Here is a 57671-nt window from a genome sequence, read left to right as displayed (position 1 = left end):
GGTCGCCTGCCACTTGGGGTTCGAGCTCGGGTAGAACTGCGCGTCGGGCAGCACCGCGAGGAACGGCGCGAGCGCCTCGTCATCCTTCAGCTGGTCGGCACCCGACTTGGTGACGGGGAGGAAGCCCTCGGCCTGCACCCACGGCACGTACACGTCGGCCGAGTAGTAGTAGTCGAAGAACTTCTTGATCGCGTCCTGCTTGTCACCGTCGTTCTGGAAGGCCATGAGCTGGTCCATGACGCCGAGCGTGAAGGGCGAGCCGTCCTTGGTGGGGATCGGCACGATCGAGTAGTTCAGGTCGGGGTTGCCGTCCTTGATCTGGCCGACGGTCGGCGGGAGGCCGACCTGCATGCCGATCTTGCCCTGGACGAAGATCTCCATGAGCGGGGTGCGGTCGGTCGAGCCCGGGTCGGCCTGGGTGGCGCCCGCGTCGATCATCTTCTTGATCTGGTCGGCGCCCGGGAGGTTCTCGGGGATGTCGACCGTGATCTCGGAGGCGTCACCGAACGTGCCGCCGCCGCCCCAGAGCCACACGGCCGCCTCGGCCTGCGCCTCTTCGGAGCCGAGGGGCATGCCGTAGCCGGCGACGCCGCCGCCGAGCTTCGAGATCTTGGTGGCCGCGTCGAGCAGCTCGTCCCAGTTGGTCGGCGCGGCGCTCACGCCCGCCTGCTCGAGCAGGTCGTTGTTGACGAAGAGGGCGCGCGCCGAGGCGATGAGGGGCAGCGCGTACGCGGTGCCGTCGACCTCGGCGTTCTTGAGGAACGAGTCCTGGAAGTCCTTGTAGGTGTCGTCGGAGACGACGTCCTTCGTCTCGTAGAGCAGGCCGTCGGCCGCGAAGCCGGCGAAGGGGCCGCCGTTGTAGATGTCGGGCGCCTCGCCACCCTGGATCTTCGTCGTGATGACCGACTCGAGGTTGTCCCACGACTGGACCTCGAGCTTGACGTCGATGTCGGGGTTCTCCTTCTCGAATCCCTCGATGACCTTGTCCCAGTTGTCCTGGGTGGCGTCGGAGTAGCTCGGCACGAGCATGTCGAGCGTGGTCTTGCCGGAGGCGTCGCCGCCGTCGCCGTTGCCCCCGCCGAAACCGCACGACGCGAGTGTCAGCGACGCGGTGGCCGCGAGCGCGATCGCGGCGCCGAAGCGCAGTGACTTCTTCATTGAATGCTTCCTCACTCTGGTGGTCGGTGCACCAGCGGCGAAGGCTCACGCGCCGGTGCGTCCGTTCGAAACCTGCACGGATCGTCGCAACACGTGCAGTTTCATGAACGTTTCGTCGAACAAACGATCAGGTGCGTTCACTCGACGCTCGGCAATCTATTCCGGATGCCACACGCCCGTCAAGCCGCGGGAGCCATTTGTTATCAGATTTTGTTCAGATCCTTCACAAACCCAGCATTCGCGAACCACGGTTCGGAAACGATCTTTTCTGTGATCGCTAGACATCAATTGCAGTCATCTGCAATCATTGCAGCGTCAGTGCCCTGCATCGCCGGGCCCCGCCCCGTCGACTGGAGATCCTGTGACTGTGCCCAGCGCATCCGCACCCGCCGCCCACATGGCCGCCGAGCTCGCCTCGCAGCCCGAGACCTGGGCGCGCGCGGCCGAGCTCCGCGACGAGCAGTCGCGGCTCCCCCGCCGCGGCGAGCGCATCGCCGTCGTCGGCTGCGGCACGAGCTGGTTCATGGCCCAGTCGTACGCCTGGCTGCGCGAGTCGGGCGGGCACGGCGAGACCGACGCGTTCGCCGCGTCGGAGGCGTTCGCGCTGCGCGGCTACGACGCGGTCGTCGCCCTCACCCGTTCGGGCACGACGACCGAGGTGCTCCAGCTCGTCGAGGAGCTTCGCGGCAAGGTCCGCACGGTCGGCGTGATCGGCGACGCCGCGTCGCCGCTCGTCGACCTCGTCGACGACGCGATCACGCTGCCCTTCGCCGACGAGCAGTCGGTCGTGCAGACGCGCTTCGCGACGACCGCCCTCGCCCTCTTCCGCGCCTCGCTCGGCGAGGACCTCGCGCCCGTGGTCGCCGACGCCGAGCGCGCGCTCGCGGCCGACCTCGACGCCGAGCTCGTCGAGGCCGACCAGTACACCTTCCTCGGCCGCGGCTGGGGCGTGGGCCTCGCCCACGAGGCGGCGCTCAAGATGCGCGAGGCCTCGCAGTCGTGGACCGAGTCGTACCCCTCGATGGAGTACCGCCACGGCCCGATCGCCATTGCCGCCCCCGGCCGGGTGACCTGGCAGTTCGGCGCAGCCCCCGAGGGCCTCGCCGCCGACGTCGCCGCGACCGGCGCCCGGTTCGAGCAGAGCACGCTCGACCCCATGGCCGATCTCGTCCGTGCCCAGCGCGTCTCGCTCGCCCGGGCGCTCGCCCGTGGGCTCGACCCCGACCAGCCGCGCAACCTCACGCGTTCCGTCATCCTCGAAGGCTGAGCCCGATGACCACCGAGCCGATGGGGGGCGCGAACGGCCCTGCGCCGCTCGGCCCCGGCGCCGCCGTACTCGCGTTCGACGTCGGCGGCACCGACACCAAGTCGGGGTTGGTGGATGCCTCGGGGCGGGTGCTCGGGCTCCGACGCACGCCGACCCCGCTCGACGCGACCGACCCGGCCGGCACGATCGCACGGTCGTTCGCCGACCTCGCCGACGCCCTCAGGGCCGCGGCGCCGGGCGTCGCTCCCGTGACGGTCGGCGTGAGCGTGCCCGGGCTCGTCGACGAGACGAGCGGCGTCGGCATCTTCGCCTCCAACCTGGGTTGGCGGGACGCGCCGATCCGCGACCTCGCCGAGCGCGCCCTCGGCCTGCCGGTCGCCTTCGGCCACGACGTGCGCGCCGCGGGCGACGCCGAGCACCGGCTCGGTGCAGCGCGCGGCTACGACGACGCCGTCGTGCTCGCGATCGGCACGGGCATCGCGAGCTCGATCCTCATCGAGGGGCGTCCCTACGCCGGCGGCGGCTACGCCGGCGAGTTCGGGCACTCGCTCGCCGATCCGCACGGCGTGCGCTGCGCGTGCGGCGCGATCGGCTGCCTCGAGACGATCGCATCGGCCGGAGCGATCACGCGCCGGTACGCCGCCGCGACCGGCGGCGCCGTCGCCGGTGCGCGCGCGGTGCTCGACGCGGCGAACGCCGGCGACGCGACCGCCCGCCAGATCTGGGATGACGCGATCGAAGCACTCGCACAGGCGCTCGCACGACTCGTGGCGAACCTCGCCCCCGAGGCCGTGATCATCGGCGGGGGGCTCTCGCAGGCGGGCCCGGCACTCTTCGAGCCGCTCGGCGAGCGGCTCGACGCACTGCTCAGCTTCCACCGGCGCCCGGTGCTCGTGCGCGCCTCGCTCGGCGACGACGCGGGCCTCCTGGGCACGGCGCTCGCGGCACGAGACCTCGCCGAGGCGCGAGGCCTCGCGGCTCCGACGCGAACGGGAGACGAGTCCCAGTGATCCTCACCGTCACGCCGAACCCGGCCGAAGACCTCACCTGGCACGTCGACGCGCTGCGCCCCGGCGAGACCCATCGCGTGCCGGCGGGCGTCTCGCGCGCCGGCGGCAAGGGGCTCAACGTCGCCCGCGTGCTCGCCGACGAGGGGTATGACGTGCTCGCGCTCACGACCGCCGGCGGCGGAGCGGGCGAACGGCTCGTCGCCGATCTCGTGCAGAGCGGCGTCGCGCACCGCATCGTGCCCGTCGCCGGGGAGACCCGGCGCAGCCTCGCGTTCGTCGACGAGGCGACGGGTGAGACCTCGATCTTCAACGAACTCGGTGCCCCGCTCACCGCCGCCGAGTCGACGGCGCTCCTCGCCGAAGCGGCGCGGCTCGGGCGCACCGCGACCGTCGTCGCGGTCTCGGGCAGCCTCCCGCCCGGGCTCGAGCCGGGCGACCTGGCCGGCCTCGTCGCCGAACTCACCGCCGCGGGCGCGTCCGTCATCGTCGACACGAGCGGCCCCGCCCTCGTGGCGGCGGCCCGCGCCGGCGCGACCGTCCTGAAGCCCAACCGCGACGAGCTCGCCGAGGTGACCGGCCTCGACGATCCCGTCGCCGGTGCCCGCACGCTCATCGAGGCGGGCGCACGGCTCGTCGTCGTGTCGCTCGGCTCGGAGGGGCTCGTGGTCGTCGCCGCGGCTGAGGCCGGCGGCATCCGCGCCCGTCTCGCAGAGCCCCTGCGCGGCAATGCGACCGGGGCCGGCGACGCCGCCGTCGCCGCCATCGCCGCCGCCCTCCACGCCGTGCCGACGCTCGCGACCGATCCCGGCGAGCGCGACGCGCGCGTCGCACTCGCGCGTCGCGCCACCGCGTGGTCGGCCTCGGCCGTGCTCATGCCGCTCGCGGGCGCGCTCTCGCCCGAGCACGCGAGCATCGAGTCCCGCGTCGTCGTCGAGCCGTGGGGCGACTCCGGCCCGAACCCCGATCCCGGCACCGGCTCCGGCTCCGGCTCCGGCCACGGCTCCGGCTCCGGCTCCGGCCACGGGGCATCCACCACCGCCACCGACCCGAAGGCCACCGCATGACCCTCACGCCCACCCGCACCATCCTCGAGGCGGCGGCCGCCGCCGGAACCGGCGCCGGCGCGTTCAACGTGCTGCACCTCGAGACGGCCGAAGCGCTCGTGGGTGCCGCCGAGGACACGGGGCTGCCCGTCATCCTGCAGCTCTCGGAGAACTGCGTGCGCTACCACGGCGCGTTCGAGCCCATCGCCCGGGCGACCCTCGCGGTCGCCGAGTCGTCGCGTGCCGACGTCGCCGTGCACCTCGACCACGCTGAGGACGCAGAGCTCGCGCTGCGGGCGATCGAACACGGCTTCGGATCGGTCATGTACGACGGCGCGAAGCTCGAGTTCGCCGACAACGTGGCGACCACGCAGCGCGTCGTCGCCGCGGCCGCCGCGCGCGGCGTGCTCGTCGAGGCCGAGCTCGGCGAGATCGGCGGCAAGGACGGCGCGCACGCGCCCGGCGTGCGGACCGACCCCGACGAGGCGGCGCGGTTCGTCGCCGAGACCGGCGTCGACGCCCTCGCCGTCGCGGTCGGCTCGTCGCACGCGATGACCGAGCGCACCGCTGCGCTCGACCTCGAGCTCATCGCCCGCCTGCACGCGGCCGTGCCGGTGCCGCTCGTGCTGCACGGTTCGTCGGGCGTGTCCGACGAGACGATCGTCGCGGGCATCGCCGCGGGCCTCACGAAGATCAACGTGTCGACCCATCTCAACAAGGCGTTCACGGGTGCGATCCGCGAGTTCCTCGCGGAGCATCCCGCCGCCGTAGACTCTCGCAAGTACGTCGCGGCGGGCCGCGACGCGGTGCGCATCGAAGCGGGCCGGATGCTGCGGCTCTTCGCCTCGGCCCAGGCCGGGAAGGACGGGATCGGATGAATCGCGCTGAACGGCTGAGTGCCGTGCTCGACCTGCTCGCCGACGGCGGCCAGGTCGAGGTCGAGCAGATCGTCGACCGACTGAACGTGTCGCCCGCGACGGCGCGGCGCGACCTCGACGCGCTCGCGAGCCAGCAGCTGCTCACCCGTACCCGTGGCGGCGCCGTCGCGCACTCGGTCGCGTACGACCTGCCGATCCGGTACAAGAACCAGCAGAACCCCGAGTCGAAGGCGGCGATCGCCCGCGCCGCGAGCGAGATGGTGCCGCGCGGCGCCGTCATCGGCCTCTGCGGCGGAACGACCGCCACGGCGATCGTCGAGGCGCTCATGTCGCGCGCCGACATCATGGAGCCCGCGACCGACCCGAGCCTCACGGTCGTCACGAACGCGATCAACATCGCGATGCAGCTCGCCATCCGTCCGCAGATCAAGACGGTCGTCACGGGCGGCGTCGTGCACGCGCGCTCGTACGAACTCGTCGGCGCCTACACCGACGCCGTGCTCGGCAGCGTCACGCTCGACTACGCGTTCATCGGCGTCAACGGCATCGACCCCGCGATCGGCCCCACGTCGCACGATGAGCGCGAGGCCGCGGTCAATGCGCTCATGGCCTCGCGGGCCACGCACCCCGTGCTCGTGGCCGACTCGTCGAAGCTCGACAAGCGCGCGTTCGCCCAGATCGGACCGCGCCGACTGTTCTCGACGCTCATCACCGACTCGGGCGTCACCGACGACCAGCTGGCGCGGCTCGCCGACCACGGCTACGACGTTATCGTTGCTTAGGTGAGCACACCCGACGCTTCCTCGCCTTCGTCCACGGTCATCCACTCGGCGCGTCTGGTGTCGGGTTTCGACAGCGTTCCCGACGCCTGGGTGCGCTTCGAGGGCGACCGCATCGCCGCGCGCGGGCTCGGCGACGGCTGGCGGGCCGTGATCGACGCGACGACGAGCATCACGGATGCCTCGGGGCGGTTCCTCGTCCCCGGATTCATCGACCTGCACTGCCACGGCGCCGGCGGGTTCGCCGTGGACGAGGGCGACGAGGCGATCGAACGCATCCTCGCCGTGCACAACGCCCACGGCACGACCCGGTCGGTGCTCTCGCTCGTGACGGCGTCCGTCGACCGGCTCGCCGAACAGGTCGCCGCGATCGGCCGGTTCGCCGCCCGCGACCCCCGCGTGCTCGGCTCGCACCTGGAGGGTCCGTTCCTCGACGACGCGTTCCGCGGCGCGCACGACCCGACGCTGCTGCGCACGGCCGACTCCACCGCCGTCGACGAATTGCTCACGGCTGCCGACGGCACCCTCCGACAGATCACGATCGCACCCGAGCACGACGGTGCGATCGAGGCGATCGCCCGGTTCGTCGACGCGGGCGTCGTCGTCGCGGTCGGACACACCGGTGCCGACTTCGCCACCACGCTCGCGGCGTTCGATGCCGGGGCGTCGATCCTGACGCATGCGTTCAACGGCATGCGCGGCATCCACCATCGGGCCCCCGGCCCCGTCGTCGCGGCGATGCACGCGGATCACGTGACGCTCGAGGTCATCAACGACGGCGTGCACGTGCATCCCGACGTCGTGAAGCTCGCGTTCGCCGGTGCCGCGGGTCGGGTCGCGCTCATCACGGACGCGATGGCTGCGACCGGTGCCGCCGACGGCGACTACATCCTCGGCTCGCTCGACGTCATCGTGGCCGACGGCGTCGCGCGCCTGCGCGAGGGCGGCTCGATCGCGGGTTCGACGCTCACGCTCGACGAGGCCCTCCGCCGCACCGTCGTCGAGTGCGGTATCCCGTTCGACCAAGCGGTCGCGGCGCTCACGATGGTGCCCGCCGCCGCGATCGGGCGCGCGCACGATCTCGGACGTCTCGACCAGGGCTACGCCGCCGACGCCGTGCTGCTCGGCGAGGACCTCGACGTGCAGGCCGTCTGGTCGGCCGGCGTCCGGCTCGCCTGACGACGCGTCCGGTCCGCCATACGGGCGCCCGGCTTCCCGCCGGGGCCCGCGTGGACAGGCTCAGCCGTGTCCACCATCGGTCACCCCGAAGAGAGTGGGCGGGGGGCCCGCCTGGACAGGCTCAGCCGTGTCCACCATCGGTCATCCCGAACACCATCGGTCACCCCGAAGAGAGTGGGCGGGGCCCCGAGGCGTGTTCCCCATCGCCTCCGGACCCCTGCCCGATCGAGCGGTGCACCTCCCCCGGTGCCACCGCTGCTCCGCCGGCGGGTACCCGGCGGCCGCCTCGGTATTCGGGTCGCCGGGGCGGCGGTCTCGAGGACGTTCTCACGCCCTCACCTGATGAGACGGAGGGGCCACCGATCTATGACGCGACTCCGCGAAGAATTTCTCCGAGGTCTTCGCGCGACGCTCGAGCACCGTTCGAACACGGATCCCGGTTGGCACGCGGGCACGCGTTCGCGCGGTGGCGAAGGCGCATCCGCTTCGAGCGAGCGGCATCACGAGGCGCGACGGGTCGACGTCTCGAAGTGAGCAGCGACACGTTGGTTGCGAGGAGCGACGGGCCTCTTAGAAAGGTGGCGGGTCGGTGTAGTTGCGACCGGTGGGACTTCGCCACGTGACGGTGTCGTCGGAGTTCTTGGTCTGGGTGAACAACGTGCAGTGCTTCAGCGTGTGATCGCCCCGGCAGAGCGGGCAGAGGTTCTCGGGGTTCGAGCGGCCGCCGCGCGACCACTCGAGCTCGTGATCGACGTCACCGACGTACGCGGGCCGGTCGCACGCCGACCGGGTGCAGCGTTCGTGGACGAGCGCAAGCCAGACACGTTGCGCCTTCGTGAGCCGATACCGGGTGCGATCGAGCGCGAGCGGAGCGGCGGTGACCGGGTCGGTGACCAGCCGGAGGAACGTGGATGCCTCGCCGAGGAGCCGTGCCGCGGTGACGTCGTCGATCGGCCCGACGCCGTCGAGCGTCGCGAACTCGTTGCGGGTGCCCGCGATCGTGGGGGCAGCACCAGTGGGACCGCCCCCAAGGACCTCACCGCCGCCGGTACCGCTCGCGCCACTCGCGCCGATCACGGCCGGGTCGTTGTCTGCACCCGGTCCGCGCTGAGCACCGCCCGTGCTGCGGGCGACATTGAGCAACGGCACGGTGACGAGGACCTCGACGCGGGCCGCAGTGGGCGTGCCCGCCCCGGTGAGCCAGGCGGTCGCCGCGTCGGCGCGCAACTGGGCCAGGGTGCGCAACTCGTCTGGGTGGCCGGCGTCGCGTCGCGCGGTCGCGTCGAGGCGGGTCATGATCTTCACCGCATCGACCTGGGAGGTGTAGAGACTCAGCCACGCCATGCCGTCGTCGACGTGCTCGACCGTGACCCGTCGCTCGGTGAACGCACGCGCGTGCCGCTCGGCGAGCACGTCGCGATCGAGTCGGGCGCGCAGGGTACGGGCCTGCTGACGGAACCTGGCGGTCGTGATCGCGCCGATGACGGCCGCCAGTCCTTCGTCGAGTTCGACCAGCCGCCCGTCGCCGGGCACGAACCCGGCCGCGCTGTCGACCGCGACCCGGGCGTCGGCGTACGACGCGACGCCATCGACGAATCGCGCCCATACCTGCGGCAGGCGATCTTGCAGCACGGCGGCCTCGTGCGCACGGCTTCGGATCGTGCTGACCGAGACGTGCAACCGCATCGACAGTTCGGTCGCCGCAGCACGCACCGCGAGCTCGGACGCCCCCGGCCGGCCGAGCTCGCCGGGCTGGAGGTACACGGCGGGGTCGTGCGCCGCGATGTCGAGTGCACGGCGAGTCGCGGCGAGATGGGTCGCCATCGCCCGGTTCACGGCGAACTGCGCTTGCTCCGACGCATCGAGCACTGAGCAGAGCTCGGCGAACGCGTCGACCGACGCGGCGGCCCCCGCCCACTCGTGTTCGGCCTCGGCCGAAGCCGGATACTGCGACAGGTCGACCGGATCGATCAGGTCGGCGGGGTCGCGCAGCTCATCGAGCGAGCCGAGCAACACGAACGGGTCGACATCGGCGAGCGGATCAGGCACGAACGGCAGGTCGAACGCATCCGCATCGAAGGGCATGGCTTCGAACGACGCGGCGTCGAACGACTCACCGCCGAACGACTCACCGGAGGCACTGCCGACGAGCGGATCGGCCGACCCATCAGGCGATTCGAGCCCCGCCGGGATCAGTGCCAACACCGCTGTCATACCTTGCATGCTGCCACCACCCACCGACATTCCAGGCGGGAGCGCAGGCAGCACGCGAGCGGCATCGCAGCGCCGCAGCATGTCCTACCCCGCAGCATCCCCGCCCCGCAGCATCCCCACCCCGCGACATCCCGGCCCGCACGGCCCCGCTTCGTCACGATCAGGCGACGGGTGCCATGCCACCCGCGCGATTCGCAGCTTTATCTGGTGGAATTGTGGGGCCCCGCGGTTCCGCGTCATGATCCCCGCTTCGACGCGTCTCTTCGATGGGCGCACCGATCCGCCCTGCACCACCACGAGACCTGACCCGAAGGAGCCGCGCGTGCCTCCCGTGCGCACCGACCATTCCGCCGATGCGGCGCTCATCGAGCGCACCCGTCGGGGCGACTCCACCGCGTACGGCGAGCTCTGGCAGCGGCACGCGGCGTCGGGTCGCACGGTCGCCCGGTCGTACAGCTCGCTCGACCCCGACGACCTCGTCGCCGAGTCGTTCACGCGCATCTACGACGCGATTCTCGCGGGCAAGGGGCCGACCGCGGCGTTCCGGCCGTACTTGTTCACGACGATCCGCAACACGGCCGCCAGCTGGGGCCGGGCACGCCACGAGACCAACCTGGAGACGCTCGAGTCCTTCGAGGATCCCGAGACGAGCGAGCAGGCGACCCTCGACGCGCTCGACCGCTCGACGACGGCGCAGGCGTTCCGATCGTTGCCGACCCGCTGGCAGGAGGTGCTCTGGTACAGCGAGGTCGAGGGCATGACGCCGCAGCAGGTCGCTCCGCTCGTCGGCATGAGCGCCAACGCGACCGCGGCGCTCGCGTACCGCGCTCGCGAGGGGCTGCGCCAGGCGTGGATCCAGGCGCACCTGAAGAACACGAGCGAGCCCGATTGCCGGTGGACGATCGACCGGCTCGGCACCTACACCCGCGGCAAGCTGCGCACCCGCGATACGGCCAAGCTCGAGGCGCATCTCGACGACTGCGCGAAGTGCACGATCGTCGCGGCCGAGGCTCGCGAGGTCGGCTCCCGTCTCGCCCTCGTGCTGCTGCCGCTCGCGGCCGGCATCGGCGGTGCCACGGCGTACTCGGCGTGGCTGTCGCAGGGGATGCCGGTGACGAATGTCGCGATGGGGGCGGGCGGTCTCGCCGTCGGCGGCGCCGCAGCGGGCGCGTCCGGAGCCGCCGGCACCTCCGGCGCGGGCGCATCCGGAGCGACCTCCGGAGCCGCCGGCGGGTCCGGCGCGGGCGCCGGAGGCACCGCCGCGGGTACGGGCGCCGCCGGTGCGATCGGTGGAACGGGTGTCGCGATCGGTGCCGGTGTGCTGGTGCTCGCCGCAGCCGTCGTGGCGGCGGCCGTCGTGGTTCCCGGTCTCGTCACGCCCGGCGAGCCGGTCGCCGGCCCCGTGAACCAAGCCGTCGGCGCGCAACCCGGCACCGCTCCCGCCGACTCGTCCGACGCCCCGCCGGAAGACCTGCCGCCCGCCGACCAGCCGGCCGAGCCCCAGCCGATCGACGCGAGCGATCCCCTCGACGGGCCCTCTCCCGAGCCGTCGCCCGACGGCGTGCCGCCGGCGCCGGTCGCCCCGCCGGCGCCGGAGCCCACGCCGTCACCGACACCCACTCAGGAGCCGAAACCGACGCCCACGCCGTCACCGACTCCGACGCCGGAGCCGACGCCAACGCCCACCCCGACGCCGACACCGACCGACACCGAGGCCCTGGCACCGCGAGTGTTCGAGCCCGACACCGGCGGCGGACTCGTCGAGCCCATCGTCTCGGGCACCGCCGAGCCCGGCGCGACCATCACGGTGTCCGCGGGCGCCACGACGGCCGCGTTCGCCACGACCGCGGCAATGACCGCTGCAACTGACTGGCAGACCACGGCCGATGCCGCGGGCGACTGGTCACTCCTGCTCGACGGTGTGCCGGCCGGCGAATCGGCCTATCGGGCCGAGCAGGTCGACGTGGCCGGCAATCGCTCCGAGCCGACCGGGTTCTCGGTCCGCCTCGCGTCGCCGCCACGGCTCAAGCTCTTCAGCTGGCGAGGTCTCCTCTGGCGCTTCGATGTGAGCGACGGCATCCCGGGCGCCGACGTCGATCTCGTCGTCGACGGCTCGGTCTGGGACTCCTTCACGCTCGACCACAAGGGTTCGTACCGGGACTGGCCGCTCGAGGTCGCCGACTCGGTCGCGTCGATGACCGTTCGCCATCGGCTCGGCGACCGGGTCGGTCCGGCCGGCCAGGCGACCTGGTCGCAGGGTTCGCCCACACCCGCGCCAACCGCCGGCTGAGGCATCCCATCGCGTGAACCGGGCGCCGCGCGCCCGGTAATCTGGGCTGATGACGACGGATGCCGCGCCTGAACGCCTGTACCACTGGGTCGTGACCCTCAGCTGCGTCGACGGGCCCGGCATCGTGCACGCGATCTCGGGGGCGATCGTCGCCTCTGGCGGCAACATCACCGAGAGCCAGCAGTTCGCGAGCATCGACACGGGTCGGTTCTTCATGCGACTGCAGGTCGAGTCGCCGGCCACGCGCGCCGAGTTCGAGGCCGCGCTCGCGCCGGTCACCGAGCGCTGGAGCATGCAGTGGCACCTCGACGAGGTCGGCCGTCCGCTGCGAACGCTCGTGCTCGCCTCGACCGCGGGGCACTGCGTCAACGACCTGCTGTTCCGCCAGCGCGCCGGGCAGCTGCCCGTCGAGATCCCGCTCGTGCTGTCGAACCACGGCACGCTGCGCGACCTCGTCGACTTCTACGGCGTGCCGTTCGAGTCGGCTGCGGTCACGAGCCCCGACGAGAAGGCCGACTTCGAGCGGCGTGTGCTCGCGGCGATCGACGAGCACGACATCGAGCTCGTGGTGCTCGCGCGCTACATGCAGATCCTCTCCCCCGAGCTCTGCGAGGCGCTCGCCGGTCGCTGCATCAACATCCACCACTCGTTCCTGCCCGGGTTCAAGGGCGCGAATCCGTACCGCCAGGCGCACGCGCGTGGTGTGAAGCTCATCGGCGCGACCGCGCACTTCGTGACGAGCGACCTCGACGAGGGGCCGATCATCGAGCAGAACGTCGTGCGCGTCGACCACTCCCGCTCGGTCGCCGAGCTCGTCGCGATCGGCCAGGACGAGGAGAGCCGCACGCTCAGCCAGGCCGTCAAGTGGTTCGCCGAGCGCCGGGTGCTGCTCGACGGCGCCCGCACGATCATCTTCCGCTGAGCGGGCGCGGGTAGACTCGAGGGTTGTGAGCAACGCACCCCAGCCCGCCGGCGCACCGCAGTCGTCCCCGTCGGCGCAGCCCGTCCAGCCGAAGATCGGCCCGAACGACGTCCTCCGGTTCTTCCTCGAGCTGTTCGCGATCGTCTCGCTCGGCATCTTCGGCTTCACGGCGTTCACGCTGCCGTGGCCGGGCATCCTGATCGGGCTCGGCGCGCCCGCGCTGGCGATCGTGCTGTGGGGGCTGTTCCGCTCGCCCAAGGCCGTGTTCCGGGTCGACCCCTTCGTGAAGGCGCTCGTCGAGATCGCCGTGTTCTCGTCGGCCGCGATCGCCTGGTGGATCATGGGCCAGCCGATCGTCGCCGTCGTCTTCGCCGTCGTCGCCGCGGTGAGCGGCATCATCAACGGCCGCAAGGAGTTCGCGGGCTGAGCCTGCGCCGCCCCGGTGCTCCGGGGCGACGACGGCGACGCCGACGGCCCGGATGCTACGCCTCGAGCGCCGCCGCGGCGTTCGGTTCGGCCCCGCCGGCGGTGCGGAAGTGGCCCACGACCGACAGCAGCAGCCCGCCGACCGCCCACGCCCCGAGCACGAGCCACGGGAAGGTCGTGTCGGCGGCGGGGAAGTACGAGAGGTCGCGCACGAGCGTCGCCGCGGCCCCCGGCGGGAACCACTGGCCGACCGCGCCCCACGGCTCGGCGATGAACTCCTTCGGGATCGCGGCCGCGGAGATCGGGTTGGCGAACAGCAGCATGACGATCGGGCCGACGGCGATGCCGGCTCGCCCGATGAGGGCGACGAACCCGGTGATGGGTGCGGCGATCGCGGCGAGCGCGAGACCGATCGCGGCGGCGTTCAGCCAGTAGTCGCCCTGCAGCGCGCCGAACCAGCCCTGCAGGATGCCAGCGAGCACGAGCCCGCCGACGGCGGCGTACACGACCACGGCCAGCACGCGGCGCATCGCGCCGATGACGGCGAGCGAGATCGCGATGCCGCCGAGCATGCCGCCGAGCACGAGGGGGAAGAGGGCCGCGGCGAGGCCGGTGCCGCGAGGATCGGTGTCGGCGAGCGGTACGACGTCGGTCACGACGACGTCGATGTGGGGCGGCGCGGTCGGGGCGCCGGCGGCCTGCGCGGCCGCGGCCGCCTGTGCGTTCACGCCCTCCTCCAGGTTCGCGGCGACGGCGTTCAGCAGTTGCGCGACGACGAGGCTGCCGGCGGACGTCGTGAGCACCTCGGGCTCCTGCCCGAGCACGATCGCGCCGTACACCTCACGGGATTCGATCGCGTCGACGGCTGCTGCGCGGTCGTCGACGTCGGTGAACGCGATCGCGCCCGGCTGCTGCTCGTCGACGGCGTTCTCGGCAGCGGTGACGGCCTCGGCCGGTCCGGTGATCGCGATCGGCAGGTTCTTCGCCTCGGCCGTGACCGACGGCCACGAGAAGGCCAGCACGATCACGGCGACGACGGCCGCGAGCGCGAGACCGAGGCCGATCACGCGGGCGATGGGGGTGTGCCGGGTCACGGCATCGGTGTGGGGCATGGTCTCCTCCGTCGGCGTGCTGGCCGACCTTCGGTCGGGCACCGGTCGCGGCGCCCGACACGGGCTTCACTCAAAACGAATGTTCGTTCTTTATCAGGATGCGCCCGACGCCTATGCTTGTCAAGAACGTTCATTCGGTTTACGACGAGACGCTGACGACGGGAGGCGCCGATGCCGAAGGTGACGGCCGAGTACCGCGCCGCCCGACGCGACGAGATCCTCGACGCCGCGCTGCGCTCGTTCGCCACGAAGGGCTTCCAGCGCACCTCGATGGCCGACATCATCGCCGAGTCGGGCCTGTCGGCCGGCGCGATCTACGGCCACTTCGCCGGCAAGCGGGAGCTCGTCGGCGCGGTGGCCGCACGCACGCTGGAGGCGCGACGCATCGAGCTCGACGCCCGTCGCGCCGATGGCGGACCGCTCTCCCCCGGCGACGTCATGGCGACCTTCGTCGACGGCATGCGGCACGAGCCGTTCGGCGGCATCCTGCTGCAGGTGTGGGCCGAGGCGGCCGTCGACCCCGAGATCCGCGAGCTCGTGCAGACGGTGCTGCACGGCCTCCGCGCGACCCTGCGCGCGCAACTCGTGGAGTGGGCCGAGGCCCACCCCGATCGGGTCGACGGCGACCCCGAGGCCTGGGCGGCCCGCCTCACCCCGGTGATGCTCGGCCTCGGTCCGGGCTTCATCGTGCAGCGCGCGCTCGTCGACGACTTCGACGAGGAGGACTACCTCGCGATGCTGCCCCTGGTGCTGCCCCACTGACGACGCCCGCCGGAGACGACGGATGCCCCGGAGCGGCGTGCGCCCGAGGCATCCGATTCGATCACGGAGCAGGTGTCAGATGCCCTGCCACGCCGGCTTGTTCGCCCAGGCGTGCCGGTAGTAGTCGAGGTTCGCGAGCTTCGCGGCGGCGGCCGAGTCGACGATGACCGTCGCGTGCGGGTGCAGCTGGATCGCGGATCCGGGCTGGCTCGCCGAGACCGGCCCCTCGACGGCGGCGGCGACCGCGTCGGCCTTCGCATCGCCGAACGCGAGCAGCACGAGGTGACGCGCCCGCAGGATCGTGCCGATGCCCTGCGTGATGCAGTGCATGGGCACCTCCTCGGGTGAGTCGAAGAAGCGTGCGTTGTCGACCCGGGTGGGCTCGGTGAGGGTCTTCACGCGCGTGAGCGATGCGAGCGACGAACCCGGCTCGTTGAAGCCGATGTGGCCCGTGCGGCCGATGCCGAGGATCTGCAGGTCGACGCCGCCGGCCGCCGTGATCGCCGCCTCGTAGTCGGCACCGGCGTGCTGGATCGTGGCCGGGTCGCCGTTCGGCACGCGCACGAGCTCGGGCGTGAGACCCAGCGGCTCCACGACCTCGCGCGTGATGACCGCGCGATAGCTCTCGGGATGCCCCGCCGGAAGTCCCACGTACTCGTCGAGCGCGAACCCGCGCACGCCGCGCACGTCGATCGACTCGGCCGCGATGCGCGCGGCGAGCGCCCGATAGCTCGCGAGGGGCGTCGACCCCGTGGCGAGACCGAGCACCGCGTCGGGCTTGTGCCGGATGAGCGAGACGATCGCGCCCGCGACGAGGTCGCCGGCGGCCACGTCGTTGTCGACGATTACGACTTCTGCCATTGCGCTACTCCAACCAGGGCAGCGCCCACTGCCGCTGCCGGGAAACCGAGGGGGATGACCTGGACCCGCTCTGCGAGGTCCAGCGACGCGAGGAACGCCGAGTCGGCGGACCACTCGTTCAGGATACGGCGCGTGCCGTCGACGAGCGGCCCGCCGAGCGCGGCGAGCCCTCCCCCGATGACGACGTCGTCGACGTCGGCCGTGAGCACGAGCAGCCGCACGGCCGAGGCGACACCCCGGAGAAACCGCTCGCGGACGCGGATCGCCTCCGCGTCGCCCGCCTCGGCCGCGTCGAAGAGCTCGCGGGCCGGGAGTTCGGCGACCGTCGGCCACGTCCTCGCGATCGCCGACCCCGACGCGAACGTCTCGAGGCAGCCGCGCTGGCCGCAACCGCAGCGCTCGCCGGCCGGATCGACCGGGATGTGACCGATCTCGCCCGCGACACCGTGACCGCCGCGCAGCAGCCGTCCGCCCTGCACGATGCCGGCGGCGAGGCCCGTGCCGAGGTTCAGGTAGGCCATCGAGCGTTCGGCGGTCGCGACGTCGTCCGCCGCACCCGATGCCGTCGCCCGCCCGGCGAGCCCGAGGCCGAGCAGATGCTGCGCACCGAGGGCCGCGGCCTTGACGTCGTTCTCGACCCGAACCTCGATGCCGAGCCGGTCGGCGAGTCGCGGCCCGAGGTCGAGCCCCTCGAGCCCGAGGTTCACGGCGTGCGCGACCCGACCGGTCTCATTGTCGACCGCACCGGGGATGCCGATGCCGATCGAGGTGAAGGCCCCGACGCCGTTCAGCTCGGCCATGCGCTCGATCGTGCGCAGGGCCGTCGCGACGACCTCGTCGGCACCGAACCCGGTCGGCATGCGCACCTGGTCGCTCAGCTCGCCGCCGTCGCCGATCGCGACGGCGGCGGTCTTCGTGCCCCCGATGTCGATGCCGAGCCGCACGGTGCTGCCGATGCTCACCGGGTCGCCACCGGCGCGAGCGCGCCGTCGACGAACGCCAGCACGGCGTCGCCGACGAGGCGCGAGGCGCCGAAGGTCGCGACGTCCGCATAGGCGCGGTCGTGCGAGGGCCAGCCCATGTCGATCGTGACGACGTCGTCGCGCACGGCGCGCAACGCGTCGATCGCCGCGCGCGCGAACGCGTGGCGGTGCAGGTCCTTGCCGACGACGAGCACCGTGCCGGCCAGCGCCGCGGGGTCGACGAGATCCGCGGCGTCCGCGATCGGCACGATCTCGGCACGGCCGAGCCACGACGGCGTCGCCGCGACCGCCTCGGCCGCGAACGGTCCCCAGGGTGCGATGCCGATCGCGATGTTCGCAACGGTGTCGACGCGGATCACGGTGCCGATGCGCGACGACCGCGAAAGGCGTTCGCCCGCGGCATCCGACACCTCGAAGGCGGCGACCACCCGGGCGATCTCCTCGTCGTCGTGGGCGGGCTCGATGACCTCGGGCGCCGCGGGGCCGGCCGGCACCGCCGGCGCGGTCGCGCCGAGCGCGCGCACCCGAGTCGCGGCGTCGCGCACCCGGTCGGCGGAGAGCCGGCCGTTCGCGATCGCCTGCGCGATCGCGTCGGCGATCTCGCCGACCTGTGCGTCGGAGTTGTCGGCGCCGATGCACAGCAGGTCGCAACCGGCGGCGAGGGCGCGCACAGCGGCTTCGGGTATGCCGTGCGCACCGCTCGCCCCCTTCATGTCGAGGGCGTCACTCACGATGACGCCCTCGAACCCCAGCTCCCCGCGGAGCAGGCCGTGCAGAATACGCGGGGAGAGGGTGGCCGGGTTCTCCGCATCGAGCTGCGGGATGAGGATGTGAGAGGTCATGATCGTGCGGCTGCCGGCCGCGATCGCGGCCTCGAACGGAACCAGTTCGCGCTCGCGCAGGGTCTCGACGGGCACGTCGACGACCGGCAGCGCGAGGTGCGAGTCGGTCGCGGTGTCGCCGTGGCCCGGGAAGTGCTTCGCGCTCGCGGCGATGCCGGTCTGCTGGAGGCCCTCGACCCAGGCCGCCGAATGACGGGCGACGAGCTCGGGGTCGGCACCGAAGCTGCGCACGCCGATGACGGGGTTGTCGGGGTTGGCGTTCACGTCGACGTCGGGCCCGAAGGTCACCGTGCAGCCGGTCGCTGCGAGCGCGCGCCCGACCTCTGCGGCGACCCGACGCGTGAGCTCGGGCTCGTCGATTCGGCCGAGCACCGCGTTGCCGGGGAACGGCGCACCGCGGTCGTAGAAGAGCCGCGTGACGTCGCCGCCCTCCTCGTCGATCGCGATGACCGCGTCGGGGTTGGCCTCGCGCAGGCTCTGGTTGAGGGCGCGCAGCTGCTCGGGGTCGACGACGTTCTCGCCGAAGAGGCAGATGCCGCCGAGGCCCGCCCGCAGTCGCGCGAGCACCCACTCGGGCGCGACCGGTCCGGTGAACGCCGGAAGCAGGGTCGACAGGATGTCCCGGTGCAGCGCCGAGGCGTCACCGGTGGTGGTGCCGGCGCTCATCCCTTGACGGCTCCCGAGACGAGGCCGCCGACCATGCGGCCCTGCACGAAGAGGAAGAAGATCACGACGGGGATCGTGATGAGGGTCGAGCCCGCCATCACCGCACCCCAGTTCGTCGCCTCCGTCGCCGACTGGAACGAGCTCAGCCACGGCGGCAGGGTGAGGTTGTAGCCCTTGAGCAGGAGCAGCGCCATCAGGAACTCGTTCCAGCTCTGGATGAACGCGAAGATGCCGGTCGAGACGAGCGCGGGCGCCATGAGTGGGAAGGTGACCTTCCAGAACGCCTTCGCCTTCGTGCAGCCGTCGATCTGGGCGGCCTCCTCGAGCTCTTCGGGTACGCCCTTGACGAAGCCTCGGAGGGTCCAGATCGTGAACGGCACGACGGCGGCGAGGTGCACGATGAACAGGCCGAGCAGCGTGTTCATGAGGTGCCAGTCGTCGATCATGTTGTAGATCGTGAACATCATCGCCTCGCCGGGCACCATCTGCACGACGAGCACGGCGATGATGAAGAACACCCGGCCCCGGAAGACGAAGCGCGAGAGGGCGATCGAGGCGAGGAACGCGAACACCGCACCGACGGCGACCACGCCGACCGCGACGAGGATGCTCGAGCCGAGCGCGTGCGGGAAGTCGGTCTGGCCGGGCGCCGCCTCGCGGGTCCACGCGGTGATGTAGTTCTTGAACGTGAAGTCGAGCGGCAGGAGGCTCGGGTTGCGGCTGATGATCCGGTTCGACGGGGTGAACGACATGTTCACCATCCAGTAGACCGGGAAGATCGAGCACACGATGATGACGAGCGCCCACAGGTTGAGCCCGAGTCGGCCCATGATGCCCTTGCGCCGGCCGGCGCGGCCGCCGAGGCGGCCGCCGTCGCGGATCGTGGTGGCGGCACGCGTCGAGGCGTCGACGGAGCCGGGCTCTTCGGCGAGCTGCATTCCAGGACTGATGCTCACAGCTCGTCCTCGTCTTTCAGGGAGTTGCGGACGTTGAAGTAGGAGAGGGCCATCAGGAGGACCATCATGAACACGCCGATCGCGGCCGTCGTGCCGAACTCTCCCAGACCCTGGCGGAACAGGTAGGTCGGCAGCACGTTCGTCTCGCTCGCGAGGCCGCCCTGCTGCTGCAGTGAGTACACCTGGGTGAAGATGCGCAGGTTCCAGATCGTCTCGAGCACGAGCACCGCGGTGATGACGTTGCGCATGTACGGCAGGATGATGAGCCGGAACCGCTGCCAGGCTCCTGCGCCGTCGAGCGAGGAGGCCTCGATGACCTCGTCGGGCACCTGGCCGAGTCCGGCGTAGAACGTGATGGCGGCGAAGGGGATGCTCTGCCAGGTCACGATGAGGACGAGCACCATCATGAACGACCAGGGATTCTCGAGCCAGCCGTGGCCGCGCCAGTCCTGCGTGCCGGTGATGGTGTTGAGCGCCCAGTTCACGACGCCGTAGTCGGTGTCGAACATCCAGCCCCACACGACGGTCGCGGCCAGCGGCGGCATCGCCCACGCGAACAGGAGCGAGATCGACACCGCGAGCCGCCACGCCTTGGAGAGCTTCGTCATGGTGAGCGCGATGAGCATGCCGAACACGACGATGAGCACGGTGAGCACGACCATGAGGCCGAGGCTGCGCACGAGCACCTGGGGGAACTGCGAGTCGGTGAAGATCTCGAGGTAGTTGTCGAAGCCCACGAAGTCGGGCGGAGTGCCCAGCATCTTGTTCTTGATCTCGAGGTTCGTGAACGAGGTGATGAACATCAGGATCGTCGGGTAGACGACCATCACGACGAGCAGGGCGATGCTCGGGCCGAGGAGGAACCACGGTGCCCACGGCACCGGCTTCTTCCGGCGGGGGCTCTGCGAGCCCCTGGGGGGACGGGGAGGTCTGGTGGTCGGCGTGCGCGGCGCTGCGTCAGGCTCGGTGAGGGTTGCGCTCATTGGCTGCTCCTCTGGGTGACCGCGAGGGGGACGCGGGTATGACTGATGGTACGACTCGCGGCACCGGCGCCGCTCGTTCCGGTCCCGGCACGGCCGGGCAGGAGAGCGGGGGCGGAGCTGTGTGGGACTCCGCCCCCGCGGGGCTCAACAGGCTAGCTGTTGAGGATCTCCTCGATCTGCTTGTCGAGGTCGGCCGCGATGGTCGGCACGTCGCCGCCCTGGGCGATCTTGACGAGCGACTCCTGGATGATCTGCGAAGCCTCGACCTCGGCCCACTTCGGGGTCGTCGGGGTCACCTTCGAGTTCTCCAGCGCGGTGGCCTGGGCCTTCGCGATCGGGGTGTCGGGCAGCGACGACGCAGCGGCCGTCAGGCCCGGGGTGAGACCACCGGCTGCGAGGAGCTTCTGGTAGTCCTCACCGGCCATGATGTCGAGCGCGGCGCGAGCCTGCTTCGGGTTGGCGCTCTTGGTCGCGACGGCGATGTTCGAGCCGCCGGCGAAGATCGGCGCGGTCTCGCCGGCCTTGCCGCCGGGCAGCGGGTAGGCCTGCAGGTCCTTGCCGTAGGTGTCGGGGCAGCCGGGCGCCTCGGCGTCGGCCGGGGCGGTGATCGACCACTGCACCCACGCGGGAGCCGAGAGGAAGAGGACCTCACCGGCGCAGAACGGCACCTGCGGGTCGGTCTCGTCGCCGTCCTTCGGGGCGTTCGACGCCTTCTCGTAGACCTGCTGCAGCTGCGTCAGGCCCTTGATGCCGCCCTCGCTCGAGAAGCCGGCCTTCCACGTTTCGCCGTCCTGCTCGGCGATGAAGCCGCCGTTCTCCCAGACGTAGGGAAGGGCGTTGTACCAGTCGCGGCCCGGAGCCCAGATGCCCGAGACGGTGTCGGTCTTGCGCGCCTCGCCCGTCGCGACGTACTCGTCGAGGGTCGTGGGGATCGCCGTGTCGCCGAGGACCTCGGGGCTGTAGAACACGATGCGGCCACCGGCGTAGTACGGGGCGGCGTAGAGCTCGCCGTCGTAGGTCGCCGAGTCGACGAGGCCGGGCAGGTACTTGGAGCTGTCGAAGTCGTCGAGCGGCTGGAACAGGCCCTGGTCGGCGAAGCTCGCCGTCTGGGTGTTGCCGACCTCGACCACGTCGGGCGAGTCGTTCGACTGGAGTGCAGCGGCGTAGGTGTCGCTCACGTCGGCCCAGGTCTTCTCTTCGACCTTGAGGGTCCAACCCTTGTTCTCCGACTCGAACGTGTCCTTGAGGTACGCGCGAGCGTCCTTCGGGGTGTCGGTGCCGACGACCCACACGGTGATCTCGCCGCCGTCGGCGGAACCACCGTTGTCGCCGCCGCCGTTGCTGCAACCGGCGAGCGTCAGGGCAGCTGCGGCGCCGAGGGCCACGATGCCGAGTTTCCGCATTTCTTTTCCTTTCATGGGGGTTGGGCGATCAGCGGGGGTTCGCTGTCACCCTTGGTGCCTGGGGTCTCTCACGAGACCCCGAGTTGTCCGGAGAGGACCATGACGGCCGCGCCGCGGAGGACGACGTCCTCCGCCTGCTCGGACATCCGGAGCCTCAGATCACGGTTGACGACCGCCATCGTCCGCTGCCGGAGAGTGTCGACGGTCGCGTCGTGGAACGGACCGTCGAGCAGTTCGGCGGGGCCGCTGAGGACGACCTCCGTCAGATTGAGGGCGCCGACGACCGGCGCGAGCACGATCGCGAGCCGGCGGCCCGCCTCGCGCAGGATCTCGTCGCGCGCGGCGCGCACGGCCTCAGGGCCGCCGGCGAGCGCGTCGAGCTGTTCGGTCAGTCGCGGAACGGCCAGCCACGCCTCGAGGCAGCCGTCCTTGCCGCACGCGCAGCGCGGGCCGCCGTCGGTGCCGACCACGACGTGACCGATCTCGCCGGCCGCGAAGCCGCCGCCGATGACCGGGCGGCCGCCGACGATGAGGCCGGCGCCGACACCGTGGCCGATCTTGATGAGCAGCAGGTCGTCGAGCGGCGTCGCCCCGTGCTCGGCCAGCACCGCGACATTCGCGTCGTTGGCGACGTGCACGGGCAGGTCGGTGCGGGCGGCGAGACGCGCCTGCAGCGGCAGGTCGAACCAGCCGAGGTTCGGCGCCGAGAGCACGACGCCGTGGGGGTCGACGACACCGGGCGAGCCGATGCCGATGCCGAGCACGGGCGCGGTCGCGAGGCCCTGCAGCCGGTCGACGATCGACTCCACGAGCGCCACGGCCTGTTCGCCGGTGGCGCCGGCGCGGGCGAGCTCGACGCGCTCGAGGATGGCGCCGTCGAGCGAGGCCACGACGCCGCGGAAGACCTCGTGCTCGGAGAGGTCGAGCCCGAGGATCTGGAACGCGCCCCGGTCGACGTCGATGATCGTCGCGGGCTTGCCCGGGCGCACGCCCTCGCGCTGACCCAGTTCGACGACGAGCCCCTCGGCGATGAGCTCGGCGACGAGGTCGGAGACCGTGACCCTGGTCAGCCCCGTCTCACGGGCGACGTCGGCACGGCTCTGCGATCCGGCCGTGTAGAGCGTCTGCAGCACGAGCGCGCGGTTGTGGCTGCGTGCGTGCTCGGGGAGCACCTTGCTCGTGGGCCGGAGGGCGCGGGAGCGGGTGAAGATCGGGGCGCCGGCGAACGGGACGGTCAGCAGGTCGACGGCGTGCGTCTCGATCGCGTGCGACTGGGCGGCGTGCGACTGGGCGGGCACCACCGAGGTGGTGGGCGTCGGCTCCGTGGTGACCGGGCCTCGCTGTGCTTCCGTAGCAGTCACGTTTGTTAGTAAACATTACGAACAAACCTCGGCGCAAGTGTTCGCAGGGATTTTCTTCGCCTGTTACCGAGTTGTGACGGCGTCGGCTCGCCCGGCGCTCACGCCTGCTGCTGCGCGGGCACGGATGCCGCCGCCGACGTTGCGCTCGCGGCATCGAGCCGGCCGCCGATGGCGCGCAGCGCCGCGAGGATCGTCACGAGGTCGACGACCTCCTGGAGCAGTGCTCCGACGGTCGCGGGGATCACGCCGAACGCGGCGACGAACATGAGGCCGACGCTCACGACGATGCCGATCCAGATGCTCTGCAACGCGATGCGCACGGTGTCGCGGCCGATCTCGACGGCCTTCGCCGTGCGCGAGATGTCGTCGACGAGGATGACGGCGGACGCCGACTCGCTCGCCGCCGTCGCACCCTTGGCGCCCATCGCGATGCCGACGTCGGCCGCGGCCAGCACGGGGGCGTCGTTCACGCCGTCGCCGACCATGATGACCGGGCGGGCGGCGATCGCCGCGACCTCGCGCACCTTGTCGGCGGGCAGGCACTCGGCCCGCACCCGCGTGATGCCGAGCTCGGCGGCGATGTGGTCGGCCGTCGCCTGCGCGTCGCCCGTGAGCATCATCGTGTCGTGCACGCCGAGCGCGTCGAGGCGCTCGAGCGTCGCACGCGCGTTCTCGCGCAGCCGGTCGCTCGCGAGCAGCGCCCCGGCGTACCGGCCGTCGACGGCCACGTACACCGCGAGCTCCCCCGGCGCGATCGCGGTGCGCTCGGCCTCGGCCGCGTGCGACCGCACGAAGGCGAACTTGCCGACGACCACCTCGCGACCGCCGATGGTCGCGACGACGCCGTTGGTCGCCTCCTCGCTCGCGGCATCCGCCTCGTCGAGCACCAGCCCGCGTGCGCGGGCCGCCTCGATCATGGATGCCGCGAGCACATGCGACGAATACTGCTCGGCCGACGCGACGAGGCCGAGCAGTTCGTCGTCGCCGAACCCGTTCTCTGGGCGGATCGCGACGAGCGTCGGCTCGCCGCGCGTGAGCGTGCCGGTCTTGTCGAACACCGCGGTCTTCGCGGCCGACAGCGACTCGAGCACGCCGCCCGACTTCACGATGACGCCGTTGCGGGCCGCGCGGCTCATGCCGCCGATGAACGCGACCGGCGCCGCGATGAGCAGCGGGCAGGGGGTCGCGAGCACGAGCACCTCGGCGAACCGCACCGGGTCGCCCGACAGCCACCAGGCGACGCCCGCGAGCGCGAGCGAGAACAACGTGAAGGGCACGGCGTACCGGTCGGCGAGCCGTACGACGGGCGCCTTCGACTCGGCCGCACCGGCGACGAGTGCGACGATCTGCTGGTACTGGCTGTCGGCCGCGGTCGCGACGGCGACGATCTCGACCGCGGTCTGCCCGTTGACCGCGCCGCTCAGCACGGTGTCGCCCGCCTGCTTCTCGACCGGCACGCTCTCGCCCGTGATCGACGACTCGTCGAAGGACGCCTCGGGCGAGCGCAGCTCGCCGTCGACGGGCACGATCTCGCTCGGGCGCACGAGCAGCACGTCGCCCACGACGACCCGGTCGACCGGCACCTCGACGAGCTCGGCACCCTCGAACCGGTGCGCGAGCTGCGGCGACCGGGTCAGCAGCGCGTCGAGCTCGCGCTTGGCGCGGCGGTTGGCGTAGTCCTCGAGGGCCGCTCCCCCGGTGAGCATGAGCACGACGAGGAGGGCCGCGACGTACTCGCCGACGAGCACGGTCGCGACGATGGCCGTCACCGCGAGGATGTCGAGCCCCCAGTGCCCCCGCAGGATGTCGCGCACCATCCCCACCGCCTGCCAGGCGGCGATCGCGAGCGCATACGCGCTGAACAGCCATTGCACGGCGGCGCCCGCGCCCGAGAGGGCGAGCACGATGCCGAGGATGCCGATCGCGAGCGTGAGCGTCACGACCCAGTACCGACGGGCGAGCTTCAGGATGCGAGCCATACGTCCATCCTGCCCCTGGGTCCCCGCGAATACGACGAAGGGGCGGATGCCAGCGGCATCCGCCCCTTCGTGCACGCCGCGAACGCGGCCAGACTCACGCGCCCAGGCGCGCCTTGAGGTTCGCGTCGATCGTGTCGAGGAACTGCTCGGTCGTCTGGTACTCCTGCTCGGGGCCGACGAGGAGCGCGAGGTCCTTCGTCATCGCACCCGACTCGACCGTCTTGATGACGACGTCCTCGAGGGTCGAGGCGAAGTCGATGAGCTCCTGGTTGCCGTCGAGCTTGCCGCGGTGCGCGAGGCCGCGCGTCCAGGCGTAGATCGAGGCGATCGGGTTCGTCGAGGTGGGCTTGCCCTGCTGGTGCTGGCGGTAGTGGCGGGTGACGGTGCCGTGCGCCGCCTCGGCCTCGACGACCTTGCCGTCGGGCGTGGCGAGCACCGAGGTCATGAGGCCGAGCGAGCCGAAGCCCTGCGCGACGGTGTCGGACTGCACGTCGCCGTCGTAGTTCTTGCAGGCCCAGACGTAGCCGCCCTCCCACTTGAGCGAGGAGGCGACCATGTCGTCGATGAGGCGGTGCTCATAGGTGAGGCCCGCCGCGTCGAACTGCTCCTTGAACTCGGTGTCGAAGACCTCCTGGAAGAGGTCCTTGAACCGGCCGTCGTAGGCCTTGAGGATCGTGTTCTTCGTCGACAGGTAGACGGGGTAGTTGCGCGAGAGGCCGTAGTTGAGCGAGGCGCGCGCGAAGTCCTTGATCGACTCGTCGAGGTTGTACATGCCCATGGCGACGCCCGAGCCCGGCGACTGGAAGACCTCGAACTGCTGCGGCTCCGAGCCGTCCTTCGGGGTGAAGGTCATCGTGAGGGTGCCCTCGCCCTCGAAGCGGAAGTCGGTGGCGCGGTACTGGTCGCCGAACGCGTGGCGGCCGACGACGATCGGCTTGTTCCAGCCTGGCACGAGGCGCGGGATGTTCGAGATGATGATCGGCTCGCGGAAGATGACGCCGCCGAGGATGTTGCGGATGGTGCCGTTCGGCGACCGCCACATCTTCTTGAGGCCGAACTCCTCGACGCGGGCCTCGTCGGGGGTGATCGTCGCGCACTTGACGCCGACGCCGTGCTTCTTGATCGCGTTCGCCGCGTCGACCGTGATCTGGTCGTCGGTCTCGTCGCGCTTCTGGATCGAGAGGTCGTAGTACTCGAGGTTCACGTCGAGGTACGGGTGGATGAGCTGGTCCTTGATGGCCTGCCAGATGATGCGCGTCATCTCGTCGCCGTCGAGCTCGACGACCGTGCCTGCAACCTTGATCTTGGACAAGTTGAGTTCTCCTTGGATCTCTCGGGGAATTGAGGAAGTCTCGTGGGGCGGATACGCCACCGGCCAGCTTACCGTGTCGCCCAGACTGTCTCGACATCGAGATAACCGGGAGGCCTCGGGGTTCACTCGGGGTCATCCCGGGTTCCCCCGTGCCGGATGCACGGGTTAGCCTTGGCGCATGGCTGAGCTGAGACTGGAAGAACTGTCCGCCTCGAACATCGTGGCTGCGAACACGCTGTCGCTGAAGCCCGGCCAGGAGCAGTTCATCGCTCCCGTCACCTATTCGGCGGAGGCCTCGGTCGTCAACCCGCAGACCGCCTGGCAGCGCGTCGCGCTCGACGCCGACGAGAAGGTCGTCGGCTTCATCCACGGCAACTTCGACCCCGAGAACCCGCACGAGGAGTTCCGGGCGTGCATCTGGCGCATCAACGTCGACGCCGAGGTGCAGGGCAAGGGCGTCGGCCGGTTCCTCGCCACCGCCCTCGCCGAAGAGGCCAAGCGTCGCGGCTTCGACCGCATCACGGTGCTGTGGGAACCGGGCGAGCTCGGCCCCGAGAAGTTCTTCCACCGGGTCGGCTTCGTCGACGTCGGCGAGACCCAGTACGGCGACGTCATCGGGGCGCTCGAGCTCTGAGCGACATCCCGCCCCGTGAGCCTGACGAAGGGCCGTCGGCCGACGGCTTCGTCGAGGCCGTGCTCGTCGTCGTCGCCGACATCCCGCCGGGGTGCGTCGCGACCTACGGCGACGTCGCGGCGCTGCTCGGCTCGCGCGGGGCTCGCGCCGTCGGGCAGGTGATGGCCAGATACGGGGCGGATGTCCCGTGGTGGCGCGTCCTCCGCGCCGGAGGGCGACCGCCGGCGGGCCACGCCGAACGCGCCCGGGAGCACTACGAACGCGAGGGCACGCCGCTCGTCGCGACCCGTGACGCCGACGGCTACCGCGTCGACCTCGCCGCGGCGCGCTGGCGGCCCTGAGCCCGGGAGCGGCTCAACCCGTCGTCGGCACCGGGATCCGGATCGTGATCGTCGTGCCCGCGCCGGGCGGACTGTCGATCGCGATCTCGCCGCCGACGGCGTCGACGCGGTCGGCGATGCCGAGCATCCCGCTGCCCTCGGGCGAGGCCCCGCCGACGCCGTTGTCGCGCACGACGAGCTCGAGCTCGCCGTCGACGAGGTGCGCACGAACCCAGGCCCGGGTCGCCTGCGCGTGCTTGGCGATGTTCGCGAGCGCCTCGGCGACGGCGAAGTACGCCGTCGACTCGACGACCTCGGGCAGGCGGCCCTCGGCCTGCACGTCGATCTCGACCGGCACCGGGCAGCGGCCCGCGAGCTCGGGCACGGCGAGCGCGAGCCCGCCCGACGAGAGCAGCGAGGGGTGGATGCCGTGCGCGAGCTCGCGCAGCTCCTTGAGCGCGTCGTTCAGCATCGCGATGTTGCCGTCGAGCTCGACGCCGAGGGGCTCGACGCCGCGGTCGCGCGCCTGGTTGGCGGCGAGCCGCAGCCGCATGCCGAGCGAGACGAGGTGCTGCTGCGCCCCGTCGTGCAGGTCGCGCTCGATGCGGCGTCGTGCCTCGTCGCCGGCCTCGACGATGCGGGCGCGCGACTGCCGCACCTGCTCGAGGGTGCGTTCGATCTCGGAGCGCAGGCGCCCGTTGTCGACCGAGAGCCGGAGCGCGCTCGACACGCCGTCGAGCAGGCGCATGTTGTCGGTCAGCACCCGGTCGTGCCGGATGAGCGCGATGGGCATGCCGGTCGGCGAGGCCACGGGCAGCAGGCCGTGGCCGCCGTGGCGGTCGGCGGGGTCGTGCGCGATCGGCTCGCCCGCGGCATCCGCGTACCGGCCCCGCTCCTCGTCCCACCAGTACACGCGCACGGAGGCGTCGCGAAGCGTGCGGGCGAGCGACTCGGCCCAGAGCCCCCGGTCGGCGCCCTCGCGCGTGATGCGCATGAGGTCGGCGACGCGCGCCCGCATGTTGCGGGTGTGCGCGATGCCGGCGACGAAGCTCACCGGGATGGACGCGATCGCGATGAGGGAGACGGTCGCGAGCACCTGGTCGGAGGTGCCGGAGGTCGCGTAGGTGACCGCCTGCGCGGCGAGCGTCGTCGCCCACGCGAAGAGCGCGAGCGGCATGAGGAACGCGACCGTGCGGGCCGGAACGCTGCCGCGCACCCAGCGCACGAGGAGGCGCCCGGCGATCACGAGGGCGAGCAGCACGCCGACGAGGCGATACCCGATGTCGATCACGGCGTAGACGGCCGGGGCATCGGCCACGTGGTACGGGTTCGGGGCGCAGTCGCACAAGAGCTCGGGCGGCGGCGCGAGCAGCACCGTGCCGAGGAGGAACACGATCGACGCGACGACCGCGATGCCCGCGATCACCCGATCGGCGCGGTCGCCGAGGCCGCCGCGCGGGTAGAGCAGCACGAGGATTCCGGTGAGCAGCCCCCACCAGAGGTGCACGCCGTAGACGAGCGGCCAGAGCCACGCGATGTCCTCGATCACGCGCAGGAACGACAACGGGATCCACAGCACCGGGAACAGCACCATGAGTCGCGCGGGCACCCGCGACGGGCCGATCGCCCAGGCGACGCCCGCGCAGGCGGCGAACACGAGCGGCACGATCGCGTGCAGGGTCGTGTAGCTGACCTCCGGACGTTCGCCGTGCGGTGTGGCGATGAAGCCCGTGACCTCCATCGTGAGGCTGAGCGCGACGACGACCGCGATCGTGATGCTGCGCTTGATGATCCGGCCCTTGCGGCCGGGCGCCATCACCTCGCGCCGAGGAGCGTCAGCACCGCGAGCACGCGCCGATGGTGCTCGGGTGACTCCTCGAGGTCGAGCTTCTGCAGGATCGAGCGCACGTGCGTCTCGACCGTCTTGAGGCCGAGGAACAACGTCTGGGCGATGCCGCCGTTCGAGTAGCCCTGCGCCATGAGCTCGAGCACCGAGCGTTCGCGCTCGGTGAGCCGGGACAGCGGGTCGTCGGCCCGGGTGCGGTGCACGAGCTGCTCGACGACCTCGGGGTCGACGACCGAGCCGCCGGAGGCGACGGTCTCGACGGCGCGCACGAGCGTCTGCGGCTCGGAGACGCGCTCCTTCAGCAGGTAGCCGGTGCCGCTGCCGGCGCCCATGACCCGCAGCGCGTACTCGGGCGTCGCGTACATCGACAGGAGGAGGACGCCGATCGTCGACCCTCCCGCGCGCAGCTCCTCGAGGGCCAGGATGCCCTCGTCGCGGAAGCTCGGCGGCATGCGGATGTCGAGGACCGCGGCGTCGACGCCGCCCTCGCGGACGACCTCGACGAGCTCGTCGCCCGTGCCGACGGAGGCCACGACCTCGAGCCCGCCGCCCTCGAGCACCTTGGCGATGCCCTCGCGCAGCAGCAGCGCGTCGTCGGCGATGGCCACGCGCAGCGGCCGGGATGCCTCGACCATCGGACCTCTCCTTCAAAATCGGCGCGAACGACCGAACGGTCGCCCCCGCCTGACTCGACGGTAGCGCGTTCGCACCCCGCGGCGCTCCCCCGGTTCAGGGGGTACCCCGATCCGGCGGGGCCCGCGACGTGGCAGGCTGCCCGGGCGACGTGCGTGCGACGGCGGGTTCAGGGAGAACCCTCCCCCGGAATCGTGGCGACTCCTGATCCGGTGGGTCGCCGCGGCGGGAAGACTGCGGACATGTCCACCATCCGGTTCCCCATGACCCCGGCGATCGCCGTCGACTCGCACCGCGACATCGACCTCCTCGAGCGGCGCGGCATCCCGCTGGACGGGTGCATCCGCACCCGCACGACCCGCTCCGTCGCGGAGATCACGGGCGCGTACCTCCGCGGCGTGCGCATGTTCGTGATCGGCGGGGCCGACGAGCTCGCCGACTTCCGCGAACTGCCCGACGTGACCGTGCTCGTCCAGCTCGACTTCGCCGGCGCGTTCCCCCGGGCCCGGGACGCCGAACGCGGAGTGACGCCGCACGCCGCAGCCCGCACGGTCGGCGCCTGCCGCGCCGCCGGCATCCGGGTGGCGGGCTTCACGCTCGACCTGTCGCGCGGGCCCGCCGTGGTGCGCGGCCGCCGGGTCCGCAGGGCGGTCGCCCTCATGCGCCGGCTCGAGCGCACCGGCCATCCGGGACTCGACACGCTCGACCTCGACCTCGGCGATCGCGACGCGCACGGCGACCTGCGGACCGCGGTGCGGGGCGCGGCCCGCCGCTACCGCGTGGTCGCCCGCAGCGCGGCCTGACCGCGCCGCGAACGGGATGCCCCGTGCCCGAGACTCGGGCACGGGGCATCCCGCTCGATGCGACGGCGACCTCAGACGAGCGAGTCGCGCCAGGCCGCGTGCAGCGCCGCGAACCGGCCCTCGCCGCCGATGAGGTCGGCGGGTGCGCCGTCCTCGACGATGCGGCCGTGCTCCATGACGAGCACCCGGTCGGCGATCGCGACGGTCGAGAGGCGGTGCGCGATGATGATCGCGGTGCGGTCGGCGAGCAGCTTCGTGAGGCCCTCCTGCACGAGGCGCTCGCTCGGGATGTCGAGCGAGCTCGTCGCCTCGTCGAGGATGAGCACCGCCGGGTTCGCGAGGAACGCCCGCGCGAACGAGATCAGCTGGCGCTGACCCGCGCTCACCCGGCCGCCGCGCTTGTTCACGTCGGTGTCGTAGCCGTTCGGCAGCCCCTCGATGAACTCGTGCGCGCCGACCGCCATGGCCGCGCGCACGATCTCGTCGCTCGTCGCGTCGGGCTTGCCGAGCGCGATGTTGTCGGCGACCGAGCCCGAGAACAGGTACGCCTCCTGCGTGACCATCACGATCGCGCGGCGCAGGTCCTTCGGGTGCAGGTCGGCGAGCGAGACGCCGTCGAGCGACACCGTGCCCTCGCTCGGGTCGTAGAACCGGGCGATGAGCTTCGCGAGGGTCGACTTGCCGGCACCCGTCGACCCGACGAGCGCGATCGTCTGCCCCGCGGGGATGTCGAGATCGAACCGGGGCAGGATGCTGCGTCCCTCGACGTACGAGAACTCGACGCCGTCGAACCGCACCCGGCCCTCGGCCTTCCAGAGGTCGACGGGGTGCGCGGGGTCGGGCACGCTCGGCTGCTCCTCGAGCACGCCCGAGATCTTCTCGAGCGCCGACGAGGCCGACTGGTAGCCGTTGTAGAACATCGCGAGGTCTTCCATGGGGTCGAAGAACCGCTTCGTGTACAGCACCGCCGCGAGCAGCACGCCGACCTCGAGCGAGCCGTCGATGATCCGGAAGCCGCCGAGCACGATCGTCACCGCGACCGCCGTGTTGCCGATGAGCGCGAGTCCCGGGTTGAACACGACGAACAGGCCGAGCACCTTCGAGTTCACGTCGCGGTAGTCCTCGACGAGGCCGCCGAACTCGCGCTCGTTGCGACGCTCCTTGCGGAACGCCTGCACGGCGCGGATGCCCGTCATGGTCTCGACGAACTGCACGATGAGCTTCGCACTGGCCACGCGCGAACGCCGGAACAGCGTCTGCGACCGCACCTGGAACCACCGCGTGAGCATGCCGAGCGGGATGAGCGCGACGAGCAGCACGAACCCCGACGGCGCGTCGATGACGAACAGCATGATCGCGGTGAAGACCATGTACATGAGGCCGCGCACGAGCAGCGTGAGCCCCTCGTCCATGAGTTCGCGGATCGCGTCGAGGTCGCTCGTCTGCCGCGAGATGATGCGACCGGAGGTGTACGTCTCGTGGAACTCGAGCGACAGCTTCTGCGTGTGCAGGAACACGCGCGTGCGCAGGTCGATGAGCACCGCCTGCGCGACGCGCGCCGACAGCCGGATGTACGCCGAGATGAGGAACGCCCCGATGAGACCCGTCACGAGGTAGGCGAGACCTGCGAAGGCCGCCGGCCACCAGTTCTGCTCGATGAGCGCCGGGATGCCCTGGTCGATGCCGTACGCGATGATCGCCGGGCCGGCCACCTGGGCCGCCGAGGACACGACGACCGCGGCCGCGGTCAGCCACAGCTTGCCCGTGAGCGGCTTCAGGAGCGAGCCCAGCAGCCGCCGCGACCGGATGCGGATGTGCCGGGACTCGGCCTTCGAGTACTGTTCGCGCTCTTCGCCCTGCACGCCGGTGACGCTCATGATGCGGCCTCCTCTCGTTCGAATTCGGATGCTCCGTCGGCATCGCCCCCGCCGTGACGGCGCTCCTCGTCCTCCAGGCTGGAGATGACGAAGCGGTAGTGCTCGCTCTCGCGGAGGAGCTCGGAGTGGGTGCCGACCGCGGTCACCCGGCCGGCCTCGAGGAGCGCCACCCGGTCGGCGAGCATGACCGTCGAGGGGCGGTGCGCGACGATGAGCGCCGTGGTGTCGGCGAGCACCGAGCGCAGCTCGGCCTCGACCTTCGCCTCGGTCGCGACGTCGAGCGCCGACAGCGGGTCGTCGAGCACGAGCACGGCGGGCTTGGCCGCGACGGCGCGCGCGAGCGCGAGCCGCTGCCGCTGACCGCCCGAGAGGCTCATGCCCTCTTCGCCGACCTTCGTGTCGACGCCCTCGGGCAGGTCGTACGCGAAGGCCGCCTGCGCGATGCGCAGCGCCTCGTCGAGCACGCGCTCGGCCTCGGCGCGCACCGCGGGGTCGTCGGCGGCGTCGCCCGTGAGCTCGGGGCGGCCGAGCAGCACGTTCTCGCGCACCGAGGCACTGAAGAGCGTCGCATCCTCGAACGCCATCGCGACGTGCCGGCGAAGCTCCTCGCGCGTGAAGGCGCGCACGTCGACGCCGTCGATCGTCACCGAGCCGCCGGTCACGTCGTACAGGCGCGTCGTGAGCGCGGTCATCGTCGTCTTGCCGCAGCCGGTGAGTCCGACGAGCGCCATCGTCTCGCCCGGTTCGACGACGAGGTCGACGCCGTCGAGCAGGTCGCCGAAGCGCTCGGGCGAGTCCTGGTAGCGGAAGTGCACGCCCTCGAACGCGAGCTCGCCGCGCGGCCGCTCGAGGTGCTTCGGGTCGGCGGGGTCGACGATCGTGTTCTCCGAGTCGATGATGTCGAAGAAGCGGTCGGTCGCGGTGCGGGCGTCGAGCGCGAACGCGAGCATGAAGCCGATCGACTCGATCGGCCACGCGAGCACCGTCGCCGTCGCGAAGAACGCGACGAGCTCGCCGACCGAGAGCTGGCCGTTCGCGGCGAGCCAGATGCCGACGACGAGGCAGAGCGCGAGCGCCACGGTCGGCACGACCATGATCCACACCCAGATGTTCGCGTCGAGGCGCGCCTTCTCGATCTCGGTCGACCGCAGCGACTCGGCCTGCGCCCGGAAGCTCGACAACGCGAACTTGCCGCGACCGAAGGCCTTGAGCACCCGGATGCCGTGCACCGACTCCTCGACGGCGGTCGCGAGGTCGCCCTGCTGGTCCTGGCTGAGGCGCGACTGCTCGGAGTAGCGACCCTCGAAGCGCCAGCCCGCCCACCAGAGCGGCAGCGAGCAGACGAGGAAGATGAGTCCCAGCATCCAGTTCATCGACATGAGGATGCCGACGCCGACCACGATGATGACGACGTTGGCGCCCGTGAGCACGAGGCCGAAGCTGAGCCACCGCCGGATGAGGCTGAGGTCGCTCACTGCGCGGGACAGCAGCTGCCCGCTCGGCCACCGGTCGTGGAAGCTCACGGGCAGGTCCTGCAGCTTCGCGTAGAGCGCGTTGCGCATGCGCGCCTCGACCCGCGTTCCGGGGCCGACGACGAGCCAGCGACGCAGCGCGTAGAGCAGCGACTCGGCCGCGCCGAGCACGAACACGAGCACGGCGAGCGGCACGATCGCCGAGGCGTCGCCGTCGGCGAGCGGGCCGTCGACGATCTGCTCGAACACCTGCGGGATGGTGAGCGCGATCAGCTGCGCGACGAGCGCCGCCGCCATGCTCGCGATGAACGCCGGCATCGCGGGTCCCGCGTACTCGCGCAGGCGCCAGAGCGCGCGAACCGCGCCGACGCGGTTCGGGTCGCGGTCGCCGGATGTGGGCTGTACGGACAAAGCCGTGTCCTCTCGAGAGGGGTGCCGCAGGCTCTAGGGACGAGCCTCGACGGCTGAGAATGAAGGTCGCGACGCACTCGGCGTCGATGCGCGGCCGGGCCGCGGGGTTGCGCAGGCGGAGCCTGCGGGCGTGGTGCGCGCGCTACCCGGCGAGCACTGCCTCGACGAGCGGGGATCGGGTGCGGGCAGCACCACCGGCCGCGGGGCGGGCGTTGATGTCTGTCTGCATGGTGTCCTCCTGGCGTCGTCGTCTCGAACCCTCGTGGCCGCACGGTAGGGCAGCGCGGCCAGCCTTACAGACTAGAGCCATTGCTCGGTGGCACGCAAGACCGTCTCCGGGAGTAGGCTGTGCGGATTCGTCTGTCACGCGAGCTCGCGTGCAACCGCTCTCCCCCCGGCGGTCGCCCGCCCGGCCCTATCCCGCTCGCGTGCCGGGACCCGATTCGATGAGGAGCGCGCGTGGGAGCAGCACGGACGGTGTTCGCTCGCGCGAACGCCCGGGCCGGCGTGTTCGTCGGCATCGCCGCCGTGGTCCTGCTGCTCGCCGGGATCGGCACGGCCATCGTGGGATCGCTGACGGCGGCCGCGACCGGCGGCCTCCGATCGGGCCTCGACGAGGCGACCGGTGCCGCCGGGGCCGCACGGTGGCAGATCCGGCTCGAACCAGATGCGGCGTCGCAGGCGGATGCCGCGGCCGACGTCCTCGACCGCATGATCGTGCCGCACGGCGCCGCCTGGCAGCGCAGCGTGCAGACCCGGCCGGTATCGTCCACGGCGGGCGATGCGACGTTCGACGCGGTGCTCACCGCCGATCCCGCCCTGGCCGACCGCTCCCGACTGGTGGAGGGCGAGTGGCCCGCGGCCGATGGCCCGACCGGCGAGACCGGCGACGAACCCGCGCCCGCCGCCGTGAACCGCGCCGCGGCGACCGAGCTCGGCCTCGGGCTCGGCGATGTCGTCACGGTCGGCGACGACGGCCTGCGACTCGTCGTCGCCGGCATCTGGGAGCCGGTCGACGCGACCGCCCCGATCTGGTTCGGCGAGCCGATCGTCTCCGTCGGCGTCGCAGAGGGCGCCGCGGGCCCGTTCGTCGTCGACGAGGCCACGGCCTCCGCCGTCCCCGAGGCGACGCTCGTGCGGTGGACGGCGACCGTCGACGCGGCGAGCGCGACGCCCGAGTCCGCGGCGGCGCTCGCCGACGAGCTGCCCGACGTCGAACCCGCCCTCCGCGACGAACCGGCGATCGGCGCGAGCGGGCTCGCGGCCGCCGGCGGGCTGCAGGGCACGCTCGAGCGGATGCTCAGGGGCATCAGCGCCGTGCGCGCGCTCGCCCCACTCCCGGTGCTGCTGCTCGCCTTCGCCGGCATCGCCGCGCTCTCGCGGCTCGCGACCCTCCTCGGCGCGGCCCGCCGCGGCGAGACGCTGCTGCTGCGCGCCCGCGGCGCCTCCGCCACGCGGCTCGGCCGCGACACCGCGGTCGAGGTGCTCGCCGTCGCGGTGCCGGCCGCCGCCGTCGGCGCCGCCGCGGCCGAGGTCGGCCTCTCGATGGCACGCCCCGGCGAGGGCCACGATCCGCTCATCGCCTGGGTGGTCGGCGCCGCGAGCGTCGTGATCGCCCTCGCGCTCGTGAGCGGTCGCGCGTTCGCCGACGCCCGGCGGCCGATGCTCCGCGGCGCCGGCGACGAGGTCGGCCGCGGCGCACGCACGGCCGTCGCTGGCGGCGTCGTCCTCGTCATCGCCGCCGCCGCGATCGCACTGTGGCAGTTCCGCCTCTACGGGTCGCCGCTCGTCGTCGACGCCTCGGGCGGGGTCGACGTCGACCCCGTCGCGGTCGTCGCACCCGTGCTCGTGCTCGTGGCGCTCTCGCTGCTCGCACTCGGGCTCTCGCGTCCCGTCGGTACCGTGCTCGAGCGAGCGGCGGCCGCCGGCCCCGCGCTCGTGCCGGCGCTGCCGATGCGCCAGCTCGCACGCCGCGGCTCGCTCTTCGCCGCCGCGTCGCTCGTGACGATCATCGCCGTCGCCGGGCTCACCCTCTCGGCCGTGGTCGCGGGCGCCTGGCGGTCGGTCGACGCGCAGGCGCGGGCGTACGCGACGGGTGGCGACGTGCGGGTGTCGCTGCCGGGGCGCAGCGTCGTGCAGGGACCCGATCCGCTCGCGCTCGGCGAGCCGTTCGCCGAGCTCCCCGGCGTGGTCGCCGACGGCCCGGTCTTCCGGGGCGAGGCCCGCATCGGGTCCGACCCGACGACGCTCGTCGCCGTACCGTCGGGCACCGTCGGCGAGATCGCGCCGGGTACCCCGGCCGGCACCGCGGCGACCGCCCTCGCCGACTCCGCCGCCGCGGCCGCGATCCCGCTGCCCGACGGCGGCTCGGAGCTCGAGGTCGACGTACGGCTGGCGGCGCTCGCGGGCACCCCGGGCGACGTCGCGATCTCGGTCTGGCTGCTCACCGACGACGGGGCCGCGATGCGGCTGCCGGCCGGCACGGTTCCGATCGACGAGCGGGGCGGCACGGCCCGTCTCGAGCTGCCGGATGCCCCGGCGCTGGGCCTGCTCGGCTTCCAGGCGCGGCTCGAGAGCGGGGCCGGTGCGCGCGTGCAGGCCTCGTTCGGCGATGTCGTCGTCGACGGCGACGCCGTGCCCGGCACGACGCCCGACGCGATCGCCGACGTCGAGCTGTCGTCGGCCGAGCGCGAGGCGCGGGCGCCCTTCCTGCGCGACGACGCCGCGCTGCCCGTCGTGCTCGGCGGCGATCTCGCGAAGCGCATCTCGGCGGACGTCGGCGACACGGTCGAGTTCCGCGTCTCGACCGGCGGCGCCGCCGTCACCGCGGTCGTGGCGGGCACGACGCCGGCGGTGCCGACCGCGGGCGCCGACTCGATGCTCGTCGACCTCGGTGCGCTCGAACGCGTCGCGTTCGACTCGGGCAGCGGTGTGCCGCAGTTCGGCGAATGGTGGATCGCGACCGACGAACCGGCCGCGGCAGCTGCCGAGCTCGCCCGCGACCAGCAGATCCCGATGACGGCGACGACCCGGGCCGAGGCGTCGTCGGCGCCGTTCGCGCGACCCGCGATCTTCGCCCTCTGGGCCGGTGCGGCCGGTTCGCTGCTGTTCGCCCTCGTCGCGATCGTCGCCCTCACGAGCGCGCTCGCGGGCAGCCGGTTCGGCGAGATCGTCGTGCTCCGAGCACTCGGCGTCGGGCCCCGGGTGCAGTCGCGCGCACGGTTCGCCGAGCTCGGCGCCGCCGTGGCCGGTGCCGTCGTCGTCGGCGTCCTCGTCGGCTGGGCGACGGCGTGGCTCGTCGCCCGCGAACTCGCCAGGGCGGCGATCACCGGGGCGCCCGAGGCCGTGCGGGCTCCGCTCGACCTCGACCTCTGGCCGTGGCTCGCCGGGCTCGCCGTGTTCGTGCTGCTTGCGGCACTCGTCGCGGCGGTCGCCGCACGCGCGGTGCGGCGGACGGCGTCGCGGGCCGGGCTCAGGGAGGAGGAGCGATGAGCACGCGGCATCACTCGAGCCTGTCGACGACCGGCCTCCTGCGCCGGCAGTTCTTCGCGGCCCCGTTCGCGGCGGTCATGCTCGCGCTCCTCGTCGCCGGCGGAGCGTTCCTCGCGACCGCCCTGCCGCGCGCGGTCGCCGCCATGCACACGACGGCGCTCTCGCAGCACCTCGAGGACTTCCCGGCCCGCACGCTCGACGTCGTCTCGTCGAACCGCTCGAACCTCCCCGACCTGGGTCCGTCGAGCGGCGGCACGACCCTGCCCGACGACATCGACGCGGTCTGGGGTCAGCAGGAGGAGTACCTCCTCGACGCGCGCGAGCGGATGGAGCCCGAGCTCCGCCGCGTCACCGACGATCCGCTCTCGGTCGTGATCGCCGGCCCGAGCGACACCAAGAAGCCCGGCGCCGGCCTGGGGTCGGCGTCGTACGTGCTCAACACCGGGTTCGACCCCAGGCTCGAGGAGCACGTCGAACTCACGAGCGGCGAGTGGCCGTCGCCGCTCGAGGCACTCGCCCCCCAGGAGGAGCCGCCCGTCGAGGGCGGCGACCCCGGTACGGGCACGGTCGAGATCCCCACGCCCGTGACCACCGACGAGCCGCTCGAGATCGTCGCCACCGAAGCCTTCGCGGAGTCGATGGAGTGGGAGGTCGGCCAGGTGCGCGAGATGCCCGCGGGTGCGGCGAGCCAGCCGGTGGAGCTCGTGGGCACGTTCGCGCCGATCGATCCCGACGACGGTTTCTGGAGCCACCTGCCGGTGCCGCTCGAGCCGTCGGTCGCGTTCTCCGCCGACGGGTCGCTGCGCGTCACGGGCTTCGCGTTCGCGCACCCCAACTCGTGGCCCGCGCTCGAGAGTGCACAGCTGCCCTCGACCGTCGAGCTCTGGTACCCCGTCGCGACCGACCGGGTGCGGGCCGACCGTTCGCAGGAGTTGCGCACCGACCTCGACGAGTTCACGAGCGTGGGTTACATGATGGGCGACGGTCAATGGCCGCCGGGCCAGTACTTCAGGACGGTCGGCATGGTCGCGTTCGGCAGCGGTCTCGGCGACGCGCTCGACGACGCGGCGCAGGCCGCCGACACGAGCGACGCGGTCCTCGCGACGATCGCCTCCGGGCCGATCGGCGTCGTCGTCGCGGTGCTCGTCCTCGGCGCGCGAGTGGTGTTCGAACGTCGTCGGACCGGTCTCGAGCTTGCCGCGGCCCGCGGCGCGTCGGACTCGCAGTTGCGGGGTGCGCTCGCGATCGAGGGGCTCGTCATCGGCCTGCCCGCCGCCGCCATCGGCTCGGTGCTCGGCGCGCTCGCGGTCCCGGCCGACGGCGGCACGGTCGGCTGGTACATCGCCGCGCTCTTCGCCCTGACCCCGATGGTGCTCCTCGTCGCCTCCGCCCCGGCGCTCAGTCCGCTGCGTCGCGCGCGCGCCGACTTCGCGCCGCGCAGCGGCGGACGCTTCCGATGGGTCGTCGAGACCCTCGTCGCGATCGTCGCGGTCGCTGCGGTCGTGCTGCTGCTGCGGCGCGGGCTCACGACGGCCGCGGGCGCCGTGGGCGTCGACCCGCTGCTCGCCGCCGTGCCGCTCCTGCTCTCGCTCGCCGCGTGCCTCGTCGTGCTCCGGCTCTACCCGATCCCGCTCGCCGGCATCGTGCGCAGCACGAGCCGTCGCTCCGGCCTGGTCGCCTTCCTCGGTTCCGCTCGCGCGTTGCGCGATCCCTCGGCCGGCGTCGTGCCCGTGCTCACCGTCGTCGTCGGCATCTCGGTCGCGATGTTCTCGGCGACCCTGCTCGGCACCGTGCAGGCTGGCGTCGACCGGGCCGCCGACGCGCGCGTCGGTGCCGACGTCAGCGTCAACGGGGGCCCGTTCACCCTCGATCAGCAGTCGGCGTTCGCCGAGGTCCCCGGGGTCGAGGCGACCGCGCCGGTCTACGCGACGACGCCCGTGCAGGTCTCGATCGACGGGCGGCTGCGCACGACCACGCTCATCGTGATCGACACCGAGGAGATGCGCCGCGTCCAGGCCGGCCGCGAGGACGCGGTACCCCTGCCCGAGGCGCTCGCGTCGACCGACGGTGACGAGGTCCCGGTGATCATCTCGCAGGTCATCGCCGACTCGATCGACGACGCCGACCAGGTCGAGATCAACCGCGACGATTTCTCCGTGCTCGGCGTCGTCGACGGGCGCACGCCGTTCATGTCGCGCTCGAGCTGGGTGCTCATGGACAAGGCGAACGCCGAACGCTTCGTGAGCACGTTCGTGCCCGAGACGGTGCTCGTGCGCACCGAGCCGGGCGCCGACGTCGATCAGGTCGTCGACGACCTGCAGGCGATCGCCGGCACCGAGTCCACGGTGACGACCCCTGAGACGGTGCGCGCCGAGCTCGGCGCGGGCGCCACCACGCAGGGACTCGTGGTCGCGCTCATCGGCGCGATCGTGCTCACGGGCCTGCTCACCGCGCTCGCGATCGTGCTCACGCTCGTCGTCGGCCGCGGTGCCCGCGAGCGCCTGCTGCCGCTGCTCGCGACGCTCGGCCTCCGCCGGCGCGGCGAGCGTGCGCTGGTGGCCTGGGAGATCGGTCCGGTCGTCGTCGCCGCGCTCGTCGCGGGCGTCGCGCTCGGCGTGGCGCTGCCGTTCATCGTGCTGCAGGGCATCGACCTGCGCACGTTCACGGGCGGTGACGCCCAGCCCGCCGTGGTGTTCGACCCGGTGCTCATCGGCACCGTGCTCGTCGCGTCGCTGGCGGTCACCGCGCTCGCGGTGCTCGTCGCGTCGCGCACCGGGGGCGAAGCGAGCGCCGCGCGCGCGATGCGCAAAGAGGAGGAGGGCTGATCATGGCATCGGCATCGAACACGGCCGCCATCGCGGGCGAGCCGCACATCCTGTGCACCGACGTCGTGCGCATCTTCACCGCCGACGGCATCGAGGTGCAGGCCCTGCAGGGACTCAACCTCCGCGTCGACCCGGGCGAGATGGTCGCCGTCGTCGGCGCCTCGGGCTCGGGCAAGTCGACGCTCCTCACGATCCTGTCGGGGCTCGACACCGCGACGGCCGGTGTCGCCCGGGTGGCGGGCCACGACCTGCTCGCCATGGGTTCGCGCGAACGCGTCGCGTACCGTCGGCGGACGGTGGGCTTCGTCTGGCAGCAGACGTCGCGCAACCTGCTCCCCTATCTCACGGCCGCCGAGAACGTCGCACTCGCGATGAACGTCGCCCGCACCCGCCGCGGCGCCGAACGTGCGAAGCGCGTCGACGAGTTGCTCGAGCTGCTCGAGGTCGGCGCCGAGCGCGACCGGCGCCCGGGCGAGCTCTCCGGCGGCCAGCAGCAGCGGGTCGCGATCGCCGTCGCGCTCGCGAACGACCCGCTCGTGCTGCTCGCCGACGAACCGACGGGCGAGCTCGACGAGGCCATGTCGTCGGCGGTGCTCGAAGCCATGCGCGGCGTCAACGAGGAGCTCGGCGTCACGACGCTCATCGTCACGCACGACCCCGCCGTCTCGGGCCACGTGCGTCGCACGGTGCAGATCCGCGACGGCCGCACGTCGACCGAGGTGCTGCGGTCGACGCGGGTCGACGAACACGGCGAGGAGCAGCACGTCGCCGAGGAGTTCGCGGTGCTCGACCGCGTCGGCCGCCTGCAGCTGCCGCAGGACTTCATGCAGAGCCTCGAACTGCGCGACCGCGTGCGGCTCGCCCTCGAGAGCGACCACGTCGGCGTCTGGCCGGGGCACGAACGGCGGGCGGATGCCGCGGCGCCGACGCCGGCGGCACCCGAACCCGCTCCCCCGCGCCATGGTCGGCACTCGGCCGGGCCCGATGCCCGCCCCGGGGCATCCGATGCTTCGAACCCCACCGAGGAGGAACGATGACCACGCTCCGCGCCGAAGACGTGCGCCGCACCTTCGAGGGGCGCGGCGAGACGGTGCACGCCGTCGACGGCGTCTCGATCGAGGTCGCGCCCGGCGAGCTCGTCGTCGTCACGGGCCGGTCGGGCGCCGGCAAGACGACGCTCCTGAACCTGCTCGGCGGACTCGACCGGCCGACGTCGGGGCGGGTGCTGCTCGGCGACGACGACCTGTCGACGCTCGACGAGGAGGCGCTCGCGGCGGTGCGCCGCGACCGGGTCGGCTACGTGTTCCAGTCGTTCGGGCTCATCCCCGTGCTGTCGGCGGCCGAGAACGTCGAGGTGCCGTTGCGCCTGCAGCGCACCGAACCGGCCGAGCGCGCCCGTCGCGTCGCCGAGGCGCTCGAGCTCGTCGGGCTGGGTGCGCACGCCGCACAGCGGCCCTACGAGCTCTCGGGCGGGCAGCAGCAACGCGTCGGCATCGCCCGCGCGCTCGCCGCCCGTCCGCAGGTGCTGCTCGCCGACGAGCCGACCGGCCAGCTCGACAGCGGCACGGCGGCGACCGTCATGGACCTCATCGGCGACCTCGTGCACGCGCGCGGCGTCGCGGCCGTCGTGACGACGCACGACGCGGCGCTCGTGAGCCGGGCCGACCGGGTGATCGAACTGCACGACGGCCGGGCCCGCGAACCGCAGCCCGCCGCCTGAGCAGTGCGGGTCAGCGCACCCGCACCGACAGACAGGTGACGCAGCCCTCGAGCTTCTCGAACTCCGAGATGTCGACCGTGACGACCCGGTAGCCGAGGCCGGCGAGCATCGCCGCGGTGCGCGGCGCCGACGCCGACATGACGAGCGACGTCGCCGAGAGCTCGACGACGGCGACGCCCTCGGGTTCGGGCACGGGCAGGAACCGCTCGAAGACGCTCGGCGCGTCGAGCAGCGCCGGATCGCCGATCACGGTGCCGTCGGGCAGCGCGGTCGCTGCGCTCTTGAGGTGCAGCGCCTTCGTCATCGGCACGCCGACGACGCGGTAGCCGTGCGGCGCGAGCAGCGCCCGCAGCTGGCGGATGCCCTCGCCGTTCGTGCGCGTCGAGGCGCCGACGTAGACCACGTCGCCGACCTTGAGCACGTCGCCGCCGTCGAGCGTGCCGGGCTCCGCGATGCGCTCGACCGTGAGGCCCGAGATCGAGCGGACGGCCCGTTCGACGCCGTCGACCTCGCCGCGGCGCGACTCGGCGCCCGGCCGGGTCAGCACGGCGAGGTCGCCGAACATGACGACGGCGTCCTCGACGAACACCGAGTCGGCCATCTCGGGGGCGGCGTCGACCTCGACCGTCTCCCACCCCTCGGCGACGAGCGCGGCGCAGTAGTTGTCCCACTGCTCGTCGGCGCGCGCCTGGTCGACGGGGCGGCGCTCGAGGTGGGTGAGCTCGGCCTCGTCGAGGTTCGACGCCGGGATGCGCACGAGCGCGAGCCGGCGCGGCGCCCGCTCGGCGCGGTGGTCGAGGATGCCGCGCATCACCCGCGGCGCGAGGAACACCTGCCCCAGCACGATCGCGAGCACGAAGATGAGGTTGAGGCTCACGAGCGAGCCGACCACGAAGAGTGCGGCCGGGCCGAACACCGGGCGAGCGCTCGCGACGACCATGACGGACGTCGCGATGAGGGCGGCGAGGCAGCCAGAGGTCAGCCCGGTGATGAGCGCGAGGAACCAGGCCCGGGTCGCCCCGATCGCGTTCGCGATCGAGAGCAGCGCCCAGGCGAAGAAGGCGGCCAGCGCGAAGTGGCCGAAGACCTGGGCGAACACGGCGGGCGTCTGCCCGTTGCCGATGAAGAACGCGAGCGCCGCGACGCTCATCGCGACGATCGCGACGACCGCCGACGACACGAGCACCGCCGCCATCCGCCGGCCCCGGCTCGCCGCGGGCGTGAACCTCGCCGTCGGTCGTGCGGGCGCGGTCGAAGACGGTGAGGCGGGGGACGTCATGCAGACGAGCCTACTGGCCGGGCGGATGCCTCGGGGCCGGCCGCCGATCGGCAGCCGGCCCCGAGCCCGTCATGGTTCAGTGCCCGGCGTCGAGGCGCCCGCGGGCGAGCCGCTCGGCGGCGTCGAGCGTCGTGGTGCCCTGCTCGGCGGCGTCGCGCAGCACCGCGGCGACGACCTCGCCGATGCCCTCGATGCGGGCGTCGAGGGCGGCCTGGTCGGCGCCCGGCTGACCGGCGACGTCGAGGTAGATCACGCCGCCCGCGTTGACGACGAAGTCGGGCGCCCAGACGATGCCGCGCTCGCGCAGCAGGTCGGCGACGTCGCGGGAGGCGAGCTGGTTGTTCGCGGCGCCGACCACGGCGGCGACGCGCAGTTCGTCGACGACCTCGGGCGTGAGCACACCGCCCAGGCCGCACGGCACGAAGACGTCGGCCTCGACGCGGTGCGCCTCGGCCGGCTCGACCCACGCGGCGCCCAGCTCGTCGGCGAGCGCGCGCTTCGACTCGGCGACATCGGTCACGGTCAGCCGGGCGCCTGCGGCGGCGAGGCTGCGCGCGAGGCGCCCGCCCACCTGGCCGAGACCCGAGATGACGAAGTGGCGGCCCGCGGCGTCGCGCGAGCCGAACACCTGGCCCAGCGTCGCGAGGATCGAGGCGTGCACGCCCGCAGCGGTCGCGTCGGCGGGCTCGCCGACGCCGCCCTGCTCGGGTGGCAGGCCGCAGACGTGCTCGGTGCGCTCGTGCACGACCGCCATGAGCTCGGCGCTCGTGCCGACGTCTTCGGCGGTCATGTAGGCACCGCCGAGCGACTCGACGGCGTCGCCGAGGTCGAGCATGGCGTCGCGCTTCTGCGCCTCGTCGAGCACGACGCCCGCGGGCAGCACGACCACGGACTTGCCGCCGCCGCGCATGAGACCCGCGGCCGCGTTCTTCATGGTCATGGCCTGCGAGAGGCGGAGGGCGTCGGCGAGGCCGTCGGTCCAGTGCCCGTAGTTCCAGACGCGGGCACCGCCGAGCGCCTGGCCGAGGCGCGTGGAGTGCACGGCGACGATGACGGTGAGGCCGGAGCGGGGACCGCGGGTGATGAGCACCCGCTCGTGGTCGGGGGCGTCGCTCGGCAGGGTGGCGCTGACCTCGGCGGCGCGCGCCGGGGCGTGGGTGATCGACATCGATCGTTCTCCTCGGATCATCCGCTTCGTGGGCGGAACCTGGCCCTCGCTCGGTGTGCGCAGGGTCGATTCAAGGGTACCGCCGGGTGGATGCCGCGCGGCGCATGGCCCCGCGGCCTCCGGCCGGCTCAGTGGAAGAAGTGGCGCTCGCCCGTGAAGTACATCGTGATGCCGGCCGCCTTCGCGGCCTCGACGACCTCGTCGTCGCGGACCGAGCCGCCCGGCTGCACGACGGCCTTCACGCCGCCGTCGAGGAGGATCTGCAGGCCGTCGGCGAAGGGGAAGAACGCGTCGGATGCCGCGACCGAGCCCGCAGCGCGGTCACCGGCGCGCTCCACCGCGAGCTTGCACGAGTCGACCCGGTTGACCTGGCCCATGCCGACGCCGACCGAGGCTCCGCCCGACGCGAGCAGGATGCCGTTCGACTTCACCGCGCGGCACGCCCGCCAGGCGAACTCGAGGTCGGCGAGGGTCTCGGCATCGGCGGGTTCACCCGCGGCGAGCGTCCAGTCGGCGGCAGCGGCGAAGTGCCGGTCGGCCTGCTGCAGCAGCATGCCGCCCGAGACCTGCTTGAGCTCGACGGCCGTCGGAGTGAAGCCCTCGGGCAGCGTGAGCAGCCGGATGTTCTTCTTCTGCGTGAGCAGCTCGACCGCCTCGGCCTCGAACGCCGGCGCCACGAGCACCTCGGTGAAGATGCCCGACACCGTCTCGGCCATCGCGAGCGTGACGGTGCGGTTCGCGGCGATGACCCCGCCGAACGCCGACACCGGGTCGCACTCGTGGGCACGGCGGTGCGCGTCGGCGATGGGGTCTTCGACACCGGGCGCGGCGACCGCGATGCCGCAGGGGTTCGCGTGCTTGATGATGGCCACGGCAGGCGTCTCGAAGTCGAAGGCCGCCCGCACCGCGGCATCCGCGTCGACGTAGTTGTTGTAGCTCATCTCCTTGCCGTGCAGCTGCACGGCCTGGGCGATGCCGGGCCGGCCGCCCTGCGACGCGTAGATCGCCGCCTGCTGGTGCGAGTTCTCGCCGTAGCGGAGGTCGGCGTCCTTGAGCCACGTGCCGCCCACCCACGCCGGGAACGGCGACACGTCGGCGGGCTGGTCGGGGGCGACGACGCTGCCGATCCAGCTCGCGACCGCGACGTCGTACGACGCCGTGTGCCGGAACGCCTCGCGCGCGAGCTCGCGCCGCTGCGCGAGCGTCGTGCCGCCGGCGACGACCGCGGCGGCGATCTCGTCGTAGCGCTCGGGCGAGACGACGACCGCGACGTTCGCATGGTTCTTCGCCGAGGCGCGCACCATGGCGGGTCCGCCGATGTCGATCTGCTCGACCACAGCGTCGGGCTCGGCGCCCGAGGCGACCGTCTCGACGAACGGGTAGAGGTTCACGACCACGAGTTCGAACGGCGCGATGCCGAGGCCCGCGAGCTCGCGCTCGTGCGACTCGAGGCGCAGGTCGGCGAGGAGCCCCGAGTGCACGCCGGGGTGCAGGGTGCGCACCCGGCCGTCGAGGTGCTCGGGGTAGCCCGTGACCTCGGCGATCTGCGTCACGGGCAGGCCCGCGTCGGCGATCGCCTTCGAGGTGCCGCCCGTCGAGACGATCTCGACGCCGGCGCCGACGAGCGCCGCCGCCAGCTCGGTGAGGCCGCGCTTGTCGCTCACGGCGATGAGTGCGCGGCGCACGGGCACGACGTCGCGGTCGCGGTAGAGGCTGGGGTCGATGGCGGGGCCGCTCATGATCGTGCGAGGTCCTTCAGGTCGAGGTGCGAATCGGCGATGTCGAGCACGGCCTGGATGAGCAGGCGCCGCTCGACGGGCTTGATGCGGTCGTGGAGGCTCGACTCGGTGTCGCCCGGCAGCACCGGGATGCGCTCCTGCGCGATGATCGGGCCGCCGTCGACCGAGTTGTCGACGACGATGAGGCTCGCGCCCGTCTGGTCGACGCCCGCCGCGAGCGCGTCGCGCACGCCGTGCGCGCCCGGGAACTCGGGCAGGTACGCCGGGTGGGTGTTGATGAGCTGCGGCGAGAACGCGTCGACCACGGCGGGCGGCACGAGGCGCATGAGTCCCGAGAGCACGACGAGGTCGGGCTCCCAGCGGCGTACCGCCTCGATGAGGGCGTCGCCCCACGCGTCGCGGTCGGCGTACGCGGTGAACGGCACCGTGAAGGTCGGCACCCCGAACTCCTCGCCGAGCACGAGACCGGATGCCTCGCGGTCGGCGCCGATCGCCACCACACGTGCGGGGAACTCGGCGTCTTCGGCGGCTTCGAGCAGGGCCCGGAGGTTGGAGCCTCCACCTGAGATCAGGACGACGAGCTTGAGCACCCTCTGAGCCTACCGGCCGAGATCGAGGCGTGACGTCGTCGCGGCCGGCGCCTCGGCGCTCGACGGCTGCTGCATCCTCGCCGTCACCGCGCCCACGATCGCACCGATCCCGACCGTCGCCGCGGCGACGAGCGCGACGGACCAGCCGTCGGGGCCGACGACCGCGAGACGACCCGGACCGACCGCGCCGCCCGACCACCAGGCGAGCAGTCCGAGCACGGCCGCTGCGACGAGGGCCGCGCCTGCGCCGACCGCGACCCCGCGCCACCACGGCTCGCGTCGCGCGGCGAGCGGATCGGCACGCAGCACGAGCCAGGCGCCCGCGAAGCCCGACACCACGGGCACGAGGAGCCAGAGCACGCCCAGCACGGGAGCTTCCGCCGGCAGCGCGCCGAGCAGGGGCAGGCCCGGGATCTGTCCGACGACCGTGCCGCCGGGGGCGATCGTCGTGCCGGCGCCGATCGCGAACCCGGGGCCGAGCATCCACGACGCGACCCAGATCACGAAGTTCGGCAGGAACGCGAGCTCGCCCACGAAGAGCAGGAGACCGCCGTCGACTCCCGAGCCGAGCGCCTGCGAGAGCCCCGCGATCGTCGCGTAGTCGAGCGCGATGAGCACCGCGACCACGACGCCCGCCACGGCGAGCACCGCGAACGCGGTGCCCGCGCCGATGCGGGTCGCCTGGCGGGCTGCGGCGACGAGATCGGCCGGGAGGTCGGCGACCCGTTCGCGCACCCAGCCGCCCGCGAGGTCGCCGTTGTCGGCCTCGCGCAAGGTCTCGAGCACCGCTCCGAGCACGACGCCGATCGCCATCACGAAGGCCGGCAGCAGGAGCGACTGCCAGAACGACACCCGCGCGGCGCCCGTCGATGCCGCGAGGCCGACGACGGTGCCGATCGCCGCGGTGACGACGACGGCCGACGCCGCCCCCGTGATCGAATGGCCGCCCGCGGCCGAGCGACGGCCGATGCGGCGGCCCGCGACGACCGTGAGCAGGGCGAACCCGAGCAGCGCGATCGTGATCGGGAAGGGGTCGCCCGCACCCGGCAACCCGATGCGTGCTGCGGTGACGTCGTCGAGGCGGGCCACGAGGTCGACGCCGTGGCCGAGCAGCCAGCCGTCGGCCGCGGCGCGGAAGAACACCGACACGTCGACGGCCAGCCCGTAGTGCACCGCCCAGACGATGAGCAGCGGCACGAGGGCGACGCCGATCCCGATGAGCGCGGCAACGGCGGCTTCGAGGGCGGAGAGCAGGGCGATCGTCGTGCGACTCATGACCCGGTCGAGCCTACCGGCGCGGCGGCATTGCTGCCGTCCGCGGCGCGGCGCGGCCGGTCACGTTGCAGTGACCCGGTCGAGGCCGCGCGTCCATACCGGCGCGGCGGCATTGCTGCCGTCCGCGGCGCGGCGCGGCCGGTCACGTGCAGTGACCCGGTCGAGGCGGCTCGTCCAAACCGGCGCGGCGCGGCCGGTCGCATGCCGCGCGGCGGCGCGGCGCGGCCGGTCACGTGCGCAGCGGCCCGTCGAGCGGCTCCGTCTCCTGTCGATCGACGTCGAGCACCGCGGTGTCGGCGTCGTCGGACTCCTCGTCCGCCACCGCCGCGTCGAAACCGACGGCCTCGTCGGCCGTCGCGGTCACGGGCGACGTCGGGGCCGCGGCATCCGCCTCGATCTCGTCGGCGGGCCGGCGAAGCAGCTCGACGAGCAGCACCGCGATGAGCGCGACGATGAGCGTGCCCCAGATCGCGCCGGTCGTGACCGGCCGGTTGAACATCAGCACGAGTGCGGCGATCAGGGCGATCGCCCCGTAGGCGAACCCGCGGAACCGGTCGAGCGCGATGCCGAAGGCGCCCGTCGTGACGCCGTGCGCGGCCGCCGTGCGGCGCAGCGACGAGAAGCCCGAGCCCGCGAATCCGCGCACCGCACGTGCGGGCCGCCACGGCCCCGCGAACCAGGCGATGATCGTGACGAGGAGGCCGAGCACGACCGCCGCGGCGGTGGTCGAGGCCATCGCCTCGGTGATGTAGCCGTAGATGGCGGTCGCGGCACCCGCCGGGATGAGGCTCGGGCTGACCGCGCCGAGGAAGACGACCTGGCCGACGGCGAAGCCCGAGGCGAGCAGGGCCATCACGAGGGTGAACCCGCCCGCGGTCCAGAACAGGGCGGCCGAACGACGCTTCGCGACGAACACGCCGGCCACGATGAACGCGAGCGCGACCCACGGCAGCCAGGTTCCCACGCCGAGCGCGAGCGCGTACACGGTGCGCACGAAGACGAACGCGTCGGCCTGCGCGATGACGATGCTCTGATCGACGACCGGGATCGAGGAGGCGAATCCGACGCCGTTGTCGACGAGCCGCTGCTTCACCGCCTCGATGATCGGGCCGAGCTGCACCGACAGGGTGCCGTCACCGCCGATCTCGAGTGCCGCGTTCGGGTCGTCCTGCATGGCGGCGATGAACTGCTTGTGCGATACCCGGAGCGCGTTCGCCCAGATGTCGGCGAACGCGTCCGAGGTGATGACCCGGTCGACGACGCCCGAGACGAGCGACTGCAGGCCCTGCACCGCCGGAGCCTCGAGCAGGCCGAGCGCCTGCTCCGCCTTCGGCGGCAGGTCGAGCGACCGGATGCCGTCGAACACGTCGGAGGTGAGCTGGGGGATGTCGACCTGCTTCTCGATGGCCGTCGTCACCTCGTCGGACACGAAGCTCTGCACCGCCGGGTCCTTCGCGAGCGGCGCGAACGTGGCGACGAACTGGTCGGTGTCGACGAGCTCGGCCCGCGCCCAGCTCGTGACCACGGCGACCGGGGCGAGCAGGAGCCCGATCACGACGAGCACGATCGCACCCGCGGTGCGTCCGCGGCCGCGCTTGGTGCGCGGTGTCGCGGCCGAAGCCGCCTCGGCGGCCGACTCGGCGTTCGCGGCCGCTTCCGCGGCAGCGGCTGCTGCGGTCTCGGCGCGCTCGCGCAGCTGCGCGTTCTCGCCCTCGAGCTGTGCGATCCGAGCCTGCAGTTCAGCGTTGGTCATCTTCGGCATCATGCCCCCTTTGGCATGACGATAGCGCTTCGGGTGCCGCGGTTCATCACGCAGATCAGTGGATGATCGCCTTCAACAGGATCATGACGAGCCCGAACGCCGCCGTGCCGACGGCGCCGAGCAGCTGCAGGTGGAGCGGTGCGCCGCGACGTCGGTACGCGACGAACCCGAGCACCGCGAGCACGACGACGCCCGCCCAGAGGGCCAGCCAGATCGTGAGCAGGTCGGGCACGACCTCGAGCACTCCGAGCAGCAGGATCGCCGACGGGATGAGCGCCGAGAGCAGCAGCCCGAGCGAGCGCCGCATCGACTCTCCGAACGCGTCGCGCAGGCCCATCACCCGCTCGACGGCGAGGCCGTGGCGTGCGACGGTGCCGGCGTAGACGTGCGCCGCCCAGAACACGAGCACCGTGACGATCACGGTCCAGAAGACCTGCCACGAGTTCGATCCGTGCGAGCCCGTCACGACGATCATGCCGCTCACGAGCAGGACCCCGTAGATCGACTCCTCGGTGACGAACGCGGTGCGCACGAGGCTCTCACGCGGCTCGGTCGGCGTCGGCGGGTGGGATGCCGCGGCCGCGGCATCCCCGTCATCGAAGTTCATGCCGCAACTCTCTCACAGGCTCCGATACCCCCTGTTCTGGGTTGATGAGGATACCTCGTCTACTCTGTCGCTGCCCGCCGACTCGGAGTAGCGTCGCATCCGAGCCCTGAGACTCCCCCTCGGGTCCGATGTTTCCCGCCGTCGATTACCCGCGACGGCGGGCCGACGACTCTCACCCGCACGCCCTGCCACGCCCGCGCACTGCCGCCCAGCCATCATCGCCCCCGCGGAGGACCGTCCGGTCCGCCCGGATCGGACGACGCTGCGCGAACCCGGAGGCGATGATGCCACTGCGCAACCAACCCGAGTCCTGTCCCACCCCGACCGAGCGCCGACGACGTCGCCGGCGCTCGCCGGTCATCGCGGCGGCCGCGATCGGCGGCCTGCTCCTGACCGGACTGTCGATGGCGCCGGCCTACGCGGCGCACCCCGAGGTGAGCCTGCCCGGCAGCAACTTCGAGATCGACGCCAACGCCAACCTCGCGCAGGACGACCCGTCGCCGTCGATCGACTGGGCGTCCGTCGCCGAGGTGCGCAAGCTCGACAAGCCCACCGGCGCGACCGACGACTCGTTCGGACAGGGCTCGAAGGAGGACACCCCGGTGCCCTCGGTCGTGGACGGCAGCATCCCGCCGAACAAGAGCGATCTCAAGACCTTCGGCTCCTACCTCGAAACCGCCCCCAACGGTACGAAGTTCCTGCACCTCTACTGGCACCGCGTCCAGGACCCGAGCGGCACGACCAACATGGACTTCGAGTTCAACCAGTCGAAGACCCTCTCGGGCAACGGGGTGACTCCCGTGCGGACGGCCGGCGACCTGCTCATCCAGTACGACCTCTCGCAGGGCGGCACCAACCCGGTGCTGTGGCTCTCGCGATGGGTCGCGACCGGCGCAGGCTCGCAGTGCGAGGCGAGCAACGCGACACCCTGCTGGGGCAAGCGCGTGAACCTCACCTCCGCCGGCAACGCGACCGGGTCGATCAACACGAGCGCGATCGCGGCCGGTGCCGCGGACGGGCTCGGGGCGATCTCGGCGCGGACCTTCGGCGAGGCGTCCGTCAACTTCACGGCACTGACCGGCGGCGCCGGCAAGTGCATATCGTTCGGCAGCGCCTACCTGAAGAGCCGTTCGTCGGACTCGTTCACCGCCGCGATGAAGGACTTCATCGCCCCGGCGGCGCTCGATCTCTCGAGCTGCGCGAAGGTCATCATCCGCAAGGTCACCGACCCGAACCCCGACCCCTCCGGGTCGACGTTCGCGTTCACGACGGCGAACTTCGCGGCTGAGAGTGCGACGAACCCGACGTTCGGCCTGAAGAACGGGGAGAACAAGACGTACTCCGACGTGTTCCTCGGCACCGGCATCAGCGTGAGCGAGAACCTCGCGGCGCTGCCGGCCGGGTGGAAGCTCGGGTCGATCGACTGCAGCGCGAGCACCGGCGTGACCCCCACGAAGGACCTCGCGTCGGGCAAGATCACGTTCGACCTCGACGCGACGGGCGACATCGTCGACTGCACCTACTACAACGAGACGGGTGGCACCGTCCGCGTGCACAAGGTGACCGATCCGTCACCCGACCCGAGCGACTCGTCGTTCGGCTACTCGACCGCGCTCAAGACGCTCGGCGGGGCCGTCAACCCGACGTTCGACCTGAAGAACGGCGGCACGAAGGAGTACACCGACGTGCTGCTCGGCACAGGTCTGACCATCACCGAGGACGACCTGCCGAACGGCTGGAAGCTCTCGGGCGTGGACTGCAGCGCGAGCACCGGCGTCACCCCCGTCGTCAGCGCGGCGAAGATCACCTTCGACATCGACGACGCCGATGACGTGCTCGACTGCACGTACACGAACGAGTCGGGCGGCACCGTGATCATCCACAAGGTGACGCAGCCGAACCCCGACCCGAGCGGTTCGAGCTTCGGGTACACCTCCGCGTTGTCGACGCTCGACGGGGCGGTCGATCCGACCTTCAGCCTGAAGAACGGCGAGACCAAGACGTACTCGAACGTGCTGTTCGGCACCGGCCTGACCGTCACCGAGGGCACCCTGCCCGACGGCTGGGAGCTCACCGATCTCGACTGCGACGCGAGCGTCGGCGTGACCCCCGACGTCACCGGGGCGACGGTCACGTTCGCGATCGACGATGCCGATGACGTGCTCGAGTGCACCTACACGAACCGTGCTCGTGCCTCGCTCACGATCGAGAAGATCACCGACGACGGCAGCGGCGCGTTCGACTTCACCTCGGGCACGCTCGATCCCTCGCCGTTCACCCTGACGACGAGCGGAGCCGGCGCCGCCGGTGCCGACTCGAGGTCGTTCTCCGACCTCGATCCCGGCACCTACGACGTCGCCGAGACCGTGCCACCGAACTGGCACCAGGTCGGCACGCCGACCTGCACCGACGGTTCGACGGTCGACTCGATCGCACTGTCGGCCGGTGAGGACACCACGTGCACCTTCCACAACGCGCGCAACACGGGCGCGATCAAGATCGTGAAGACGCACAAGCACGCGGCCGACGGCCCCGGCTCCCACCCCGAGTCGGGCGTCGAGTTCACGATCACCAACGGCACCCTCGACCAGCCGATCGTCGTGACGACGAACGCGCAGGGCATCGCCTGCGTGCCGGGCCTGCTCGTGAGCGCGTTCGCCGGCACATACACCGTCACCGAGACGGTGCCGGCCGGCGAGAAGGTCACGACGGACAACCCGCAGCTCGCGGCAGTCGCCACGAGCGAGGACGACTGCTCCGACGTCGGGGCCGCCGCGACCGTCTCGTTCGAGAACATGCCGCTGACCGACCTCACCGTGAGCGTCGACTCGCAGGTGCCGGGCGGCACGTACTCGAGCATCGAGTGCGACGTCGCCGGCTCCGACACCGTGGCGCTCGGTGACCAGCTCGACGACCCGTCGGTGACGGTGCCCGACCTCGAGCCGGGCACCTACACCTGCACCATCGTCATCGACCCGTGAGGAGGAGCTGACCGAAGCAGTTGAGCCCGGCGGGCAGTCCCCGGTCCGCCCGCCGCAACGCAGCACCCCGCAGCCCCCTGCCTGCGGGGTGCTGCCCGCTTCGACCGGGATGCCCCGACCGGGCGCACCGCGACGGCGAAGCACCCGTACCCCCCGTTCTGGGCTATGAGGATTGCTCAATTCCTCTTTCCCATCCGCCCGGTTCGGAGTACCGTCACTCGTGAGCCCTGAGACTCCCCCTCGGGTCCGATGTTTCCCGCCGTCGATTACCCGCGACGACGGGCCGACGACTCTCACCCGCACGCCCTGCCACGCCCGCGCACTGCCGCCCCGCAACCCATCGCCCCGCGGAGGACCGTCCGGTCCGCCCGGATCGGATGACGCTGCGCACCTCCGGAGGCGACGATGCCACTGCGCAACCAACCCGAGACCCGCCCCACCCCGCCCCGCCGCCGCAGGCGGCGCTCCCCGCTGCTCGCGGTCGCCGCCGTCGGCGGTCTCATCCTCACCGGCCTCGCCGTGGCCCCGGCCTACGCGAGCCACCCCGAGGTGAGCCTGCCCGGCAGCGACTTCGAGATCGACACGAACTCCAACCTCGTACGCGACGACCCCGCCCCGTCCATCGACTGGGCGAGCGTCACCGAAGTCCGCAAGGCCGACAAACCGACCGGCGCGACCGACGACTCGTTCGGACAGGGCTCGAAGGAGGACACGCTGGTGCCGACGGTCGTCGACGGCAGCATCCCGCCGAACAAGAGCGACCTCAAGAACTTCGGCCTCTACCTCGAGACCACGCCCAGCGGGCACCAGTTCCTGAACCTCTTCTGGCACCGCGTACAGGACCCGACCGGCACGACCAACATGGACTTCGAGTTCAACCAGTCCAAGGTGCTCTCGGCGAACGGCATCACGCCCGTGCGAACGGCCGGCGACCTGCTGATCCAGTACGACCTCGCGAACGGCGGCACGCATCCCGAGCTCTTCGTCGCCCGATGGATCACGTCCGGAGCCGGCTCGCAGTGCGAGGCCAGCAACTCGACGCCGTGCTGGGGGAAGCGGACCAACTTCAGCCAGCTCGGACTCGCGACGGGCTCGATCAACACGACGCCGATCCTGGCGGGCAATGCCGACGGCCTCGGGGCCATCTCGGCTCGCACGTTCGGTGAGGCGACGGTCGACTACACGGCGCTCGCGTCGACGCTCGACCAGTGCGAGACGTTCGGCAGCGCGTACCTGAAGAGCCGGTCGTCCGACTCCTTCTCGGCCGCGATGAAGGACTTCATCGCACCGATCGGAACGGGATTCCCGACCTGCGGCGGCGTCATCATCCGCAAGGTCACCGACCCGGCCGGATCGACGGAGGACTTCACGTACACGAAGGACTTCTCGAGCGATCCCTCTGGGAGCACCTTCACGCTGAGCGACGGCGAGTCGCAGGCGTTCGCGAAGGTGCCGATCAATACGACGGGCCATGTGAGCGAGTCGGCCCTGCCTCCGGGCTGGGACTTCGACAAGATCGACTGCACGGCGAGCACGGGCGGTTCGAACGTCTCGACCAACGGGACGACGATCACGTTCAACCTCGCCACCGCGAGTGACACGGTCGACTGCACGTACTACAACAAGGCGCGCGGCTCGATCACCGTGGAGAAGATCACCGACAGCGGCATGGGTGCGTTCGAGTTCACCTCGAACACGCTCGACTCGCCGTTCACGCTGACCACGACGGCCGCCGGCGCCGCGGGCAAGGACTCGGAGGCGTTCGGCAGCCTCGTTCCGGGAACCTACGACGTCGCCGAGACCGTCCCCGCCAATTGGCACCTGGTCAGCGCGAGCTGCACGGGTGACGACGACGGGAGCGACCCCGCGACGATCGTGCTCGACCCGGGTGAGAACGTGGTCTGCACCTTCCACAACGACCGCAACGTCGGCGCGATCAAGATCGTGAAGACCCACAAGCACGCGGCCGACGGCCCCGGCGACCACCCTGAGGCGGGCGTCGAGTTCACGGTCTCGGGCGGCGGGCTCGTCGATCCCATCGTGGTCGAGACCGGCAGCGACGGCACCGTGTGCGTGCCCGGTCTGCTCGTGAGCGCGTTCGCGAACAACTACACCGTGACCGAGACGGTGCCCGCGGGCGAGAAGGTCACGACCGACAATCCGCAGTATGCGGCGGTCGCGACGAGCAGCCAAGCTGATTGCTCCGATGTCGGAGCCGCCGCCACGGTCACGTTCGCGAACATGCCGTTGACGAACATCACCGTCGGCGTCGACTCGCAGGTCGACGGCGGCACCGCCTCGACGATCGAGTGCACGCCGACCGATGACCCCGGTGACGACGCGACGACGGGGGCGAACGGCGACGGCAGCTTCACGCTGAACGACCTCGAACCCGGCACCTACGTGTGCACGGTCGTCGTCGACCCGTGATCGCAGAAGGGAACCGACTGAACTGAACTGCTGAGACCGGCGGGTGCGTCCCCCCGATTCGCCCCGCCGAACGCAGAACCCCGCAGGCTCGAGCCTGCGGGGTTCTGTCGTGCGAGGCCGGATGCCTCGGACGGAGGTGGTGTGCCTACAGCGCGGCGTAGACCTCGCGGAGCAGCTGCGCCGTCTCGCTCGGGGTCTTGCCGACCTTGACGCCGGCGGCCTCGAGGGCCTCCTTCTTCGCCTGCGCGGTGCCCGCCGAGCCCGACACGATCGCGCCGGCGTGGCCCATCGTCTTGCCCTCGGGAGCCGTGAAGCCCGCGACGTAGCCGACGACCGGCTTCGTGACGTTCGCCTTGATGAAGTCGGCCGCGCGCTCTTCGGCGTCGCCGCCGATCTCGCCGATCATGACGATCGCCTTGGTCTCGGGGTCGGCCTCGAACGCGGCGAGCGCGTCGATGTGCGTCGTGCCGATGATCGGGTCGCCGCCGATGCCGATCGCGGTCGAGAAGCCGAGGTCGCGCAGCTCGTACATCATCTGGTACGTGAGCGTGCCCGACTTCGAGACGAGGCCGATCGGGCCCTTGCCGGTGATGTTCGCCGGCGTGATGCCGACGAGCGACTCACCGGGGCTGATGATGCCGGGGCAGTTCGGCCCGATGATGCGGGTCTTGCCGCCCTTCTCCTTGGCGTACGCCCAGAACTCGGCCGAGTCCTGCACGGGCACGCCCTCGGTGATGATGACGAGGAGCGGGATCTCGGCGTCGATGGCCTCGACGACGGCGTCCTTCGTGAACGCCGGGGGCACGAACGCGATCGAGACGTCGGCACCGGTCTCGGCCATGGCCTCGGCCACGGAGGCGAAGACCGGCAGCTCGACGGAGTCGCCCGAGGCATCCGTGTGCAGCACCGTGGTGCCCGCCTTGCGGGCGTTCACGCCGCCGACCACCTGGGTGCCGGCCGCGAGCATGCGCGCCGTGTGCTTCGAGCCCTCGCCGCCGGTGATGCCCTGGACGATGACCTTGCTGTCCTTGTTGAGGAAGATCGTCATTGCTCTGTACGCCCCTTACGCGTTCGCCAGCTCGGCGGCCTTGTCGGCGCCCTGGTCCATGTTCTCGGCGAGGGTGACGAGCGGGTGCGCCGCCTCCTCGAGGATGCGACGGCCCTCGACGACGTTGTTGCCGTCGAGACGCACGACGAGCGGCTTGTTCGCGGTCGAGCCGAGCTCGGCGAGCGCGCCCACGATGCCCTTCGCGACCTGGTCGCACGCGGTGATGCCGCCGAAGACGTTGACGAACACGCTCTTGACCTGCGGGTCGCCGAGGATGATGCCGAGGCCGTTGGCCATGACCTCGGCCGAGGCGCCGCCGCCGATGTCGAGGAAGTTGGCGGGCTTCACGTTGCCGTGGTTCTCACCGGCGTAG

At 72.0% G+C, this 57671-nt stretch carries 44 protein-coding genes (2 of these 44 cut by a window edge); 19 read left to right on the top strand and 25 right to left on the bottom strand.

Translation table 11 applies throughout. From position 1 onward, the window contains the following. Positions 1–1158: the 5' portion of an extracellular solute-binding protein gene (locus MUN74_RS13900; protein WP_244852974.1), read on the bottom strand. The gene continues 93 nt to the left of window position 1, outside the view; only the first 1158 of its 1251 coding nucleotides appear in the window; it begins with the start codon at positions 1156–1158; its stop codon lies beyond the left edge, outside the window. A 397-nt stretch (positions 1159–1555) separates the two neighbouring features. Here MUN74_RS13900 and MUN74_RS13895 point away from each other — a divergent pair, with 397 nt between their 5' ends. The 6 genes from MUN74_RS13895 to nagA are packed head-to-tail and all read left to right on the top strand — an operon-like array spanning position 1556 to position 7314. Further along, a complete protein-coding gene (locus MUN74_RS13895) occupies positions 1556–2425 on the top strand; it encodes an SIS domain-containing protein (RefSeq protein WP_244856463.1) in 870 nt (289 codons plus the stop codon). A gap of 5 nt (positions 2426–2430) precedes the next feature. Beyond that, entirely contained in the window at positions 2431–3435 is a 1005-nt protein-coding gene (locus MUN74_RS13890) for an ROK family protein (RefSeq protein ID WP_244852973.1), read from the top strand. Continuing rightward, on the top strand, positions 3432–4499 hold the full coding sequence (locus MUN74_RS13885; RefSeq protein WP_244852971.1) for a 1-phosphofructokinase family hexose kinase: 1068 nt from the start codon (positions 3432–3434) through the stop codon (positions 4497–4499). The genes MUN74_RS13890 and MUN74_RS13885 overlap by 4 nt, the downstream gene beginning before the upstream one ends. Continuing rightward, entirely contained in the window at positions 4496–5356 is an 861-nt protein-coding gene (locus MUN74_RS13880; protein WP_244852969.1) for a class II fructose-bisphosphate aldolase, read from the top strand. The genes MUN74_RS13885 and MUN74_RS13880 overlap by 4 nt, the downstream gene beginning before the upstream one ends. Further along, the gene (locus MUN74_RS13875) at positions 5353–6138 is read left to right on the top strand and encodes a DeoR/GlpR family DNA-binding transcription regulator (RefSeq protein WP_244852967.1); all 786 of its coding nucleotides are present in this window, start codon (positions 5353–5355) and stop codon (positions 6136–6138) included. Before MUN74_RS13880 ends, MUN74_RS13875 begins: the two co-directional genes overlap by 4 nt. After that, positions 6139–7314, top strand: coding sequence for an N-acetylglucosamine-6-phosphate deacetylase (gene nagA, locus MUN74_RS13870; protein WP_244852966.1), 1176 nt, complete (start codon positions 6139–6141; stop codon positions 7312–7314). Positions 7315–7884: 570 nt separating this feature from the next. Here the strand turns inward: nagA and MUN74_RS13865 are convergent. Further along, entirely contained in the window at positions 7885–9528 is a 1644-nt protein-coding gene (locus tag MUN74_RS13865; RefSeq protein ID WP_244852964.1) for an HNH endonuclease signature motif containing protein, read from the bottom strand. A gap of 322 nt (positions 9529–9850) precedes the next feature. On the opposite strand from MUN74_RS13865, the gene MUN74_RS13860 reads away from it, so the two are divergent. From MUN74_RS13860 to MUN74_RS13850, 3 genes are read left to right on the top strand one after another with little or no spacing between them, the layout of a single operon-like run. Continuing rightward, the gene (locus MUN74_RS13860) at positions 9851–11818 is read left to right on the top strand and encodes a sigma-70 family RNA polymerase sigma factor (protein ID WP_244852962.1); all 1968 of its coding nucleotides are present in this window, start codon (positions 9851–9853) and stop codon (positions 11816–11818) included. A 49-nt stretch (positions 11819–11867) separates the two neighbouring features. Next, complete coding sequence (gene purU, locus MUN74_RS13855; RefSeq protein ID WP_244852960.1) at positions 11868–12740, top strand: formyltetrahydrofolate deformylase; 873 nt, start codon at positions 11868–11870, stop codon at positions 12738–12740. A gap of 25 nt (positions 12741–12765) precedes the next feature. Next, the gene (locus tag MUN74_RS13850; protein ID WP_244852958.1) at positions 12766–13167 is read left to right on the top strand and encodes a YrdB family protein; all 402 of its coding nucleotides are present in this window, start codon (positions 12766–12768) and stop codon (positions 13165–13167) included. 55 nt (positions 13168–13222) lie between these two features. On the opposite strand, the gene MUN74_RS13845 is transcribed toward MUN74_RS13850, so the two are convergent. After that, on the bottom strand, positions 13223–14278 hold the full coding sequence (locus tag MUN74_RS13845) for a hypothetical protein (RefSeq protein ID WP_244852957.1): 1056 nt from the start codon (positions 14276–14278) through the stop codon (positions 13223–13225). A 171-nt stretch (positions 14279–14449) separates the two neighbouring features. On the opposite strand from MUN74_RS13845, the gene MUN74_RS13840 reads away from it, so the two are divergent. Next, a complete protein-coding gene (locus MUN74_RS13840; protein WP_244852955.1) occupies positions 14450–15040 on the top strand; it encodes a TetR/AcrR family transcriptional regulator in 591 nt (196 codons plus the stop codon). Between the two features lie 75 nt (positions 15041–15115). On the opposite strand, the gene MUN74_RS13835 is transcribed toward MUN74_RS13840, so the two are convergent. The 9 genes from MUN74_RS13835 to MUN74_RS13795 form a co-directional block, all read right to left on the bottom strand. Beyond that, positions 15116–15901, bottom strand: a complete 786-nt coding sequence (locus MUN74_RS13835) for a glucosamine-6-phosphate deaminase (protein ID WP_244852953.1) — start codon at positions 15899–15901, stop codon at positions 15116–15118. After that, positions 15886–16863 (bottom strand): ROK family protein, encoded by a 978-nt coding sequence (locus MUN74_RS13830; RefSeq protein ID WP_244852952.1) that lies wholly within the window; start codon positions 16861–16863, stop codon positions 15886–15888. Before MUN74_RS13830 ends, MUN74_RS13835 begins: the two co-directional genes overlap by 16 nt. Then, positions 16860–18392, bottom strand: a complete 1533-nt coding sequence (locus MUN74_RS13825; protein ID WP_244852951.1) for a glycoside hydrolase family 3 protein — start codon at positions 18390–18392, stop codon at positions 16860–16862. Before MUN74_RS13825 ends, MUN74_RS13830 begins: the two co-directional genes overlap by 4 nt. Beyond that, positions 18389–19348 carry a carbohydrate ABC transporter permease gene (locus tag MUN74_RS13820; protein ID WP_244852950.1) on the bottom strand — a complete coding sequence of 320 codons (960 nt, stop codon included), beginning with the start codon at positions 19346–19348 and terminating at the stop codon, positions 18389–18391. Before MUN74_RS13820 ends, MUN74_RS13825 begins: the two co-directional genes overlap by 4 nt. After that, entirely contained in the window at positions 19345–20331 is a 987-nt protein-coding gene (locus MUN74_RS13815) for a carbohydrate ABC transporter permease (RefSeq protein WP_244852948.1), read from the bottom strand. The genes MUN74_RS13820 and MUN74_RS13815 overlap by 4 nt, the downstream gene beginning before the upstream one ends. Positions 20332–20483: 152 nt before the next feature. Then, on the bottom strand, positions 20484–21734 hold the full coding sequence (locus tag MUN74_RS13810; RefSeq protein WP_244852947.1) for an extracellular solute-binding protein: 1251 nt from the start codon (positions 21732–21734) through the stop codon (positions 20484–20486). Positions 21735–21802: 68 nt separating this feature from the next. Further along, positions 21803–22975 (bottom strand): ROK family transcriptional regulator, encoded by a 1173-nt coding sequence (locus tag MUN74_RS13805; RefSeq protein ID WP_370647386.1) that lies wholly within the window; start codon positions 22973–22975, stop codon positions 21803–21805. A gap of 218 nt (positions 22976–23193) precedes the next feature. Further along, positions 23194–25074, bottom strand: a complete 1881-nt coding sequence (locus MUN74_RS13800; RefSeq protein WP_244852945.1) for a heavy metal translocating P-type ATPase — start codon at positions 25072–25074, stop codon at positions 23194–23196. Between the two features lie 94 nt (positions 25075–25168). Next, entirely contained in the window at positions 25169–26386 is a 1218-nt protein-coding gene (locus tag MUN74_RS13795) for an NADP-dependent isocitrate dehydrogenase (RefSeq protein WP_244852943.1), read from the bottom strand. Between the two features lie 178 nt (positions 26387–26564). Here MUN74_RS13795 and MUN74_RS13790 point away from each other — a divergent pair, with 178 nt between their 5' ends. Together MUN74_RS13790 and MUN74_RS13785 are read left to right on the top strand one after the other, a co-directional pair. Beyond that, on the top strand, positions 26565–27020 hold the full coding sequence (locus tag MUN74_RS13790) for a GNAT family N-acetyltransferase (protein ID WP_244852941.1): 456 nt from the start codon (positions 26565–26567) through the stop codon (positions 27018–27020). A gap of 59 nt (positions 27021–27079) precedes the next feature. Next, positions 27080–27361, top strand: a complete 282-nt coding sequence (locus MUN74_RS13785) for an MGMT family protein (protein ID WP_244852939.1) — start codon at positions 27080–27082, stop codon at positions 27359–27361. 13 nt (positions 27362–27374) lie between these two features. On the opposite strand, the gene MUN74_RS13780 is transcribed toward MUN74_RS13785, so the two are convergent. Then, positions 27375–29156: a sensor histidine kinase gene (locus MUN74_RS13780; RefSeq protein ID WP_244852937.1), complete on the bottom strand. Its 1782-nt coding sequence runs from the start codon at positions 29154–29156 to the stop codon at positions 27375–27377. Continuing rightward, the gene (locus MUN74_RS13775; RefSeq protein WP_244852935.1) at positions 29156–29821 is read right to left on the bottom strand and encodes a response regulator transcription factor; all 666 of its coding nucleotides are present in this window, start codon (positions 29819–29821) and stop codon (positions 29156–29158) included. The genes MUN74_RS13780 and MUN74_RS13775 overlap by 1 nt, the downstream gene beginning before the upstream one ends. A 240-nt stretch (positions 29822–30061) precedes the next feature. Between MUN74_RS13775 and MUN74_RS13770 the strand changes: the two genes are divergently transcribed. After that, on the top strand, positions 30062–30622 hold the full coding sequence (locus tag MUN74_RS13770) for a type III PLP-dependent enzyme domain-containing protein (RefSeq protein WP_244852933.1): 561 nt from the start codon (positions 30062–30064) through the stop codon (positions 30620–30622). Between the two features lie 71 nt (positions 30623–30693). Here MUN74_RS13770 and MUN74_RS13765 read toward each other — a convergent pair whose 3' ends face one another. Together MUN74_RS13765 and MUN74_RS13760 are read right to left on the bottom strand one after the other, a co-directional pair. After that, on the bottom strand, positions 30694–32499 hold the full coding sequence (locus tag MUN74_RS13765) for an ABC transporter ATP-binding protein (protein ID WP_244852932.1): 1806 nt from the start codon (positions 32497–32499) through the stop codon (positions 30694–30696). Continuing rightward, complete coding sequence (locus MUN74_RS13760) at positions 32496–34382, bottom strand: ABC transporter ATP-binding protein (RefSeq protein ID WP_370647298.1); 1887 nt, start codon at positions 34380–34382, stop codon at positions 32496–32498. Before MUN74_RS13760 ends, MUN74_RS13765 begins: the two co-directional genes overlap by 4 nt. A 459-nt stretch (positions 34383–34841) precedes the next feature. On the opposite strand from MUN74_RS13760, the gene MUN74_RS13755 reads away from it, so the two are divergent. The 4 genes from MUN74_RS13755 to MUN74_RS13740 are packed head-to-tail and all read left to right on the top strand — an operon-like array spanning position 34842 to position 42419. After that, positions 34842–37874, top strand: a complete 3033-nt coding sequence (locus tag MUN74_RS13755) for an FtsX-like permease family protein (RefSeq protein ID WP_244852930.1) — start codon at positions 34842–34844, stop codon at positions 37872–37874. Continuing rightward, on the top strand, positions 37871–40699 hold the full coding sequence (locus tag MUN74_RS13750; RefSeq protein ID WP_244852928.1) for an ABC transporter permease: 2829 nt from the start codon (positions 37871–37873) through the stop codon (positions 40697–40699). The genes MUN74_RS13755 and MUN74_RS13750 overlap by 4 nt, the downstream gene beginning before the upstream one ends. 2 nt (positions 40700–40701) lie before the next feature. Further along, positions 40702–41736 carry an ABC transporter ATP-binding protein gene (locus tag MUN74_RS13745; protein WP_244852927.1) on the top strand — a complete coding sequence of 345 codons (1035 nt, stop codon included), beginning with the start codon at positions 40702–40704 and terminating at the stop codon, positions 41734–41736. Continuing rightward, entirely contained in the window at positions 41733–42419 is a 687-nt protein-coding gene (locus MUN74_RS13740; protein ID WP_244852925.1) for an ABC transporter ATP-binding protein, read from the top strand. The genes MUN74_RS13745 and MUN74_RS13740 overlap by 4 nt, the downstream gene beginning before the upstream one ends. Positions 42420–42429: 10 nt before the next feature. On the opposite strand, the gene ddaH is transcribed toward MUN74_RS13740, so the two are convergent. From ddaH to MUN74_RS13705, 7 genes are all read right to left on the bottom strand, one after another. Then, a complete protein-coding gene (gene ddaH, locus MUN74_RS19265) occupies positions 42430–43698 on the bottom strand; it encodes a dimethylargininase (RefSeq protein ID WP_305038253.1) in 1269 nt (422 codons plus the stop codon). A 76-nt stretch (positions 43699–43774) separates the two neighbouring features. After that, the gene (locus tag MUN74_RS13730; RefSeq protein WP_244852923.1) at positions 43775–44866 is read right to left on the bottom strand and encodes a Glu/Leu/Phe/Val dehydrogenase family protein; all 1092 of its coding nucleotides are present in this window, start codon (positions 44864–44866) and stop codon (positions 43775–43777) included. Between the two features lie 128 nt (positions 44867–44994). Further along, positions 44995–46605: a bifunctional phosphoribosylaminoimidazolecarboxamide formyltransferase/IMP cyclohydrolase gene (gene purH, locus MUN74_RS13725; protein ID WP_244852921.1), complete on the bottom strand. Its 1611-nt coding sequence runs from the start codon at positions 46603–46605 to the stop codon at positions 44995–44997. Then, positions 46602–47195 (bottom strand): phosphoribosylglycinamide formyltransferase, encoded by a 594-nt coding sequence (gene purN / locus MUN74_RS13720; RefSeq protein WP_244852920.1) that lies wholly within the window; start codon positions 47193–47195, stop codon positions 46602–46604. The genes purH and purN overlap by 4 nt, the downstream gene beginning before the upstream one ends. Before the next feature lie 9 nt (positions 47196–47204). Further along, positions 47205–48470: a cell division protein PerM gene (locus tag MUN74_RS13715; protein WP_244852919.1), complete on the bottom strand. Its 1266-nt coding sequence runs from the start codon at positions 48468–48470 to the stop codon at positions 47205–47207. Between the two features lie 229 nt (positions 48471–48699). Next, positions 48700–50223 (bottom strand): hypothetical protein, encoded by a 1524-nt coding sequence (locus tag MUN74_RS13710; RefSeq protein WP_244852918.1) that lies wholly within the window; start codon positions 50221–50223, stop codon positions 48700–48702. A 64-nt stretch (positions 50224–50287) separates the two neighbouring features. Continuing rightward, entirely contained in the window at positions 50288–50839 is a 552-nt protein-coding gene (locus MUN74_RS13705; protein WP_244852916.1) for a hypothetical protein, read from the bottom strand. Between the two features lie 284 nt (positions 50840–51123). Between MUN74_RS13705 and MUN74_RS13700 the strand changes: the two genes are divergently transcribed. Together MUN74_RS13700 and MUN74_RS13695 are read left to right on the top strand one after the other, a co-directional pair. Beyond that, positions 51124–53820: a prealbumin-like fold domain-containing protein gene (locus MUN74_RS13700; protein ID WP_244852914.1), complete on the top strand. Its 2697-nt coding sequence runs from the start codon at positions 51124–51126 to the stop codon at positions 53818–53820. A gap of 405 nt (positions 53821–54225) precedes the next feature. After that, positions 54226–56250 (top strand): prealbumin-like fold domain-containing protein, encoded by a 2025-nt coding sequence (locus MUN74_RS13695; RefSeq protein WP_244852912.1) that lies wholly within the window; start codon positions 54226–54228, stop codon positions 56248–56250. A 145-nt stretch (positions 56251–56395) separates the two neighbouring features. On the opposite strand, the gene sucD is transcribed toward MUN74_RS13695, so the two are convergent. Further along, positions 56396–57298, bottom strand: a complete 903-nt coding sequence (sucD, locus tag MUN74_RS13690; protein WP_244852911.1) for a succinate--CoA ligase subunit alpha — start codon at positions 57296–57298, stop codon at positions 56396–56398. A gap of 15 nt (positions 57299–57313) precedes the next feature. Beyond that, positions 57314–57671: the 3' portion of an ADP-forming succinate--CoA ligase subunit beta gene (gene sucC / locus MUN74_RS13685; RefSeq protein WP_244852909.1), read on the bottom strand. Its footprint extends 806 nt past the window's final position; 358 of the gene's 1164 nt are visible here — the last part of the coding sequence; the start codon falls outside the window, past its right edge — the gene reads right to left on this strand; its stop codon occupies positions 57314–57316.

Source organism: Agromyces sp. H17E-10 (genome assembly GCF_022919715.1).
GTDB lineage: Bacteria > Actinomycetota > Actinomycetes > Actinomycetales > Microbacteriaceae > Agromyces.
The sequence above is the reverse complement of the archived record's forward strand: the minus strand, read 5'-3'. Positions and strand labels throughout refer to the sequence as shown.

What these genes read in the sequence shown, in the direction of transcription:
- MUN74_RS13895 (WP_244856463.1), top strand. Translation starts at nt 1,556, where the DNA reads ATGGCCGCCGAGCTCGCCTCGCAGCCCGAGACCTGGGCGCGCGCGGCC.
- MUN74_RS13890 (WP_244852973.1), top strand. Translation starts at nt 2,431, where the DNA reads ATGACCACCGAGCCGATGGGGGGCGCGAACGGCCCTGCGCCGCTCGGC.
- MUN74_RS13880 (WP_244852969.1), top strand. Translation starts at nt 4,496, where the DNA reads ATGACCCTCACGCCCACCCGCACCATCCTCGAGGCGGCGGCCGCCGCC.
- MUN74_RS13875 (WP_244852967.1), top strand. Translation starts at nt 5,353, where the DNA reads ATGAATCGCGCTGAACGGCTGAGTGCCGTGCTCGACCTGCTCGCCGAC.
- MUN74_RS13865 (WP_244852964.1), bottom strand. Translation starts at nt 9,528, where the DNA reads ATGACAGCGGTGTTGGCACTGATCCCGGCGGGGCTCGAATCGCCTGAT.
- purU (WP_244852960.1), top strand. Translation starts at nt 11,868, where the DNA reads ATGACGACGGATGCCGCGCCTGAACGCCTGTACCACTGGGTCGTGACC.
- MUN74_RS13845 (WP_244852957.1), bottom strand. Translation starts at nt 14,278, where the DNA reads ATGCCCCACACCGATGCCGTGACCCGGCACACCCCCATCGCCCGCGTG.
- MUN74_RS13840 (WP_244852955.1), top strand. Translation starts at nt 14,450, where the DNA reads ATGCCGAAGGTGACGGCCGAGTACCGCGCCGCCCGACGCGACGAGATC.
- MUN74_RS13835 (WP_244852953.1), bottom strand. Translation starts at nt 15,901, where the DNA reads ATGGCAGAAGTCGTAATCGTCGACAACGACGTGGCCGCCGGCGACCTC.
- MUN74_RS13825 (WP_244852951.1), bottom strand. Translation starts at nt 18,392, where the DNA reads ATGAGCGCCGGCACCACCACCGGTGACGCCTCGGCGCTGCACCGGGAC.
- MUN74_RS13815 (WP_244852948.1), bottom strand. Translation starts at nt 20,331, where the DNA reads ATGAGCGCAACCCTCACCGAGCCTGACGCAGCGCCGCGCACGCCGACC.
- MUN74_RS13810 (WP_244852947.1), bottom strand. Translation starts at nt 21,734, where the DNA reads ATGCGGAAACTCGGCATCGTGGCCCTCGGCGCCGCAGCTGCCCTGACG.
- MUN74_RS13800 (WP_244852945.1), bottom strand. Translation starts at nt 25,074, where the DNA reads ATGGCTCGCATCCTGAAGCTCGCCCGTCGGTACTGGGTCGTGACGCTC.
- MUN74_RS13790 (WP_244852941.1), top strand. Translation starts at nt 26,565, where the DNA reads ATGGCTGAGCTGAGACTGGAAGAACTGTCCGCCTCGAACATCGTGGCT.
- MUN74_RS13780 (WP_244852937.1), bottom strand. Translation starts at nt 29,156, where the DNA reads ATGGCGCCCGGCCGCAAGGGCCGGATCATCAAGCGCAGCATCACGATC.
- MUN74_RS13775 (WP_244852935.1), bottom strand. Translation starts at nt 29,821, where the DNA reads ATGGTCGAGGCATCCCGGCCGCTGCGCGTGGCCATCGCCGACGACGCG.
- MUN74_RS13770 (WP_244852933.1), top strand. Translation starts at nt 30,062, where the DNA reads ATGTCCACCATCCGGTTCCCCATGACCCCGGCGATCGCCGTCGACTCG.
- MUN74_RS13765 (WP_244852932.1), bottom strand. Translation starts at nt 32,499, where the DNA reads ATGAGCGTCACCGGCGTGCAGGGCGAAGAGCGCGAACAGTACTCGAAG.
- MUN74_RS13750 (WP_244852928.1), top strand. Translation starts at nt 37,871, where the DNA reads ATGAGCACGCGGCATCACTCGAGCCTGTCGACGACCGGCCTCCTGCGC.
- MUN74_RS13745 (WP_244852927.1), top strand. Translation starts at nt 40,702, where the DNA reads ATGGCATCGGCATCGAACACGGCCGCCATCGCGGGCGAGCCGCACATC.
- MUN74_RS13740 (WP_244852925.1), top strand. Translation starts at nt 41,733, where the DNA reads ATGACCACGCTCCGCGCCGAAGACGTGCGCCGCACCTTCGAGGGGCGC.
- ddaH (WP_305038253.1), bottom strand. Translation starts at nt 43,698, where the DNA reads ATGACGTCCCCCGCCTCACCGTCTTCGACCGCGCCCGCACGACCGACG.
- MUN74_RS13730 (WP_244852923.1), bottom strand. Translation starts at nt 44,866, where the DNA reads ATGTCGATCACCCACGCCCCGGCGCGCGCCGCCGAGGTCAGCGCCACC.
- purH (WP_244852921.1), bottom strand. Translation starts at nt 46,605, where the DNA reads ATGAGCGGCCCCGCCATCGACCCCAGCCTCTACCGCGACCGCGACGTC.
- MUN74_RS13715 (WP_244852919.1), bottom strand. Translation starts at nt 48,470, where the DNA reads ATGAGTCGCACGACGATCGCCCTGCTCTCCGCCCTCGAAGCCGCCGTT.
- MUN74_RS13710 (WP_244852918.1), bottom strand. Translation starts at nt 50,223, where the DNA reads ATGACCAACGCTGAACTGCAGGCTCGGATCGCACAGCTCGAGGGCGAG.
- MUN74_RS13705 (WP_244852916.1), bottom strand. Translation starts at nt 50,839, where the DNA reads ATGAACTTCGATGACGGGGATGCCGCGGCCGCGGCATCCCACCCGCCG.
- MUN74_RS13700 (WP_244852914.1), top strand. Translation starts at nt 51,124, where the DNA reads ATGCCACTGCGCAACCAACCCGAGTCCTGTCCCACCCCGACCGAGCGC.
- MUN74_RS13695 (WP_244852912.1), top strand. Translation starts at nt 54,226, where the DNA reads ATGCCACTGCGCAACCAACCCGAGACCCGCCCCACCCCGCCCCGCCGC.
- sucD (WP_244852911.1), bottom strand. Translation starts at nt 57,298, where the DNA reads ATGACGATCTTCCTCAACAAGGACAGCAAGGTCATCGTCCAGGGCATC.